We start from the raw sequence: 43,066 nt of genomic DNA, 5'->3' as shown, positions 1-43,066 counted from the left end.
GCCGGGCGGAGTTCGCCCGGCGACTCAGGCGCCGGATTCGTCGAGCCGAATGTCACCGGCGGGTTACCCAGCCGCGTCCTCCGGTCGGATGTCACCGGCGGGCCACGCCGCCGCGTCGTCGGGCCGGATGCCGCCCGCGAGCCCGGCGGCGGCCTCGACCGGTGGCATGCCGGCCGGCCCGACCGCCGTACCGCCGGGTGGGACGCCGTCGGGGAGCCACGCCGTCACGCCGCCGGGCCAGGCCGCGGCGTCCTCGAACCGGATGCCGCCCGCGAGCCGGGCCGGCACGTCCTACGGGCACGTGCAGCCCGCCGGCCGGGGCCGGCCGGCGAGCCCGTCCACGTCCGCACACCGGGCCGACGAGTCCTACGGCATCCCGCGGCCGGGCGAGATCTCCGCGCGGATGGAAGCCGTGTCCGCGGAGCCCCCGGGCCGGACGCCACCCGCCACGCCACCCGCCGCATCGCCAGCCGGACCGCCCGCCGCGCCGCCGTCCCCCGGGCGGATGCAGCCGACCGGATACGTCGACGCCGGCCGCCCCGCGCCCGACCTGCCGAGCTACCCCGAGCCGAGCCAGCGCGGCGCCGGCACGTCCGGTTACCCGGTGCCCGGCGCCCGGCCGGCCGAGACCCCGGGCCGACCCGGGGCCGCCGGTCAGCGTCCGGCGGAACGGACCGGCTACGGAACCAGCGCCGGTAACGGCTACGGAACCAGCGCCGGCAACGGCTACGGGACCAGCGCCGGCAACGGTTACGGAAACGGCACCGGTTACGGAACAGGTGCCAGTTACGGGAACGGCGCCGCCACGGGATTTGGCCCGCAGGGGTACAGCGAGAGCGGATTCGGCCCGCAGGGGTACAGCGAGAGCGGATTCGGCCCGCAGGGGTACAGCGAGAGCGGTCGCCGGGCGGTGGAGTCGGGCTATGTCGCGCCGGTCGCGTTCGGACCGAACGGAGCGCCGGTCGACCGGCGCTCCGTGGAGTCCGGCTACATGGCTCCGGTGGCCCGGTCCGATGACCTCGCGAACGGTGGCGGCCGCCGCCACGCCGACGACCGGCTGGCGTGGCAGGATCCCGCGTCCCAGAACGGCTCCCGCAGCGGCAGCCATGCCCGCCCGGACCCGACATCCGACTCCCCGAGCGGCTCCCACGCCGCCGGCCGCTCGGTCAGCGACCTGCTCGCCTCGCACGGCGGCACCGCCAGCCCCCGCCGCCGTCGCCGCCGCGAGGACTGACCGCGAACCGCGCCCGCACGCCGGCGGGAAAGTCACGAACACGTCAACCACCTGGTGGGCAGGTCCTCGCCCCGTAGGGTTGCGCCGTGCATGACGCGCCCCTGCCGCCACCGCGCCACAGTCCGCGCTGGCGGACCGTGCTGCTGCCCGTCGCCGGGCTCGTGGTGCTCGCGGGGTGCGGGCTCGCCCTGCTCGCGCTCGGCACGGCGCGGGTCGGGCTCGTCGCGGAGTTCGTGGGGATCGTCGTGGCGCTCGTGCCGGTCGGGTCGGTCGTCGCGGCCCTGCTGTGGATCGACCGGTGGGAGCCCGAACCCGCCCGCCTGCTGTGGCTCGCTTTCGGCTGGGGTGCCAGCGTCGCCGCCATCACCGCCCTGCTGATCAACAACACCGCCGAGGCCGTCGGCGACGCGCTGCTCGGTCACGGCAAGGGCGACACCGTCTCCGCCGTCGTGTCCGCGCCGCTGTTCGAGGAGGCCGCCAAGGGCGCCTTCGTCATCGGCATCCTCCTCTGGCTGGCGGGCGAGCTCGACGGCGTCATCGACGGCGTCGTCTACGCGGGCTTCGTCGCCGCCGGCTTCGCGTTCACCGAGAACATCTACTACTTCGGCCGCGCCTTCGCCGAGCACGGGTTCGGCGACACCAGCACCGCCGGCGTGATCACCGCGTTCATCCTCCGCGGCGTCCTCTCGCCGTTCTGCCACCCGCTGTTCACCGCGATGATCGGCATCGGCGTCGGCATCGCCGTCCGTTCGCCCAACCCCGGCCTGCGCATCCTCGCCCCCGTCGGCGGCTACCTCGCGGCCGTCACGCTGCATGCCATGTGGAACGCCGCCGCCACGCTCGGCACCGCGGACACCTTCCTCAACGTCTACTTCCTCGTCATGGTCCCCATCTTCATCGCCGGCACGATGTTCGTCGGCTGGCACCGCCGCCGCGAGCAGAAGATCGTCGCCCGCGCGCTGCCGGTCATGGTCGGCCGCGGGTGGGTCGACCCCCGCGACGTCGCGCGGCTCACCAACCTCACCGCCCGCCGCACCTGGCGCGCCACCACCGCACGCCGCAACGGCCGGCAGGCCGCCCGCGACCTCGGCGCCTACCAGGCCGCCGTCACCGAGCTCGCCTTCCTCTGGCACGCCGCCCGCCTCGGCCTCGCCGGCGCCGACGCCGCCGAGCGCGAGGCCAGGCTGATCGCCGCGCTGCACACCACGAAGGCCGAGCTGGTGCGGTCGCGGTGAACCTCCTCACCCGGCGCACGGCACCCCCGGCACGCATGGTTACGCTCGTTTTCCCACAACTCAGGGGAGGCGGGATGAACCGACCGGCGCGCCTCGCCGTCGGCGTGGTCTCCGCCGGCCGCGTCGGCGCGGTGCTCGGGGCCGCACTCGCGCGGGCCGGCCACACCGTCGCGGCCGTCTCCGGCGTGTCCAGGGCATCCGTCCAGCGCGCCGAGGACCTGCTGCCCGGCGTCCCGCTGCTACCGCCCGACGACGTCGTCACCCGGGCCGACCTGGTCCTGCTCGCCCTCCCCGACGACGCCCTCGCCGGCATGGTCCGCGGCCTCGCCGCCGCCGGCGCCCTGCGCCCCGGACAGATCGTCGTGCACACCTGCGGCGCCCACGGCGTCGAGGTACTGCGCCCCGCCGTCGAGCACGGTGCCCTGCCGCTCGCCCTGCACCCCGTCATGACGTTCACCGGCCGCGCCGAGGACCTCGAACGCATCACCACCTGCTGCTTCGGCGTCACCGCCGCGAACGCCGACGAGACCGCCTGGAGCGTCGGCGAGGCCCTCGTCGTCGAGATGGGCGCCGAGCCCGTCCGCGTGCCCGAGGCCGCCCGCCCGCTTTACCACACCGCCCTCGCCCACGGCGCGAACCACCTGGTCACGCTCGTCGCCGAGGCCTCGGATCTCCTGCGCCGCGCCGGCGTCGGCGACCCCGAGCGCATGCTGGGTCCGCTGCTGTCCGCCGCGCTCGACAACGCCCTGCGCCACGGCGACCGCGCGCTCACCGGCCCGGTCGCCCGCGGCGACGCCGGCACCGTCCTCGCCCACCTGCGCGTCCTCGCCGACCACGCGCCCGACCTGCTGCCCGCCTACCGCGCGCTCGCCGCCCGCACCGCCAGCCGAGCCGAGCAGGCCGGGCTGCTGCGCGCCGATCTCGCCCCCGACGTGACCGCCGCGCTCGAACGCCGCCCTGGTGAGGAAGGCTCATGACACCCCCTGGGCCAACCTCGAGATCGAATCAGGCCGAGGGCTTCGCAGCCGCACCGCAGGGGAACGTGACGCAAGCCAGCCACAAGTACGTGCCCAAACAGAACTTTCCGTCCCCAACGCAGCCACAACATCGAAATCCGGGGAGGCGGAACAGTCATGACCGCGCCGAAGTACACCCCAGGCCACCTCAACGTCCACAGTGGACTTGAAGACCTGGTCAAGATCACCCGGGCGCTGCGCGGGTCCGGCCGCAAGATCGCACTCGTGCCGACCATGGGCGCGCTGCACGACGGCCACCGCCAGCTCATGCGCACCGCGCGGCGGCTGCCGAACATCGTGCTCACCGCGTCGATCTTCGTGAACCCGCTGCAGTTCGGCGCGGGCGAGGACCTCGACCGCTACCCGCGCCCACTCGAGGCCGACCTCGACGTCTGCCGCCAGGAGCGTGTCGAGCTCGTGTTCACCCCCGAACGCGACGCGATGTACCTACCGGACGCGCAGACGACCGTCCACCCCGGACCGCTCGGCGACGAGCTCGAGGGCGCCGCGCGGCCCGGCCACTTCGCCGGCGTGCTCACGGTCGTCGCCAAGCTGTTCAACATCATCCGTCCGGACTTCGCCCTCTTCGGCGAGAAGGACTACCAGCAGCTCGTGCTGGTCCGGCGGATGGTGCGCGACCTCAACCTCGAGGTCAAGGTCATCGGCGTGCCGATCGTGCGGGAGTCCGACGGCCTCGCGCGCTCCAGCCGCAACGCCTACCTCGACGCCGAGCAGCGCGCCGCCGCCGTGGCACTGTCCGCCGCGCTCACCGCCGCCGGCCGGGTCAGCGCCGAGGGCCCGGCCGCCGTCCTCGACGCCGCGCGCGGCGTGCTGGACAAGGAACCCGGCATCGACGTCGACTACCTCGAGCTGCGCGCCCGCGACCTCGGCCCGGTCCCCGCGCACGGCGAGGCGAGGCTGCTCGTGGCCGCCCGCGTCGGCGCCACCCGCCTGATCGACAATGTGCCCGTGATCCTCGGCGAACCGCGGTAGGGGGGACGATGTTCCGCACGATGCTCAAGTCCAAGATCCACCGGGCCACGGTCACCCGGGCCGACCTGAACTACGTCGGCTCGGTCACCGTCGACCCGGTGCTCATGGACGCCGCCGACCTCCTCGCCGGCGAGCAGGTCACGATCGTCGACGTCACCAACGGCGCGCGGCTGGAGACGTATGTGATCGCGGGCGAGCGCGGCAGCGGCGTGATCGGCGTCAACGGCGCCGCCGCGCACCTCGTGCATCCCGGCGACATCGTCATCCTGATCGCCTACGGGCTCATGGACGCCGCCGAGGCCGCCGCCTTCCGACCGCGGATCGTGTTCGTCGACGAGGCCAACCGGATCGTCGCGTCCGGCAGCGACCCGGCGCACGCGCTCGAGGAATCCGGCCTGGTGAGCGGTGCCGAGCCAGCCGCACAGGCGCCGGCCGAGATGTCGGAGACGCCGGCCGAGACCGAGGACGCCGCCGTGCTCGACGCGTTGCTCCAGTCGGAGAGCTGACCCGGTGCTGCTCACCATCGACGTCGGCAACACCAACATCGCACTCGGCCTGTACCAGGACAGCGAGCTGGTGCGGGACTGGCGGATGCGCACCGACGCCCGGATGACCGCCGACGAACTCGCGCTCACCATGCGCGGGCTGCTCGGCGAGCACGTCGACCGGATCACCGGGGTGTCCGCACTGTCCACGGTCCCGGCGGTGCTGCGGGAGCTGCGCGTGATGCTCGGCCGGTACTACCGCGACGTGCCCCGGGTGATCGTCGAGCCGGGCGTGCGCACCGGCGTGCCGCTGCTCGTCGACAACCCCAAGGAGGTCGGCGCGGACCGGGTGATCAACACGCTCGCCGCGCACTACCTGCACGAGACCGCATGCGTGGTGGTCGACTTCGGCACGTCCACCAACATCGACGTGATCTCTGCGAAGGGCGAGTTCCTGGGTGGCGTGTTCGCACCCGGCATCGAGATCTCCGTCGACGCACTCGCCGCCCGCGCGGCCGCGCTGCGCAAGGTCGAGCTGGTCCGCCCGCGCTCGGTGATCGGGAAGAACACGGTGGAGTGCCTGCAGTCCGGCATCATCTATGGCTTCGCCGGCCAGGTAGACGGTTTGGTCCGACGCATCGTCAACGAGCTCGACCGCACCACACACGCCGGCGAGGTCACGGTCATCGCCACGGGCGGCCTGGCCCCCCTCGTGGTGGACGAGTCCGCCACGATCGTCGACCACCGCCCGGACTTGACACTGCTCGGCCTGCGCCTCGTCTTCGACCGCAACACCCGCTGAGCCCGGTTGTCCACAAGAACCGACCATCCACAGGCAAGATCAACACCACCCACCCCCGTCACCCCCCGCCGGTAGACTGGCGTGGTGGGGTGGCCCCCGGAGAGGGTGGGGGCCGCCATCCACGGGGCGACCAGCGACGGCCCGACGTCCGCCACACTCGTCCGCTACATGCGCCGCGCCCGGACCACGGACGTCACCAGCGGCAGGTCGAACTCGCCGCTGGCGGTCTCCGGGCGGGAGCGCAGGTAGTCGCGGATCCGGCCGAGCACGGCGGCCCGCTCCTCGTCGTCGACCACCAGCGTGTGCGACTTCGTGCCGATCGTCTCCGTCAGCGACTCCGCCGTGCGGCGCAGGGTGTGTCCGAAGCCGGCCTTCGCACCCGGCGTGAAGCACGCACCGTCGAACGTCGGGTAGTCCGCCGACGACGACCACGAGACCCGCGTCCGCGACACCTCGCCCAGCCCCGCGACCCACTCGACCGACTCGTCATCGTCGTTCCACAGCGCCGCGACCGCACCACCCGGCCGCAGCACCCGCGCGATCTCGGCGAGCGCGCGCTTCCGGTCGAACCAGTGGAACGCCTGCCCGACGACCACCGCGTCGACCGAACCGGCCGGCAGCGGGATTCGCTCGGCCGTCCCGTCCAGCGCCCGCACCGTGGGAAAGCGCGCCGACAGCTCGGCGAGCATCTCCGCGTCCGGCTCGACCGCGGTGACCTCGACACCCATCGCGAGCAGCCCGGCGGTGAGCTTCCCGGTCCCCGCCGCCAGGTCCAACACCGTGCGCACTGGGCCCGCCGCCGCCGCGAGACCCCACCGGATGCCTTCCGCCGGGTAGTCGGGCCGGTGCTCGGCGTAGGCGGCCGCCGTGGCGCCGAACGCGCGCGACCTCCGGCTCCGCAGCTCCTCGACCTCCATGCTCCCAACGTAGCGGCGGATACCAGGTCGCCTGGGCGAACTCCCGCTCCCTACGCTGACGCGCGTGACCGACGAGCCGCCCCAGCCACCCACCGACGACCTTCCGGAGCAGGTGCGGATCCGCCGGGAGAAGCGGGCGCGGCTGCTGGCCGGCGGCGTCGATCCCTATCCGGCCGAACTGCCCAGGACCCACACCCTCGCCGAGATCCGGGCCGCGTATTCCGATTTGCCGCCCGACTCGGCCACCGCGGATGTGGTGAGCGTCACCGGCCGGGTCATGTTCATGCGCAATACCGGCAAGCTCTGTTTCGCCACGCTCATCGCCGGGGACGGCACCGAACTACAGGCGATGCTGAGCCTGAACAAGGTCGGCGCGGAGGCGCTTTCCGCGTGGAAGGCGGATGTCGACATCGGCGACCACGTTTTCGTCCGTGGTGAGGTAATCACCTCCAGGCGTGGTGAGCTGTCCGTACTAGCGGACCAGTGGCGAATGGCGGCCAAGTCGTTGCGCCCGTTGCCGGTGGCTCACAAGCAGCTCGGTGAGGAAACCCGTATTAGGCAGCGCTATGTCGATCTGATCCTGCGTCCACGGGCCCGGGATAACGTACGGATGCGAGCCGGTGTCACCCGCGCATTGCGAGAGAGTTTCAATCGCCGCGGATTCATCGAGGTGGAGACGCCGATGCTCCAAACGATGCACGGCGGTGCCACCGCGCGGCCGTTTGTCACACGCTCGAACGCGTTGGACCAGGATCTGTACCTGCGCATCGCGCCTGAGCTGTTCCTCAAGAGGTGCGTGGTCGGCGGAATCGAGAAGGTCTTCGAGATCAATCGCAACTTTCGTAACGAGGGGATGGACTCCTCGCATTCACCTGAGTTCGCGATGCTCGAGTTCTACGAGGCCTACGCCACCTACGACTCGATGGCGGTGCTGACCCGCGAGCTGATCCAGGAAGCGGCGGAAGCCGTGTTCGGCGGCCTCGAGATCACGCTCGCGGACGGGGAGGCCTACGACCTGTCCGGCGAGTGGAACACGCTCACGATGTACGGCTCGACCTCCGCCGCGTTGGGCACGGAGATCACCCCGCAGACCCCGGCTGACCTGCTGCGCAAGCACGCCGTGGCGGTCGGCCTGGAGGTCGGTCCCGAGCTCGGGCACGGCAGGCTCGTCGAGGAGCTGTTCGAGCATCTCGTGGGCGACCACCTGCACGCGCCGACGTTCGTGCGCGACTTCCCGGTCGAGACCTCCCCGCTGACCCGTCAGCACCGCGGCATCCCCGGCGTGGCGGAGAAGTGGGACCTCTACGTGCGCGGATTCGAGTTGGCCACGGGCTACTCCGAGCTGGTCGACCCGGTCGTCGAGCGCGAGCGGCTCGCCGAGCAGGCGAGCCTGCGGGCGGCCGGCGACGACGAGGCCATGCGCCTTGACGAGGACTTTCTGCGCGCACTCGAGTACGGAATGCCGCCGAGCGGCGGGGTCGGAATGGGCATCGACCGGTTGCTGATGGCACTCACCGGCCTCGGCATACGGGAGACGATCCTGTTTCCTCTCGTGCGGCCAGAATGAGCAGGCTGACACGTCGTCGTGACTAAACGCGGGCAGCGATTTGCGTTAACCTCCTAAGTGGGAGTATTTATATCTGGTGCGCTCATGCACGCACGTTCGGCCTCGCGTTTCAAACCAAGGAGGGCGCAGATGGCGCAGAAGGTCATGGTTACTCTGGTCGACGACCTCGACGGTTCCGAAGCCGAGGAGACCGTCGAGTTCGGTTTGGATGGTGCGTTCTACGAGATCGACCTCTCCGAGGACAATGCGGAGCGGTTGCGGGACGCGCTCTCCGAATACGTGGAGCATGCCCGTCGACAGGCCGGTGGCCGTAAGCGTGTTGTCGGACGTGCCGGTGCGGGCCGTGCTCCGCGCACCGCCTCGGCCGATCGGGAACAGAACCAGGCAATTCGCGAGTGGGCCCGCAAGCAGGGCATGAACGTCTCGGATCGGGGACGAATCCCCAAGGAGGTCACGGACGCGTACAACGCACAGGCGTGACCAATAGCCGCGACGCCGGTTCACCTCACCGCTGATTCGCGGCCGAGCGAGAACCGGCGTTTTTTCTTTCCCGAACAGAACCGGTCGCGGCAATCCAGATCGCCGTGAGGACCGTCGCCACGCCGCCCGCCGCCATCGCGGACCCCACCGGCACGAGCTCCGCGACGAGGCCGAACACGGCCGGTCCGACGCCCTGCAACGTCATCAGCCCGGTCGAGAGCAGGCCGAACGCCTGCCCGCGAACCTGTTCGGCGACCGCGTCCCGGAACGGCCGCTGCACGCCCAACCCGTAGCCGAACCCGAACCCGGTCACCACGAGCAGCGCGCCGAGCGCCACCACGCCCAGCCCGAGCGCGAACCCGAGCAGCGGCACACCCAGGACCGCGACCAGCACCGGCACCAGCCGCTCGCGCGTGGCCGGCCCGAGCAGGCGCGCAACGACGAGGTTGCCCAGCAGCATCCCGAGCGGGACGCAGGCGAGCAGCAGGCCGGCCGAGGCCTCCGGGAACCCGCGCAGCGCGGCGAACGGCACCAGCAGGCTGTCCGCGCCGGTCACGAACGCGGGCGGCAGCCACATGATCAGCAGCAGCCGCCGCGCCCTCCGGTTCCCGAGCCGCTCCCGGGTGACCCGCCAGCTGCGCCCCAGCAGCGACCGGTCGTCCGCGCGGCCCGGCGCCGGCAGGTCGGGGAGCAGCAGCCGGGTGCCCAGCGCGGCGACGAGGTGGGCGGCGGCGGCGAAGAGCAGCGCCCGCTGCGCGCCCACCGCCGCGACCGCGACCCCGCCCGCGGCCAGGCCGACCAGCTGCGCCGCCGAGACGGCGAGCTGGAACAGCCCGCGGCCGAGGACGTACGCGTCGCCGGTCAGCGAGTCCGCGGTGAGCTTGCCGGCCGTCCCGTTGAACACCGGCCCGAGACACCCGATCGCCGCGACCAGCAACAGGCTCGCCCACACCGGCAGGCCGGCCAGCGCCAGCACGGCCGCGCCGGCCGCCTCGAGCAGGTAGCCGGTGACGATCAGCGGCCGCGGCCGGACCAGGTCGGGCAGCGCGCCGATCACCACGCCGCCCACGACCTGCGGCAGGAACGAGATGCCGAACGTGAGCGCGCCGAGGAACACCGAGCCCGTCTGCGCGAACACGAGCACCGACAGCGCGACCGTGCGCAGCGTGTCCGCGCCGATCGCGACCGCCCGGAACCAGAACACCACCCGGAACACCGGCACCGCCAGCACCTGCCGGAACGTCGCCCGGTCCGCCACCTCCGCCATGCGACGAGCCTCGCCCGGCCCCCGGCACGGCACCAAGGATTCGCCCCACGACGTAAGGTCGGCGGCGTGCTGCGGGTCACCGTCCACCGCGACGACATCCTGAACAGCAGGTTCGCCATCTCGCCGCTGTTCGAGCTGGACAACGTCCTGCGCCGGCTGTCCGGCCTCAGCCAGGCGCGGCTCCCGGCGGACTGGTCGGCGCGGCTGCGCCCGGCCTACCGGCGGCTGCGCGCCACGACCGAGCTCGACGCGGTGCTGGCGCTGCAGACGAGGCACTACGGCGCGGCGCTCGTCGCCCCGCCGCCGGCCGGCCTGGCCCAGACGCTCGCGGAGGACCTCGCCGCGGTCCGCGCGACACCGCTGGAGCTCGCGCGCGAGGAGATCGCGAAGTGCCTGCGCGACGAGCCGGAGCCAGACGAGCGGGTGCGCGCGGTCCTGCGCGACCCGGCCGTGGTCGAGATCGTCGCGGACACGCTGGAGACCGCCTGGCACGAGCTCGTCGGTGCCGACTGGCCGGCGATGCGCGCGGTGTGCGAGCGCGACGTCATCCACCGCGCCGGCCTGCTGACCCGCGGCGGCTGGACGGCCGCGCTCGCGGGTCTGCACCGCAGGGTGAGCTGGCACGACGGCAGCATTCACGTGGCGCACCGGGCCGATGCGGACATCGACCTGGGAGGGCGCGGGCTGCTGCTGGTGCCGTCGGTGTTCGTGTGGCCGAAGGTGGCGGTGTACACGGACCCGCCGTGGCCACACGCGCTGATCTACCCGGCCCGCGGTACGGCGGCCCTGCTGGAGCCGGACCAGGCCCCACCGCCGTCCGCGCTGGCCGACCTGCTGGGCCGCTCGCGCGCGCGTCTACTGTCCACATTGGCCGAACCGGCCAGCACCAGGCAGCTGGCCGCCAGCCTGCGCCTGGCACCCGGCGCGGTGGGCGACCACCTGGCCATCCTGCGCCGGGCGGGCCTGGTGAGCCGCGCCCGCGCGGGCCGCTCGGTCCTCTACCGCCGCACCCCACTGGGCGACGCCCTGGCCGCCACCCCCGACGACTGACGGTTCCGCCTCCCCGGAGTTCAATGTGCTGGTTCCGTTGAATGAAGGAAAGTTCTGCCTGGTCACGTACTTGTGGCTGGCTTGCGTCACGTTCCCCTGAGGTGCGGTTTGCGAGACCCTCGGCCCGATTTGATCTCGAGCTCCACCCGTCCCGTGGGAACACAGAAATCCCCCGCGCGCCCACGCGCGCGTGCAGAACGCAGGAAACGCAGCGCCCCACCCTCTCCGGGGGCCACCCTCGACGCCAGTCTACCGGTCGGCACCCACGCGGCGGCGGGTGTTGATCTTGGCTGTGGACAACCCCGCCCCCTGTGGATCAGCGGGTCACTTGGGAAGGACTCGCGGGCAGGTCGAGCAGGGCCCCTTGCCGTGCTCGAGGAGGTAGTGGAAGCAGCAGCTCTCCCGTCGCCGCGTCCAGCCGCCTCCGCACGGGCGCATCGTCGAGCCGGACGTCAGCGGGCCGAGCCGCGAGGGCAGCAGCAGCGCCGCGTCCAGCACGCCCGCGCCCTCGTCGCCGCCGTAGCGGCCCGCCAGCAGCATCGAGTCGTCCAGCGCGTCGGTCGCCGCGGCCCACAGCGTGTGCCGGCCGAAGCGGACGGTCGGCGCGAACGTCGCGATGAACCGCGCCGCGTGCGCGGTGAACCGGCCCCGCAGCACCGCGGCCAGCGCCCGCTCGTCGGGCACGACGGTCGCCGCCGGCGTGCCCGCGGCCGGGTCGTCGGGCAGGCACACGAATCGGGTGTCTAGCACGGCGATCGACTCCGGATGGGGCCGCGGTCGAGCCATCCGGAAGGCCAGTTGCTCCGGCCGCAACGACGGCACGCGCCGCTCGTGGTGGAACAGCAGCGCCGCGAGGTAGCCCGGCACGGCCAGGTACCACGTCATGACGTAGCCGCCGGTGGTCCGTTCGGGCGCGGCGCCGTAGGTCGCGTCGAGCCACCCGGCGAGCGACGACCGCCAGCTCGCGAACCCGGCGGAGTCGGAGAGCAGCCGGCCACAGTTCACCCAGCCGGCCTCGTCTTCGGGCAGGCCGACCCGCAGCGACATCCTGACCTGCCGCGACGAGGCACGGGACACCGACGCGGCGAGATCGTCCCGCCAGGCGTCGGTCACGAGCCGTAGGCCCGCCGTGGTCCGCACGAGCGATCTCCGCTCCGCCAATCGATAGTGAGGTATGCCTTACCTTAACGGTGCGGAGAATACGCGGCGAGCCGGGTGTGACCACTCGTACTGGTGCTGTTCGCGCTCAGCGGACACCCGTATGCGAACGGCATCCAGTGGAATCCTTCCCGATTCCCGCACGTTGTGGTGTCAGACGATGATTACGTCGTCGTAGACGACCGCGCTTAGCCGCAAGTGGTACTGAGAGCGACAGGCTGGGCGACTACAGTGGTCTTCACGGTGCTGGGCCCACCGGCGCGGAAGGAAACGGTGGGGCATAGGGCCGCCGGCGCAGCAGTCAGGAGTGCAGATGTTTGAGAGGTTCACCGACCGCGCGAGGCGGGTGGTTGTGCTGGCCCAGGAAGAGGCCAGGATGCTCAACCACAACTACATCGGCACCGAGCACATCCTCCTGGGCTTGATCCACGAGGGTGAGGGTGTCGCCGCCAAGGCGTTGGAGTCGTTGGGGATCGCGCTGGAAGGCGTGCGGCAGCAGGTCGAGGAGATCATCGGCCAGGGCCAGCACGCGCCGAGCGGGCACATCCCCTTCACCCCCCGGGCCAAGAAGGTCCTCGAGCTGTCGCTGCGGGAGGCGTTGCAGCTCGGCCACAACTACATCGGCACCGAGCACATCCTTCTCGGCCTCATCCGGGAGGGCGAGGGCGTGGCCGCCCAGGTCCTCGTGAAGCTCGGCGCCGACCTGAACCGCGTTCGCCAGCAGGTGTTGCAGCTGCTGTCCGGCTACCAGGGCAAGGAGCCCGCGGAGACCGGCGGCCGTGGCGAGGGCACGCCGTCCTCCTCGCTGGTGCTCGACCAGTTCGGCCGCAACCTCACGTCGTCCGCGCGTGAGGGCAAGCTCGACCCGGTCATCGGGCGGGCCAAGGAGATCGAGCGGGTCATGCAGGTGCTGTCCCGCCGCACCAAGAACAACCCGGTGCTCATCGGCGAGCCCGGCGTCGGCAAGACGGCCGTCGTCGAGGGGCTCGCGCAGATGGTCGTCAAGGGCGAGGTCCCGGAGACGCTGAAGGACAAGCAGCTCTACACGCTCGACCTCGGCTCGCTGGTCGCCGGCTCGCGCTACCGCGGTGACTTCGAGGAGCGCCTCAAGAAGGTGCTCAAGGAGATCCGCACCCGCGGCGACATCATCCTGTTCATCGACGAGATCCACACGCTCGTCGGCGCGGGTGCCGCGGAGGGCGCGATCGACGCCGCGTCGATCCTCAAGCCCATGCTCGCCCGCGGTGAGCTGCAGACCATCGGCGCCACCACGCTCGACGAGTACCGCAAGTACGTCGAGAAGGACCCCGCGCTGGAGCGCCGCTTCCAGCCGATCCAGGTCGGCGAGCCGACGCTCGAGCACACCATCGAGATCCTCAAGGGACTGCGGGACCGGTACGAGGCGCACCACCGGGTCACGATCACCGACCCGGCCCTGGTCGCCGCGGCGACCCTCGCCGACCGGTACATCAACGACCGCTTCCTGCCGGACAAGGCGATCGACCTGATCGACGAGGCCGGCGCCCGGATGCGGATCCGCCGCATGACCGCGCCGCCGGACCTGCGCGAGTTCGACGAGAAGATCGCCGACGTGCGCCGCGAGAAGGAGAGCGCGATAGACGCGCAGGACTTCGAGCGGGCCGCCAAGCTGCGTGACTCGGAGAAGCAGCTGCTCGGCCAGAAGGCGGAGCGGGAGAAGCAGTGGAAGGACGGCGACCTGGACGTCGTCGCCGAGGTCGACGACGAGCAGATCGCCGAGGTCCTGGCCAACTGGACCGGCATCCCGGTGTTCAAGCTCACCGAGGAGGAGACCACGCGTCTGCTCCGCATGGAGGACGAGCTGCACAAGCGGATCATCGGCCAGGAGGACGCGGTCAGGGCCGTGTCGCAGGCCATCCGCCGCACCCGCGCCGGCCTGAAGGACCCGAAGCGCCCGTCCGGCTCGTTCATCTTCGCCGGCCCGTCCGGTGTCGGTAAGACCGAGCTGTCCAAGGCGCTGGCGAACTTCCTGTTCGGCGAGGACGACGCGCTCATCCAGATCGACATGGGCGAGTTCCACGACCGCTACACCGCCTCGCGGCTCTTCGGTGCCCCTCCGGGCTACGTGGGCTACGAGGAAGGCGGTCAGCTCACCGAGAAGGTGCGGCGCAAGCCGTTCTCGGTGGTGCTGTTCGACGAGATCGAGAAGGCGCACCAGGAGGTCTACAACACCCTCCTGCAGGTGCTCGAGGACGGCCGCCTGACCGACGGTCAGGGCCGCACCGTGGACTTCAAGAACACGGTGATCATCTTCACCTCGAACCTCGGTACCGGGGACATCTCCAAGGCGGTGAGCCTGGGCTTCTCGGCCGGCGACGAGACCCAGTCCTACGACCGGATGAAGCAGAAGGTCGAGGACGAGCTGAAGAAGCACTTCCGGCCCGAGTTCCTCAACCGCATCGACGACACGATCGTGTTCCACCAGCTCACCCACGACCAGATCGTCCTGATGGTGGACCTGATGATCGCCCGCGTCGAGACGCAGCTGAAGAACAAGGACATGGCGCTGGAGCTCACCCCGGCGGCCAAGAGGCTGCTCGCCACCCGCGGCTTCGACAAGGTGCTGGGTGCCCGGCCGCTGCGCCGCACCATCCAGCGCGAGATCGAGGACCAGCTGTCGGAGAAGATCCTGTTCGGCGAGCTGACGGCGGGTCAGATCATCATCGGCGACGTCGAGGGCTGGGACGGTGAGGAGGGCACGTCCACGGACAAGGCCGTCTTCACCTTCCGCGGCGAGGCGAAGCCCGAAGACGTGCCGGACGCCCCGCCGGTCGACATGGCCGCCTCCAGCGGCGGCGAGTCGACCGAGGACTCGGAGTCGGCGTAGCGGCAGGGAACGAACCGGTTCGAAAGCCGCATCACCACGGCGTGGTGATGCGGCTTTCGCCGTGCCGGGCCGCCGTTTCGGGCATATTGGGTCCATGGGCTTGACGGAGGACCCGTTCGACTGGCGGACCACGAAGGACGGGCAGGTGCTGGTCTCGCGCGGCGGGCGCGTGGTGACCACCGTGCGCGGGGCGGCCGCGGCGCGGCTGCTGGCCCGCCTCACCGGCTCCTCCGACGACGAGGCCCAGCAGGTGCTCGCCCGGGTCACGGGCAACTACAAGCGGGGAAACGAGCGCCGTGGCTAGGGCCGCGACCCGTGCGGTCGATCCGGAACCGGACTACGGCGACCCACCCCGGCGCCGGGCCGGCGGCCGTGGGCTCGGGTTCTTCCTCGTCACGCCCGCGCTCCTGTTCGTCGCGTACGCGGTGCTGCGGATCGCCGGCATCGAGTCGACGGAGGTGCTCGTCGCCGCCATGGCGCTGACGCCGTACCTGGCGGCGTTCGGGCTCGTGCTCGGCCTGCTGTGCGTGCTCACGCGCCGGCGGGTCGTCGGCATCACCGTGCTGCTGCTGGCGATCGGCCTGGGCACGCTGCTCGTGCCGCGGGTGCTCTCGGAGGAACAGCCCGCCGTGGACGGCGACCGGCTGCGGATCATGTCGCTCAACCTGTTCGTCGGCCGGGCCGACCCGCGCACGGTCTTCGGCATCGCCCGCGACCAGAAGATCGACGTGCTGGTCATGCCCGAGGTGACCCCGGCCGCGGAGGCCGCGCTCGACGAGCTGGGGCTCGCGGAGCTGCTGCCCAACCGCGTGTCCGACACGGATGCCACCGGCTCGGGCACGGCCGTGGCGTCCCGCTTCCCGTTGCGCCAGATCGTGCTGATGGACGAGTCGACGCTGGCGCAGCCGTCGATGGTGGTCGACATGCCCGGCAGCGACGACGTGGAGCTGACCGCGGTCCACATCCAGCCCGGCGTGCGAACGGGCACGGCGGGCACCTGGCGCACCGAGCTCGCCGAGCTGCCCCGCCCGGCCGAGCGCATCCGGGTCCTCGCGGGCGACTTCAACGCGTCGTTCGACCACGCCGCCTTCCGTGAGCTGATGGACCGCGGCTACGCCGACGCCGCCGAGTCCACAGGCGACGGTCTGTCGGCCACCTGGCGGAAGTGGCCGCTGGGCCCACCGGTCACGATCGACCACATCCTGGTCGACGACCGCTGCGCGATCGCCGGCTACGAGGTCTTCGATGTCGGGGGCACCGACCACGACGCCCTGGTGTCGGAGCTCATCCTTCCGTAGTGGACTGTCCGAAAAGGATGGTCAGTTGCCCAGCGAGCCCGGGTACAGGTACCGCTCCTCGGGTTCGGAGTCCGTGTGGAACCAGGCCGCGAAGAAGCCGCTCAGGTCCTTGCCGGCGACGTCCTGGACGAACTGCTCGAACTCCGGCCACGACGCGTTCCCGTCCCGGTGCTTCGTCGGCCACTCCTTCAGCACGCGGTCGAACGCCCGGTCGCCGATCTCCCGCCGCAGCGCGTGCAGTGCCATCGGGCCCTTGTCGTACACCGCGGTGAACTCGTTGCCCGCGCCCATGTCGTACAGCTTGCCGCTCCAGAACCGGTTCGACGCCCGGGAGACCTCCTGGCGGTACTGGTCGTCGAGGTTCACGCCTTCCTTCGCCTCGTCCCACAGCCACTGGGCGTAGCTCGCGAAGCACTCGTTCAGGCAGATGTCCGCCCACGACTGCACCGTCACGGTGTTGCCGAACCACTGGTGCGCGTTCTCGTGCACCACGACGGGAAGCTCCGCCCACGACGCGTAGATCGGCCGGCCCTGCGTCTCCAGCGAGAACCCGATGCTCTCGTTGATGTAGATCCCGCCCGCCGCGCTCTGCGGGTACGGCCCGAACTTCGACGACAGGAACGCGATGACCTCCGGCAGCCGCGACTCGACCTCCCGCTTGTTCTCCGCTCCCGGCGCGTAGGCGCTCACCACCGGGATCCCGCCGGGCAGCGTCGAGCGGTCGATGCTCCACTTGTCGATGCCGACCGTCGTCAGGTACGTCGCGATCCGGGTCGGCTCGACCCAGTGGAACGTCGTCCAGCCGTCCGAGCCGCGGGTCGGCGGCCGCTCGCGACCGTTGGACACCACGCTCCAGCCGTTCGGCACCCGCGCGTCCAGCTTGAACGTCGCCTTGTCCCGCGGCGTGTCGTTCGCCGGATACCACGCCGTCGCCGAATGCGGCTCGCCCGCCGCGAACGCGCCGCCGGACTGGGCGATCTGCCAGCCGTTCTCGCCGAGCGAGCCCGACTCGGTCCCCTGCGGCACGCCGGCGTACCGGACCCGGGTGGTGAACCCCGCGTCGTCCGCGACCGTGGCGGCCGGCGTGATCACCAGCTCGTGCTCGCCGGTCCGCTCGAACGTCGCCGCCTCGCCGTCCACCTCGACCGCGCTGACCTTCAGGCCGTTCAGGTCCAGGTTGAACCGGTCGAGGTCACCGGTCGCCTTCGCGGTGATCCTCGTGTCGCCGTTCAGGTTGCGGCTACGCGGGTCGTAGCTGATCGACACGTGGTAGGCCGTCACGTCGTAGCCGCCGTTGCCGTCCTTCGGGTAGTACGGGTCGCCGACCCCGTCCGCGCCCGGCGCCGCCTCGGCCGGCGTCGTCGGCTTCGGCGGCTCGACGGCGTCGTTCGACCGTGACGTGCACGAGGCGAGGCCCAGCACCGCCAGGAGGAGACAGGCGGCGCGGACGGCCGTGCCGTGGTGCATCGTGAACAACTCCCTGCGTGGACAGCTCCGGGCGGTACCCGCGACCATCTTGGCTGACGTGCCGTTATGCCGGAGTGGGATCGGACCGTATATGACTGTGCCGTGGTGCGACGACCCGACGTGATCTCCTTCGGCGGCAGCGGCCCGCCGATCCTGCTGCTGCACGGCCTGATGGGCCGGGCCAGCACCTGGTCGGCCGTCGCGAGCTGGCTCACCAGGTACGGCCGGGTCATCGGCCTCGACGCGCGCGGGCACGGCCACAGCCCGCACCGCGGCGGCGGCTGGCGCACCGAGGACTTCGTCGCCGACGCCGCGGCGCTGCTCGGCGACACCGGAGGCGGGCCCGCGGTGGTGATCGGCCACTCGATGGGCGGCCTGCACGCGTGGTGCCTCGCCGCCGCCCACCCCGAGCTGGTCCGCGCGATCGTCGTCGAGGACATGGCGCCCGACCAGCGCGGCCGGACCGTCGATCCGTGGCGCGCCCACTTCGAGTCCTGGCCCGTCCCGTTCGCCTCGCTGGCCCATGTCCACGAGTTCTTCGGCGACCTCGGCGACTACTTCGCCGAGTGCGTGGTCGAGCGGGACGACGGCTACCACCTGATCGCCGACCTCGACGACCTCTACGACATCGCCGGCGAGTGGGGCCGCCGCGACTACTGGCCGATGGTCGAGCGGGTCCGCTGCCCGCTGCTGGCGGTCGAGGCCGGGCACAGCGCGATGCCGCCCGGCCAGCTGGCCGAGCTGCCGGTCCGCGCCCCCGGCGGCGGGCACCACCTGGTCGTCGCGGGCGCCGGCCACGTCGTCCACCACGACGAGCCGCACACCTACCGCGGCGCGGTCGAGGCGTTCCTGTCCGAGGTGCTCAACCGGTGACGAGCACCTCGGCCGTGCCGGTGTGGGTGTCGACGACCGCGATCTCGGTGACCCGGGCCCTGATCGGCTCGACCGGGTACAGCGCGGCGAACCCGGCGGTCACCTGGGCCGGCTCGATGCCCTGCGCGAGCGTGCAGTGCGGCACCCACGAGCCGGGCAGGTAGTACGCCGAGGGCTGCTTGACCTTCTTGGCCAGCACGTCGTGCACCGCGGAGTGGACGGCCAGCAGCTCGGTGTCCACGACCGCGGCGAGCACCAGGACGGGCTCGCTCGCGGGGAACGCGGCGAGCGTGGACAGCCACAGGTTCGGGATCGACAGCAGCCGCAGGTCCCCGCGCAGGTCCTCGCGTGTCCGCGGCGGGATCACGCCGGCCAGCGCGAACGTGACGTGCGGCCGGTGCCGGCCGTGCGTGCGGGTGGCCAGGCTGGGTACGCCCGCCTTGTCCAGCCTGCGCCACAGGCCACGCACGGCGGCATCGGCCGCGTCGTCGAAGCAGAACTGCAGCGCCTGCGCCATGGCCGCAGAGTGCCACAGCGCCCGGCGCGTCGAGCCGGCGGCGTCAGCTCAGCAGGCGCCGCCAGGTTGGGGTGTCGACGAGCACGTCGCGGCCGGCCCGTTCGCCGCGGCTGGTCAGCAGGACGCGGGCCGCCCGCGCGTCCTCGCCCGAGTCGCCGGCCCGCACGGTGCGGACCAGCAGCGGCCACGTGGTCGCGCCGATGAACCCGCTCTCGTCCGCGGTCCGGCTGGCGTAGCAGGGGTCGTAGGCCACGCCGTGCCCGGTCGCGAGCGTCCGCACGGCCGCGAACGTCGACGTGCCGAACACGCCGTCCGTCGGCACGTTCGCGCCGCGCGCCCGCAGGAGGTGTTGTGCCGCAAGGACTTGCGCCCCGCTCGCGCCCGGCTTGAGCAGTGGCCAGGTCGCCGGCTGGACGACCGGTCGGCCCAGCACCTCGCCGACCGCGTCCCGCAGCTCGGGCAACCGTCCATAGAGGACCTCGCCGGGGCACTCCGTGGCGTTGAAGTCCCGGTGTCCCATGATCTCCGACGGCGCGATGCCGTACTGCGACGCGATGTAGGCGACCAGCTGCACGAGCGAGTCCCACAGCTCGGGCGTGACGTCCACATTGGAGTAGAGACCCTCGTTCTCGATGCCGATGGTCTCGCTGTTGTGGTTGCCCACGTGCGCGCCCATGACGTGCTGGGTGCCACCGTCGAGGATCTCGACGCTGCGGTGGCGGCCCTCGGTGATGTGCCCGCCGCGGCTGTTCGTCAGCTGCTGGCCGGAGTCGATCCAGCCGCGGCTGTCCATGTGGAAGTTCTGGATGCCGCGGGAGATCGCGAACGCGTGCTCCAGCGACAGGTCGTCCGAGTTCGAGCCGGCTGTGTGGTGGACGATGATGTAGGTCGGCGTGTGGTCGAGCACCTGGATGGTGCCGTTCGGCGGGCGCGCGCCCCACTCGTCGGTGCCGTGGATGGTCGGCCGGGCGGCCGCCTTCGGCGCGCGCTGCTGTTCGCCGGCCGCGCCGGCGGTGATCGGAACAGTGGCGCCCAGGGCGCCGACGGCGGTAACGGTGAATCCGCCGCGAATCAGGGCACGGCGAGAAACGGCCATCTCGATCTCCCTCGACAAGGGGCACGTGGCCCAGATCGGTGACTGGCCCAGCCGACGGTAGTCACCGGATCACGTGGTGACAAGAGTTCCCCAAATACCGGAGTGTTTTGTTGCCCGTTTGCGAGTCAGTGCTCGCCGGGTAACGCGAACAGCCCGTCGGCGGTCTGCTCGACCAGCCCGTCGGTGAGCAGCGAGTCGAGGCACCGGTCGCGTTGGCCCGCGTCGGACCACACCATGTCCAGCTGGGCCTTGGCCACCGGGGTTGGCGTGTCCCGCAGGACGTCGAGCAGCCGGCCGCGCACCTGCCGGTCGGTGCCGGCGAACCTCTGCACCGGCTTCGCGGGTCCGGTGTAGGCGGGCCGGCCGGCGCGCTGCCAGGCGCACGACTCGTACACGGGGCAGTCCGCGCAGCGCGGCGCGCGGGCGGTGCACACGGTCTGGCCGAGCTCCATGAGGGCCGCGGACATCCGCGCCGCGAGCTCGTCGGCGGCCGGCAGCAGTGCGTCCGCGTCGGCCAGGTCCCGCGTGGCGGAGGCGGGGCCGGCGTCGCCGGCACCGTGCACGGCGCGGGCGATGACGCGGCGCACGTTCGTGTCGACGACCGGGCAGCGCTTGCGGTAGGCGAACGCGGCCACCGCCCGCGCGGTGTACGCGCCGATCCCGGGCAGCGCGAGCAGAGTGTCCACATCGGACGGTACGACGTCGCCGTGCCGCTCGGCGATCGCGGTGGCGGCCTCCCGCAGCCGCAGCGCGCGGCGCGGGTAGCCGAGCTTTCCCCACGCGCGCAACACGTCGGCGGGGGTGGCGTCGGCGAGGTCGGACGGCTTCGGCCAGCGCGCCAGCCACTCGTGCCAGACCGGCTCGACGCGGGCGACCGGGGTCTGCTGCAGCATGATCTCGCTGACCAGCACGCCCCAAGCCGAGCAGCCGGGCGCCCGCCAGGGCAGATCCCGGGCCCGCTCGGCGAACCAGTCGGTCAGCACGTGCGCGTCGAGGCTCATCGCCGCTCGTCCGCCTCCCCGGAATTCAAAGCGTCGGTTACGTCCCAGCGAACAGTGCGGATGTCCGGTTGACTGTGGCTGGGCGCCGTCACGGTACCCCTGAGGTTGCGTTGGTAGGCACAAGACCTCACCCGATGACGACCTCGGTCAGCTCGGCGGTGTGCACGTCGTACACGAATCCCCGCACGTGCTCGCGGTGTGGCACGAACGGGCTGCGGCGCACCCGCTCCACCGACTGTCGCACGCTGTCCTTGACCTCGCGGAACGCCTCGATCGCCCATGGCGGCCGCAGTCTCGTCTCGCGCTCGAGCTCGTCCTTGAAGTCGTCCTCGGTGATCATCGACAGGCCGCACGAGGTGTGCTGCATGACGATGACCTCGCGGGTCTCCAGCCGGCGCTGGCTGATCGCGAGCGAGCGGATGACGTCGTCGGTCACGATGCCGCCGGCGTTGCGCATGATGTGCACCTCGCCGTGGCGCAGGCCGAAGACGTCGAACACCTTGATGCGGGCGTCCATGCACGTGACCACGGCCAGGTGGAGGCTGGGCACGGGCGTCGGGACCCCGGGCGCCCCGTGGTCCGTGCCGGCCGTATGTCGCTGGAGCAGCTCGTCGATCGCGGTCATGGTCACTCCCTGGCCGCCGGCTTCTTGGTACGGCTATGACACTGCGTTGGTCCACTGAACTCTCGCTCGACTACCCATTGGAACAACGTGTCCGCGCCCCGGCAATATGGCTTTGGTTACCTGCCGGAGCCGGCCTACCTGCGGAAATCCCCCGATCGAGGGTGCGGCAGATCCCCGGTGCCGCGGGTGCGCGGCGTTACGGTCGGTCCATGATCGAACCTACCGGCCCGCTGCCGCCGTCGGTCTACTGGCGCCGCCGGGCGCTCGCCGGGGGTGCGTGTGTCGTCGCGGTGGTGCTGCTCGCGTGGATCATCGGCGGCCTCATCGGCTCCGCGGACGAGGGCCCGGTACGGGGCACGGGCGGCTCGCCGAACCTGGTCGCGGCGCCGAGCTCCCCGCCCTCCTCGGCCCGCCCGGCCGCCCCGTCGTCGTCTGCCCGTGCGACGGCGACGGCTTCCAGTGGTCCGTCGCCGGCCACGACCGCGCCGTCCGGCCGCCCGACGACCCGCCCGGCGCCGGTCCCGGCCGGTCCCCCGAAGCCGTGCCGCGACGCGGTGATCCGGGTGGTGGCCCAGCCGGGCGCCCCGGCCTATCGCATGGGCGAGCGCCCGCTGCTGCGGCTGCTGGTGGTGAACGTCGGCGAGGTTCCGTGCACCCGCGACGTGAGCCGCAAGCTGCGGGAGCTGCTGATCACGACGGCCAACGGCGGGAAACGCCTGTGGTCGAGCAACGACTGCTACGCCCCGGCCGGCGTCGAAAAGCGCACCCTCGCACCGGGCGAGCCGCTGCGCTTCTCGCTCAACTGGGCGGGCCGCACCTCCGCACCAGGCTGCCCCGTGGAGCGCACGCGGGTGGAGCCGGGCCGGTACCGGGTGATCGGCAAGCTGGGCGACCTGACCGGCCCCCCGGCCTTCCTGACCCTGACCCCCTGACGACTCCGCCCGGCCGTCGACCACGAGCCCGCGCACGTACGCGAGCCCCCGCGCGCACGCGACCTCGCGTACGCCCCGCGACCCCGCGCACCTACGTGAGCCCCGCGCGCAGGAACGTGAACCCCTGCGCACACCTAACGTGAACTCCCGCGCGCGCACGCGCGTGCAGAACGCGAGAAACGAAAGCCCCACCCTGTCCCGGGGGCCACCCTCACGTGCCAGTCTACCGGCGAGGCCTGACGAAAACGGCTGAGCGGTGTCCGCTGTGGATGGTTCAGTCAGGTGTGGACAACTACGGGCCGAACCAGCGTTCCTCGGTCGTCCGCGGGGGCGCGGAAGTCTTGCCCAGCACCAGCTCCGTGTCCAGCGTGATGTGCCGCGGCCGGTTGTGCTCCGCCGCGTTCAGCAGCAGCTTGCCCGCCGCGCGGCCCTTCTCCAGCACCGGCTGCCGGATCGTCGTCAGGCCCACGCGCTCGCCCTCGGCGATGCCGTCGAACCCCGTGACCGTCAGGTCCTGCGGCACCCGCAGCCCGCGCCGCCGCGCCTCCGTGAGCGCGCCCAGCGCCAGGATGTCCGACGTACACAGCAACGCCGTGACCTCGGGGTTCGAGTCCAGCACCTGCGCCGCGGCCGACTCGCCGCTCGCCGTGCTGTGGTCGAACCGCTCCACCACCGGCACCCGCGTCCAGTCGACACCGGCCGCGTCGAACGCCTCCGCCAGGGCCGACAGCCGGGCCCGCTGCACGTGGAAGTGCGCCGTCCGCTGCCGGTCCACTGACGCGAACCCGTCGTTGCGGTCGCGCGCGAGCCGCATGCACGCCACGCCGACGCTGCGGTGGCCCAGGCTGATCAGCCGCCCGGCCAGCTGCGCGATCGCCGCGTGGTCGTCGATCCCGACGAGGTCGACGCCGTCCACCCGCGGCTGGTCGCACACCACGGTCGGCACCGGCCGGGACAGCACGGCCGCCAGGTGCGGGTCGTCGTCGGGCACCGAGTACACGACGAACCCGTCGACGCCGGCGCTGTGCACCGCTGTCACGTCCTCGCGCTCCGGGTTCACCGGCACGAGGTGCAGACCCTGCCCGGCCCCCTCGCACGCGAGCGCCAAACCCTCCAGGAAACCGAGCGCCGCCGGGTCGCGGAAGGCGTACGACAGGTTCTCGGTCAGCAGCAGCCCGACCGCCCCCGCCTTGCGTGTCCGCAGCGAGCGCGCGACCGGGTCCGGGCCGGGGTAGCCCAGCCGGCGCGCGGTCTCCAGCACCCGCCTGCGCAGTTCGGGGGACAGCTGATCGGGCCGGTTGTAGGCGTTGGACACGGTGGTCCGCGACACGCCGAGCTCCGCGGCCAGCGACGCAAGCGTTGCTGGCCGGCGAACATGCATTGGCCGGGCCATGTGCTGACCGTAACGGTTCAGAACCATGAGCAGAAGTCCGGCCGCTTACCGGCGGCTTCACCGGATGGATGACTCTCATTTCGCCCGGTCGCGTTAACGGCAGTCCGGAGAACGTCGTATAGTCGGCGGAGCGTAGTCGAAAATGGTTCCCATTATCCATAGTGAGGTACGCATGAGTCGGCTGTCCAGATCCGTCCCCGCCGCCGCGACCGCCGCCGCGTTCACGTTGACCCTCGCCGCCTGCGGCGACGCCGGCCCGGCCGCCGAGGACGGGAAGATCTCCGTGGTCGCCTCGACGAACGTGTGGGGCAGCGTGGTCGAGGCGGTGGGCGGCGACCGCGTGAGCGTCCGGGCGCTGATCGACGACCCGTCCGCCGACCCGCACGCGCACCCCGACCAGCCCGAGGACGCGACCGCGCTCGCCGGGGCCGACCTGGCCGTCTACAACGGCGGCGGTTACGACGAGTTCTTCACCGAGCTCCTCGACGCCACCGGCACGGACGCCAGGAAGATCGACGCCTTCGCGCTGTCCGGGTACGCCGACGGCGAGAACGAGCACGTCTGGTACGACCTGCCGACCGTCAAGAAGGTCGCCGACCGGATCGCGGCCGACCTCGGCTCGATCGACCCCGGCCGGCGGGAGCGCTTCACCGCGAACGCGAAGACGTTCGACACCGAGGTGGACGCCGTCGCCGCGAAGGCCGGGCGGATCGGCGAGGACAGGCCGGGCACGAAGGTCGTCGCCACCGAGCCCGTCGCCCACTACCTCCTCGACGCCGCCGGCCTGACCGACGCGACGCCACCGGAGTTCTCCGAGGCGATCGAGGAGGAGACCGACCCGCCCGTGGCCGCCGTCGCCGCGACCACCGGCCTCATCAGCGGCAGGCAGGTCGCGCTGCTGGTCAACAACGCGCAGACCGAGACCCCGGTGACCGACTCGCTCGGCGACGCCGCGCGCCAGGCCGGCATCCCGGTCGTCACCGTGACGGAGACGCTGCCAGCCGGCGTGACGGGCTACGTTGGGTGGATGACCGAGCAGGTGGACGCCCTCGCGGGCGCGTTGAACACGGCATGAGCGTGGCATGAGTGTCGACCCGGACGCGGCCCCGGCCATCCCCGCGCGGGACGAGCCGGGCACCGGCGTGGTGTCCCTGCGCGACGCGACCCTCGCCTACGGCGGTCGGGTCCTGTGGCAGGGGCTCGACCTGGACGTCGCGCCCGGCGAGTTCGTCGCCGTGCTCGGGCCGAACGGGTCGGGCAAGACCAGCCTGCTGCGTGTCCTGCTCGGACTGCGGTCGCTGACCGCGGGCACCGTGCGTGTGGTCGGCGCGGCACCCGGGCGCGGGAACCGGCGGATCGGCTACGTCCCGCAGCAGCGCGCGATGGAGGAGAGCCTGACCCTGCGCGGACGCGACCTGGTCGGCCTCGGCCTCGACGGGCACCGGTGGGGGATCGGCCTGCGCGGCATGCGGACCCGGCGCGAGCGGGTGGGCCGGGCACTGGACTCCGTTGGCGCGCACGACTTCGCCGACGCACCGGTCGGCCGGCTCTCCGGCGGCGAGCAGCAACGGCTGCGGGTGGCGCAGGCGCTGATCAGCGACCCGGAGGTACTGCTGTGCGACGAGCCGCTGCTCTCGCTCGACCTCGCCAACCAGCAGGTCGTCAGCTCGCTGATCGACGAGCGGCGACGTGCGGCGGACACCGCCGTGCTGTTCGTGACCCACGAGATCAACCCGGTGCTGCCGATGGTGGACCGGGTCCTGTATCTCGTGGACGGCCGGTTCCGGATCGGCCGGCCGGACGAGGTGATGACCGCGTCGACCCTCTCGGAGCTCTACCGCGCGCCGATTGACGTGGTGCGGGTGCAGGGGCAGATCCACGTGGTCGGCGCGCAGAGCGGCCTGTGCGAGGACCAGCCGCACCACCACCTGCACGACGAGTCGCGCGGTGAGGCCTGATGGACAAGCTCTTCGACTTCGAGCTGACCGGCGAGCTGCTGCGGTTCGGCTTCGTGCAGACGGCGTTGCTGGCGGCGGCGATCCTCGGGCTGCTGGCCGGGGTGCTCGGTCCGCTGATCGTGAGCCGCAACATGGCGTTCGCGGTGCACGGGACGAGCGAGTTGTCGTTCACCGGCGGCGCGGCGGCCCTGCTGCTGGGCATCAACGTCGGCCACGGCGCGCTCGCGGGCGCGATCGTGGCGGCGCTCGTGCTGGGGCTCCTGTCGCGGCGCAGCTCCGAGCACGACTCGGTGATCGGCGCGGTGCTGGCGTTCGGGCTCGGCGTCGGCGTGCTGCTGCTGTGGTACTACCCGGGACGCGCGTCGAACAAGTTCGGGTTGCTCGTCGGCCAGATCGTGAGCGTGGACTTCGCGTCACTGGCCCTGCTCGCCGGGTGCGCGGTCGCGGTGTTGCTGTCGCTGCTGGCGATCTACCGGCCGCTGCTGTTCGCGTCGGTGGACCCCGAGGTGGCACGGGCGCGCGGCGTGCCGACCGGGCCGCTGTCGCTGGTGTTCGCGGTGCTGGTCGGTGTCGCGACGGCGCTGGGCGTGCAGACGGTCGGGGCGCTGCTGGTGCTGGCGCTGATGATCACGCCGGCGGCCGCGGCGTGCCGAATCACCGCGAACCCCTTGCGCGCCACGGTTCTCGCCATCGTGTTCGCCGAGGCGTCGGCGGTCGGGGGGATCGTGCTCTCGCTCGCGCCGGGGGCACCGGTGAGCGCGTTCGTCACGGCGATCTCGTTCTGCATCTACCTGGTGTGCTGGGTGCTGTCGCTGGTGCGCGAGCGGGGCGGGCGGCCGCGCGGCGTGCCTAGTGGAGCAGTAGCAACACCTGCAGTTCTCCGATGACCGCGCCGATGACCGCGCCGACGGCGATCAGCTTCCACTCGTCCTGACGGAACGCCGGGCGCAGCAGGCCCTCGTACTCGACGCGGGTGAGCCGGCGCATGCGGGTAGCGATGGTGTCGCGGATGTCGAGGGCGTCGGTCGCGTAGTCCTTCGCGTGCAGCATCGTGTCGGGCAGGTAACGAAGCGCGCGGTCCGCGGCGGCGTGCTTCATCTCGACGTAGGTGTCGGCCCCGACCGCGACGGCGATGACGGGCTTGGCGGCGCCGGCCTGCTCGTCGATGGTCGTCTCGATCACCCGGCGGATCATGGTGAGCAGCAGGTCGGACCTCGGCCCGCGGAGCACGGCGTCGACGATGTTGGGCACGGTCATGACGTCGCGGGCGACGATCTCGGCGTACTGCTTGGCGACCTCGTCCCGGCGCCGCTGGAAGACCCCGTGGAGTCGCAGCGGCCCGAACCGCTTGGGGCGCCGGGGAAAGAACACCAGCTTGATGGCGAGCCAGTCGGTGAACCACCCGATGATCGCGCCGAAGACGGGGAGCACCCACGGGTCCTTGGTGATCGCCCAGACGGCGGTCTGCACGAGACCGAGGACGAATCCGAAGTAGATCCCGCAGCGCGCGATGAAGGCCATCTCGGGGCGGGAGATGTCCCGGATGAGCTTGATCAGCAGGGCCTTGTCCCGGGTCAGCGCGCCGACCGCGACCTGCCGGATGTCGAGTACCTCGCCGATGTTCTCCCGGATCTCCGCCATGACCCGCTTGACCAGCTGCGGCGAGGAGGCCTGCGCCTGCTTGACGAGCATCTCCTGCGCGAGCGGCGGCATGAGCTCCCAGAGCCCGGGCCGGTAGGTCTCCATGACGTCACGCATGATCTCGTCGACCGCGATGAGCAGCGGCCCCTCGATCTCCTTCGCGACCCGCTCGGCATCGAGTCTCAGAAATATCTCGTTCGTGTCAACGAGCCTGCTGGTGAGCAGGTCGGCGGAGGTCCGGATCATCCGCTCGGAGTTCCGCGGCACCACGCCCTGCCAGCCGAGCCAGGGCTCCCGGAGCCCGATGAAGCGCACGGGCCGGAACATCATCTCGATGGCCGCCCGTTTGGTGAGATATCCGATGACGGCGGCGATGACCGGCATGGACAGGTAGATCTGCCAGTGCGCGGCGAAGTCGTCGAGGATCGCCATCTGAACGGACTGCCTCTCCAACCGAGCCGTTGCCGCCGAACGCCCCGCAGTCTCACCCGCGGAGGTCGCGGCGGCAACCCGTGGCGCCGGTCGCCGCCACGAGCTGTGGGACACTGGAATCCGGTTCGACAGCGAACGACATGGACGTGGGGGTCAAATGCCGGGGAGACTTCGCCGTCGAGCAGAGCGCCTTGTCATGGCCACGATGGCGGTGCTCGGAATCGCTGTTTTCGCGGCCGACACGCTCGACTGGTTCGACCGGGTGGCGAACGGTGCCGCGATCCCGAAGATCACCCTGCTCATGCTGAGCACGGTCACGATTTTCCTGTTGCTGGAGATGGAGCGTTTCCAAACGCTGGACAAGATAGAGGCGTCGCTCGCCAACCTGGACATCCAGGGTATCGCGCAGACATTGCGACGCGAGCAGTACGCCGGTCTGGTCAAGGTGCACGAGCGTTTTCTCGAAAGCGATTTCAGCAAGTACCTCGGCCGCGCCAAACATGTCACGATCCTGAACACCTGGATTCCCAACCTCCACATGCTCAGGACCGACCTGGAGGCGGCGCTCAACCGGCGCGCCGAGGTTCGGATCCTGCTGCTGCACCCGAAGTCCATGGTCACCGGCCTGCGTGAGCAGGCGTTGCGCGAGCGCGGCATGAAGGAGATCGACGAGCCGGTGCGCGATGGCATCCAGCGCTGCCTGGCGATCCTCGAGTCGGTGTACCGGCAGGCCGACCAGCGGCGGCGGAGCAAACTCAAGATCAGGGTCTTCAACTCGCTGCCGTCGGTCTCGGTGTACCGCGCGGACGACCACTTTCTCGTCGGCATGTTCCTGCACGGCCAGCTGGCGATCGACTCGCCCCAGTTCGAGATCCACGGCTCGGACACCATCCTCGGCCGGCAGATCCAGAAGGAGCTCGACACGCTCTGGGAGGTCGGCCACGACGTGGACCCCGGCAACTGGACGCGCTCGATCGACATCAACATCTAGGAGTGAGGTGCTCGGATGAAAGAGTTGGACGACTTCGAAGACGGGCTCATCGAACGGTTCCGGCAGCACCCGGTTCTCCGCGACATCGACCGGCTCTCCGAGGACGCCTTTCACGACATCCTCCTCCAACGGCGATTTCTCTCCCACACGTTCACGACGGTATACGACCTGGCGATCGACCTGCTGACCGATGAGCAGGCCATCCGGATCGCCCGGGTGATAATTCGGGAGGAATACCCGGACGACAAGAGCTCCGGCCCGCCACCGTCGCACCGCGAGGACATGAAGTGCGACATTCTTCGGCTCGGTGTGTCCTGGCGAAAGTTCGTCGAGACCCGGCCGTCGCGGGAAACCGGCGAGGTGATCAGCCATATGTTCTCGCTGCTCGCCGACTCGGGCGCCGGCGAACACGCGAACATGAAGCTGGTGACCATTCTCCGTTTCTGGGGCGAGATCCTGGTCTCGGTCGAATACGCCGAACTGTGGCGACGAATGGAGAAGCACCTGATGGTCAACGGTGAGAACCACTCGCTGTTCTACTACCCCCACCTCAAGCACGACGCCAAGACCCGCCCACTGGCGGAGGCATCCCCACTGTCGCTGACCCACTCGGACCAGCTCGGCGTGCGCCTGTACCAGCTCGTCGGCTCCGCCCCCGACACGTGGGACTCCTTCAGGGAGGTCGAGTCCACCGTGCTCGGACTGAAGAACAGGTTCTACGACCAGTTCGTCCCCGCGATCCCCTGACCACGGCGCCCAGCCGAGTCTCCGTGCGCCCAACCGAAGTCGCGTCGCACCTCAGGTCAACGCGTTGCCTGCCATAACGCCTGGCGCCGCTGCTGCCTGCTCGGCGCTCATCAGCGCCGCGGCCAGGTAGTCCGCGTGGTCGGTGCTGCATCCCTCGCCCGGCGGCCAGGCGATCCGGACCCGGCCGTCCCGGGCGAAGATCCGGATCTCACGCGGGCGCCCCAATGGATCCGTGACGGGCACGGTCCATTCCAGCGGGTTCGGCGGTGGCGTCGTCATCGGACGTCAGCGTCCCCGGAGCGGCCAGGGTCGTCAAGCTCGAGCACGAAGCACCAGGCCGGAAACGCCTCGCGACACGATCCGCACCGGCCATGGATTCGGGCGTGACGCCTAGAACTGGTAATACAGGAAGGGGCTGAACGTGCCGGCCGCCGTGAGGACCGCGGCGTAGAACAGGCCCACCGTCATCACGCCGACTCGTAGCACGGATGCCGCGCGGGTCTGGGAGGACTCCAGTAGCGGGCCGGTGACCGGGTGGGGTGGCAGGAACACGATCGCCATCGCGAGGAGCAGGATCACCAGGCGCTGGTTCGTGAACGCCTCCGCCGCCACATCCGTCAGGCCGGTGAGGTCCGGCAGCAGCATGTGGCCGATGATCGTCAGCGCCTGGGCCATGTCCGTCGAGCGGAAGAAGACCCAGCCGAAGACCACCAGCAGGAACGTCAGAGCCCGGCGGGCGATCTTGGCCCGGCGGCCCGACGGCGGGCCGTCGAGGCCGAAGCCGCGCTCGATGATCAGCAGGGCCCCGTGGTAGAGGCCCCACACCAGGAACGTCCAGTTCGCACCGTGCCAGAAGCCCGTCAGCACGAACACCACGCACAGGTTGCGGTACGTCCGCGCGCCGCCCTGCCGGTTGCCGCCCAGCGGGATGTACACGTAGTCCCGGAACCACCGCGACAGCGACATGTGCCAGCGTCGCCAGAACTCCGTGATCGTCACCGACGAGTACGGGCGCGCGAAGTTCTCCGGCAGCCGGAAGCCCAGCATGCGACCCAGCCCGATCGCCATGTCCGAGTAGCCCGAGAAGTCGAAGAACAGCTGCAACGTGTAGGTCAGCGCGCCCAGCCAGGCCATCGCGAACGTCATCTCGCCGTTCGGTGTCGAGAAGCACGCGTCGACCACCGGCGAGAGCGAGTCGGCGATGATGACCTTCTTGCACAACCCCAGCGCGAACCGGGGGAAGCCCGCCGCGATGTCGTCGAGCCGGTGTGTGCGCTCCTGCGGCAGCTGGTCCGCGATCTCCCGGTACCGCACGATCGGGCCCGCGATCAGCTGCGGAAACATCGAGATGTACGTCGCGTACGAGATCGGGCGGCGCAGGGCCGGGCGCTCGCCGCGATAGATGTCCACGACGTAGGAGATGTTGTGGAACGTGTAGAACGAGATCCCGATCGGCAGCACCAGGTGCGTCACGGGGAAGTCGCCGCCCAGCAGCTGCGCGAACCCGTTCAGCTGCGCGGTCAGGAACCCCGCGTACTTCCAGACGACCAGCACGCCCACGTCGACGCAGATGACCCCGATCAGGATCGCCCGCCGCTTCCGCCGCCGCACGAGCGCCCACTCGTCCGGCTCCAGCAGCTGCCCCGCGAAGTAGTTCACCACGATCGTGACGAGCAGCAGGATGACCGTCGGACCCGCGCCGGCCGTGTAGAAGATGAGGCTCGCCACCGCGATGATGCCGTTGCGCCAGCTGCGCGGGCACAGCAGTACCAGCGCCAGCACGATCGGCGTGAAGATCCACAGGAACAGCGGGCTGGCGAACGACATCCCTCTGACCTCACCTCCCCGACAAGGGACGCCTGACTCTAGCCCGCCGCACCCCGCGCACCGCGCCGCGCACGCGTGGCCGGGTCGGGGAGCTCAGGTACGGCCGGCGGTCCGGCGCCGCCGCGCCACCTCCGCCAGCACCACGCCGGCCGCCACCGACGCGTTCAGCGACTCCACACCGGCCGCCATCGGGATCGACACCGTCTCGTCGCACGTCTCGCGTACGAGCCGGGACAGCCCACGGCCCTCCGAGCCGACCACCACGACGAGCGGTGAGGTCGCCAGCTTCAGCTCGTCCACGGTGATCGTGCCGTCCGCGTCCAGCCCGACGATCATCATCCCGGCCTGGGCGTAGGAACGCAGCGTCCGCGTCAGGTTCGTCGCCAGCGCCACCGGCAGCCTCGCCGCGGTGCCCGCCGACGTCCGCCACGCCACCGCCGTCACCCCGGCGCTCCGCCGCTGCGGCAGCAGCACGCCGTTCGCGCCGAACGCGGCCGCCGCGCGGATCACCGCGCCCAGGTTCCGCGGGTCCGTCACGCCGTCCAGCGCCACCAGCAGCGGCGGCTCGTTCGACTCGGCGGCCACGTCCAGCAGGTCGTCCGGGTGCGCGTAGGAGAACGGCGGCATCTGCAGCGACAGCCCCTGGTGCAGCGCCCCGCCGGTCAGCTTGTCCAGCTCCGCCTTCGCCACCTCCAGGACCGAGATCCCGCGGTCGGCCGCGAGCCGCACCGCCTCGGTCACCCGGTCGTCGGCGTCGATCCCCAGCTGCACGTACAGCGCGGTCGCCGGCACGTCGGCCCGCAGGCACTCGACGACCGGGTTGCGGCCGGCCACCAGCTCGGTGCCGGGCTTGTCCTTCGCACGGCGCTGCGCTGCCTTCGTCCGCACAGCGGCGCGCCGCTGTGCGGGGTGGCCCGGGCGCATCGACGCGCGCGGCGTCGGGCCCTTGCCCTCCAGGCCCTTCGACCGCCGGCCGCCGGACCCGACGACCGCGCCCTTCTTCGTGCCGGATTTGCGAACCGCGCCCCGGCGCTTGGAGTTCCCAGCCACGTCAGCTGTCCTTAAATGTCCACTGTGGTCCGTCGGGGGTGTCCTCGACGGTGATGCCGGCGGTCAGCAGCCGGTCCCGGATCGCGTCGGCCGCGGCGAAGTCCTTGGCCTCGCGCGCCCGCTGGCGCTGCTCGAGCAGCTCGCCGACGAGCACGTCCAGCGCGGCCACGGCCGACGTGTCCACTGTGGACGTCGAGGACCAGGCCAGCGGGTCCAGGCCGAGCACGCCCAGCCGCGCGCGCACGGTCGCGGCCGCCGCGCGGGCGGCCGCGTCGTCACCGGTGTCCAGCGCGGTGAAGCCCGCCCGGACGGTCGTGTGCACCGCGGCGAGCGCCGCCGGCGTGCCGAGGTCGTCGTCGAGCGCCGCGGTGAACTCGCGCCCGACCTCCCCGGGCTCGACCGACCCGGTCCGCGCGGCGACCTTGCCCACGAACGACTCGATCCGCTGGTAGGCGCGCACCGACTCCTCGAGCGCCTCGGGCGAGTACTCGATCGTCGACCGGTAGTGCGGCGCCACCAGGTAGTACCGCAGCTCCTGCGGCCGCACCCGGCGCACCATCTCCGGGATCGACACGACGTTCCCCATCGACTTCGACATCTTCTCGCCGGCCAGGCCGACCAGCCCGCTGTGCATCCAGAACCGCGCGAACGCGTCGCCGGCCGCACGGGACTGCGCGAACTCGTTCTCGTGGTGCGGGAAGATCAGGTCGCGCCCGCCGCCGTGCACGTCGAACTCGTCGCCCAGGTACGTCAGCGCCATCGCCGAGCACTCCAGGTGCCAGCCGGGACGCCCGGGTCCCCACGGTGTCGGCCACGACGGCTCGCCCGGCCGCGCGCCCTTCCACAGCGTGAAGTCCCGCGGGTCGCGCTTGCCCTCGGCGGCCGTCTCGCCCTGCTGTACCTCGTCGAGCCGCTGGCCGGACAGCGCGCCGTACTCGCCCCAGGAGCGGACGTCGAAGTACACGTCGCCGGCCGCCGCGTACGCGTGGCCGCGGTCGATCAGGCGCTGGATCAGCTCGACCATCTGCGTGATGTGCCCGGTGGCCCGAGGCGTGATCGTCGCGGGCAGGCAGCCGAGCGTGTCGTACGCGGACTCGAACGCGCGCTCGTAGGTCGCCGACCACTCCCACCACGACGTGTCGTGCTCCGCGGCCTTGGTGAGGATCTTGTCGTCCACGTCCGTGACGTTGCGCACGAACGTGACCGTGAGCCCCTTGTGCAGCAGCCAGCGGCGCAGCACGTCGTAGGACAGCGCGCAGCCGCGCAGGTGCCCGATGTGCGGCGGCCCCTGCGGCGTGGGCCCACACACGTAGATCGACGCCGTTCCGTTCCGCACGGGATGGAACTCCCGCACGCTCCGGCTCGCGCTGTCGAACAGGTGCAGACTCACGACACTTCTCCTGGTCTCGGGTTAGGGAAAGCCTAGTGCGGTGTTCGTGGATCATCGTGCGAGGTCTTGGACCACTCAACGGGACCTCAGGGGAACGTGACGGCAGCCAGCCACAATCAACCGCGCATCCGCACCGTCGGCTGGAACGTAACCAACACTTTAAATTCCGGGGAGGCGGTGCAGCAGGCACGCGGTCGCGATCGCCGCCACGCCCTCGCCGCGACCGGTCAGGCCGAGCCCGTCGGTCGTCGTGCCGGACACCGAGACGGGCCCGCCGGCCGCGGCCGACAGCACCCGCTCGGCCTCGCCGCGCCGCGCGCTGATCCTGGGCGCGTTGCCGATGACCTGCACCGCGGCGTTGCCGAGCCGGTAGCCGGCCGCCTCGAACCGGGCCCGCACCTCGGCGAGCAGGTCGCCGCCGTGCGCGCCGGACCAGCGGGGGTCGGCGGTGCCGAACACCGTGCCCAGGTCGCCGAGCCCGGCCGCGGACAGCAGCGCGTCACACAGCGCGTGCGCGGCCACGTCCCCGTCGGAATGTCCGGCGCAGCCGTCGACGCCGTCCCAGCGCAGCCCCGCGAGCCAGCACTCCCGGCCGGCCTCGCGCGGGTGCACGTCGGTGCCGATCCCGACCCGCACGCCGGCGCTCACGGGGCCAACACCGCCTCAGCGACCGCGAGGTCGAACGGCGTGGTGATCTTCATGGCCGCCGGGTGCCCGGGCACGGTCGACACCGGGACGCCGATCCGCTCGACCAGCCCGGCGTCGTCGGTGTGCTCGTCCCCGCCCGCCTCGTACGCCCGGCGCAGCACGTCGGGCGCGAAGCCCTGCGGCGTCTGCACCGCGCGCAGGTCCGCCCGGCTGACGGTCTCGGTGACGAGCTCGTTCGCGTCCACGCGCTTCACCGTGTCGGCCACCGGCAGCACCGGCACGACCGCGGGCGCGCCCGCGGCCACCGCGTCGGTCACCGCGCGGACCAGCTCCGGAGGAGTGAACGCGCGGGCGGCGTCGTGCACGAGCACGACCGAGATCTCCGGTGACATGTCCGCCGACTCAGCGAGCGCGGCGTCCAGTGCCCGCCGCACGGACTCGGAACGGTCGCCACCACCGGCCACGACCAGCGCCTCCGCGCCGGCATCGGCCAGCACCGACCGCATGATGTCCACATGGGACAGTGGGGCCGCCACGACGACACGCCGCACGCAGCCCGCGCTGAGCAGACCGCGTACGGCGTGTACGACGAGTGGAACCCCATGGACCGGAACGAGCGCCTTGGGGCCACGACCGCCGAGGCGCTCACCTCGTCCCGCGGCCGGGACGAGTGCCACGGTGGCCGCGTTGATGTTGTTGTTGCTCAGGGTCGGGCTAGACCGACGCCGTGGCGAGGACCTCGTCGAGGATGACCTCGGCCTTGCCCTCGTCCGTGCCCTCGGCCAGCGCAAGCTCGCTGACGAGGATCTGCCTAGCCTTCGCGAGCATGCGCTTCTCGCCGGCGGACAATCCGCGATCCTTCTCGCGCCGCCAGAGGTCGCGCACCACTTCGGCAACCTTGTTCACATCGCCGGAGGCGAGCTTCTCGAGGTTGGCCTTGTACCGCCGGGACCAGTTGGTCGGCTCCTCGGTGTGAGGAGCACGCAGCACATCGAAGACCCGGTTGAGACCCTCCTGGCCGACGACGTCCCGGACACCGACGATCTCGGCGTTGTCAGCGGGGACGCGTACGGTGAGGTCACCCTGAGCGACCTTCAGGACGAGGTACTTCTTCTCCTCGCCCTTGATTACGCGGGTCTCGATTGCTTCGATGAGTGCGGCACCGTGGTGCGGGTAGACGACGGTCTCTCCGACCTTGAAAACCATGTGTCCTCTGCCCCTTTCGCTGTTCCCATCTTAACACGGGTCGAGGTGAGGGCGTAACGGCCCCACGATCCGTAACCGCAGGTCAGTGGCTACGCGGCCGTCAGGCGGGGGGTTGACAAACCCGCCCGGTACGTGCTGGATGCGTCCGAAGAGGAATTCGATCGCCGGCGTCGCCCCTCCACAGTGGACAGGACGCCGTGAACTCGGTTGCGCCATCAGGCAGACCGCTCGCCGGAGCCGCTGATCCGCCCGCTACCCTTCGGCATGAGTAGGCCTGCCCGAGGAAGGACCGCAATGGTGAGCCGTCGATCGACCCGACCGCTGCGCAGGATGCTGGCGACGGTGGCCGTCGGCTTCGTCGCGCTCGGTATCGCCGGATGCAGTTCCGGACAGGTCACCCAGACCGACCAGATGGAGCCCGCGGTGAACGGCAACAAGGCCGACGTCGGGGACATCGCGCTGCGAGACGTAGTCGTCTCCTACCCGGAGTCGGGCGGCTACGAGGCGGGCGACGACGCGCCGCTCGTGCTCACCATCATCAACACCGGCGGCACGGGCGACGAGCTGACCTCGGTGAGCAGCCCGGCCGCCGCGGACGTCCAGCTGCTCGGCGACACCTCGGTGCCGGGACGCTCGGCGCTGCAGGTCGTCGTGCCGGACGAGTCGACCCCGTCCTCGGCGTCGCCGGAGTCCACGCCGGAGACCACGGAGTCCTCGCTGCCGGACTCGTCGATCACCGAGCCGTCCCCGCCGGGCGCCACGGAGACGCCGACCCCGGGGTCGGCGTCCTCGGCGCCGGAGACTCCGACCTCGGCGCCGGAGGTCACCGGCACCGAGCTCGCGCCTCAGGAGGTCGGCACGCTGAGCATCGTGCTGACCGGGCTCACCACGGACCTGCCCGTCGGCAGGAACGTGCCGGTGACGTTCGTGTTCGCCCAGGCCGGCGAGATCACGATCGACCTGCCGATCGGGTCGCCGGCCACCGCCCGCGCGGAGTCGACCGGGACCCACGAGGAGTAGCTCCGCCGCGTCGCACCGGTTTTGTCGGTGGGCGCCCGTAGGTTGGCCCGGTGGCTAGGAATACGCGACCGAACACGCGACCGAAGGGCCCGGGGTACCGCTGTGCCGAGTGCGGACACGAGTCCGTCAAATGGCTCGGCCGGTGCCAGGAATGTCAGGCCTGGGGCACGCTCGAGGAGGTCGGGGTCCCCCGCGCGGCGCTGGCCAAGATCGCGGCGGGCGCGCCGTCCGTGCCCGCGCGCCCGATCGCCGAGGTCGACGTCGAGGCCGCGCGGGCCCGGCGCACCGGTGTCCCCGAGCTGGACCGGGTGCTGGGCGGCGGTCTGGTGCCCGGCGCGGTGGTGCTGCTCGCCGGCGAGCCCGGGGTGGGCAAGTCCACGCTGCTGCTCGAGGTGGCGTTCCGCTGGGCGGCGCGGGACGGGGCCGCTGGGCCGTCCCTCTACGTCACCGGTGAGGAGTCGGCCGGGCAGGTGCGGCTGCGGGCCGAGCGGACCGGGAACGTGCACGAGTCCATGTACCTGGCCGCGGAGAGCGACATCTCGGCCGTGATCGGGCACGTGGACGCGGTACGGCCCGGCCTGCTCGTCGTCGACTCGGTGCAGACGCTCGGGTCGGCGGAGCTCGACGGCACGCCCGGCGGCGTCACGCAGGTTCGCGGGGTCACCGCGGCGCTCGTGGCGCTGGCGAAGGAGCGCGGGCTGCCGGTGGTGCTGGTGGGTCATGTCACGAAGGACGGCGCGATCGCGGGCCCGCGCGTGCTGGAGCACCTCGTGGACGTGGTGCTGCACTTCGAGGGCGACCGGCACACGACGCTGCGCCTGGTGCGCGGGGTGAAGAACCGGTTCGGCCCCGCGGACGAGGTCGGCTGCTTCGAGCTCGTCGACGACGGCATCCTCGGCGTGCCCGACCCGTCCGGCCTGTTCCTGAACCGGCGCGAGACCGGGGTGGCCGGCACGGCGGTCACCGTTGCGGTGGAAGGGAAACGGCCGCTGCTGGGCGAGGTGCAGGCGCTGGTGTCGAAGTCCGCGCTGGGCACGCCGCGTCGGGCGGTCAGCGGGCTGGACTCGGCCCGGGTGGCGATGGCGCTGGCCGTGCTGGAGCGCCGCGGCGGCATCCGCCTGGCCGAGCACGACGTGTTCGCCGCGACGGTCGGCGGCATGCGCATCCACGAGCCGGCGGCCGACCTCGCGCTCGTGCTGGCGGTGGCCTCGGCGGCACGGGACATCCCGCTGCCGCCGGACCTGGTGGTGCTGGGCGAGGTCGGGCTCGCCGGCGAGGTCCGGCGGGTGGCCGGGGTGAAGGCACGGCTGGCCGAGGCCGCGCGGCTCGGGTTCACGAAGGCGTTGGTGCCACCGGACGCCGGCACGATCCCGCCCGGCGTCGACGCGACGGTCACCCCGAACCTCGGCGCCGCCCTACAGGCGTTGTACGCCAACGCCAGCTAACCCCGCGTGTCCAACGTTCCGAACCCGCGTGTCCAACGTTCCGAACCCGCGTGTCCAACGTTCCGAACCCGCGTGTCCAACGTTCCGAACCCGCGTGTCCAACGTTTCAGACCTGCGAGTTCAACACTCGGGCCGTGGTTCTTGGGAACTCGCGCGCGGGAGCGGGGAACTCGCGGGTCTGGAGTGTTGGACTCGCGGGTCCGGGGTGTTGGACTCGCGGGTTCGGAACGTTGGACACGCGGGTCGGGGGTGTTGGACTCGCGGTTAGTCCAGGAGGACGGGCAGGCGGTCGACGCCGTAGACGATGGACACCTTGCGGTAGTTGAGCTCCTCGTCGGCCAGCCGTATCGAGGGGAAGCGGCGGACGAGTGCCGGGTAGGCCGCGCGCAGCTCCATGCGGGCGAGCTCGGCGCCGATGCAGCGGTGCACGCCGTAGCCGAACGCCAGGTGCGAGGTCGGGTCGCGGGTCGGGTCGACGCGTTCGAGGTCCTCGCCCAGCGCCGGGTCGCGGTCGGCGCCGGACAGCGACACGATCACCACGTCGCCCTCGGCGATGTCCACGCCGCCGACCGTCGTGTCCTCGCGGGCGAACCTCGGGAACGCCACCTGCACCACGGTCAGGTACCGCAGCAGCTCCTCGACGAAGTCGTGCACCGCCGCGTCGTCGTCGTGCACGAGCTTGAACGAGTCCCGGTCCCCCAACAGCACCAGCGCGCCCAGGGCCAGCATGCTCGCGGTGGTCTCGAAGCCGCCCGTCAGCACGCCGTCCGCCAGCCCGGCGAGCTCGATGTCCTCGACCTCGTCGCCGTGCTCGGCGATGATCATGCCGAGCAGGCCGTCCCCGGGCGTCTTCCGCTGCTGCTCGACCACGCCGAGCAGGTAGTGCAGCGACTCGGAGATCGCGCCCAGGGACGCGGTCGCGCCGCCGAACAGGTCGAACCGGGCCATCGACAGGCGCTGGAACTCGGCCCGGTCGTCGTACGGCACGCCCAGCAGCTCGCAGATCACCAGCGACGGGATCGGCAGCGCGAACTCCGCGACGAGGTCGACCGGACCGTCCGCGGCGGCCATCGCGTCCAGCCGCTGCTCCACGATCGCCTTGATGCCCGGCGTGAGCCGCGCCAGCCGGCGCATGGTGAACTCCGGCGTCAGGAGCTTGCGCAGCCGCGTGTGCTCGGGCGGGTCCGCGAAGCCGAGCCCGCCGGGGCTGTGGGTCTCCGACGCCCCGTGCTGGCCGACGAGGTTCGCGAAGTCGTTGCTGTACGCCTTGGCGTCGCCGAGCACGGCCTTGGCCTCGTCGTACCCGCTCACCAGCCAGACGTTGACGCCGAACGGCATGTTGACCTTGCTGACCGGTGCCTCGGCGCGCACCCGGCCCAGCTCGGGCACCGGGTCCAGGCCGGTCCGCTTGAGCGGCATCAGCGCCGCGTCGGGCAGCAGCGCCATCGTCGACAGGTCGAACCCCTTGCGCTGCGCACGCGCCAGGTACCAACGCGTCACCGCCTCGGTGACTCGTGTCTTCAGCCCCATGTCCAACCCCCTTACTCCCTACGCGCGAGACTAACCGCCCGCGCGAAGTCGGTGAGCCGACGGAGGGGTGGGTCTAGCGCAGCCGGGCGGCCCTGGCCTCCAGGTAGCGCTGCTCGGGCAGGCTCACCGTGCGCCGGGCCGCCCGCGCGTACGCCTCCCGCGCCGGGCCGGGCTCGCCCGCCAGCTCCAGCAGGTGCGCGCGCACGGCGTCCACCCGGTGGTGGCCGGCGACGCGCTTGTCGCCGGCGAGCGAGTCGAGCAGCGCGAGGCCGGCGGCCGGCCCGTGCACCTGCGCGGTCGCGATCGCGCGGTTCAGGGTCACCATCGGGTTCGGCGACATCCGATCGAGGATCCCGTACAGCACCAGGATCTGCCGCCAGTCGGTCGACTCCGTGCTGGTGGCCTCGGCGTGCACCGCCGCGATGGCGGCCTGCAGTTGGTACGGGCCGAGCCGTGCGGTGGCCATCGTGCGTTCGATCAGCTCGGTCCCCTCGCGGATCAGGTCCGCGTCCCACTGCCCGCGGTCCTGCTCGGCCAGCGGCACGAGCGCGCCGTCCGCGGTGGTACGGGTCGCCCGCCGCGAGTCCGTCAGTAGCATCAGCGCGAGCAGGCCGGCCGCCTCGCCCGCGGACGGGTCGTCGTCGGGGAGCACGCGGTGCACCTCGCGGGCCAGCCGGATCGCCTCGGCCGTCAGCTCGGCGCGCTGCAGCCGCGCGCCGGAGGTCGCCGTATAGCCCTCGTTGAAGATCAGGTACAGCACGTGCAGCACGACCGCGAGCCGCTCGGACCGCTCCGCTCCGGTGGGCGTCGCGAACGTCGCTCCGGACTCCTTGATCCTCTGTTTCGCCCGGCTGATCCGCTGCGCCATCGTCGCCTCGGGCACCAGGAACGCGCGGGCGATCTGCTCGGTCGTCAGGCCGCCGACCGCGCGCAGCGTCAGCGCGACCTGCGACGGCGCGGACAGCGACGGGTGGCAACACAGGAACAGCAGGGTGAGCGTGTCGTCGGTTTCGCCGGCGCCGTGCCGCTCCAGCTCGTCGGCCGGGGACGGCGTGATCAGCTCGTGGTAGGGCACCCGGACGGCGACGGTCGTCTCGCGCCGGCGGCGGGCGGAGTCGCTGCGCCACTGGTCGGTGAGCCGGCGGCCGGCGACCGTGACGAGCCAGCCGGCCGGCTCGGTGGGCACGCCCTCGGCCGGCCACCGCAGGGCCGCGGCCAGCAGCGCCTCCTGGACGGCGTCCTCACACGCGTCGAACTGGCCGTGCCGGCGCACGAGCACGGCGAGGACCCGCGGCGCGAGCGTGCGCAGCAGGTCCTCGACCGTCCCCGTGTTGATCACCACCCGGTCGTCACATGTCGAAGCCGGCCTCGAACATCACCGGCCGGACCTCGATCGCCAGGCCGCTGAACTTCGCGTCCGGGATCAGCTTCGCGAGCTCGACGGCGCGCTCCTTGGACTCGACGTCGAGCAGGTAGTAGCCGCCCATGAACTCCTTGGCCTCGAGGAACGGGCCGTCGGTCACCGCCGGCACGCCGCCGGTGCCGCGCACGGTGACGGAGTTGGCGGGATCGGCGAGCGCCTGGGTAGCCACGAACTCGCCCGACTCGCGGACGGTCTTCATGAAGTCCTCGTGCCCGTTCATGATCGACTTCTGTTCCGCCTCGGTGAGCGACTCGATGGCGGCGGGGTTGACCTGCATGATCAGCAGGAACTTCATGGTGTCTCCTTGTCGTTCGGCCGGCCCCGCGTGGGCCGGCGCCGCGAGGAAGTCGGACCCGCCGGCCGGCTCTCGACATCATCCTCCGGCACGTTTGTGGCTACCTGTCCGGCCACAGCGACGCCTGCTCCAGCTCGCGCAGGGGCCCCACGAGGTTCCCCCAGGCGAACGCCGCCGCGGCCATCAGGATGAGCGCGCACCAGGAGCCGGCCAGCCGCTCGACGTCCCCGGCTGCCACGTTGATCAGCAGCTGACCGAAGGTCAGCAGCGTGAGCAGGGTGGACAGCGTGATCGCGACCCACCGGCGGTGCAGCTGGTGCACCGCCGCACCGCCCGCGAGCGCGGCGAGCACCACGACCCAGCTGTACGCGCCGCCGAAGACCAGCGCGCCGTTGTCGTCCCCGACCAGGAACGTGAAGATCTGCCAGCCGCTCGCCGACTCGAAGTCCTCGTCGTCCACGTCGACGTCCGCGTACCAGCCCATCGAGAGCGCGAGGAACAACGCCACGGTCGCGATCACGACCAGCATCCGTGCGACGACGAGCCGCCGCTGCCGGTCGTCCTCGCCGGTCGCCCGCGCCTGCCGCTTCTCCAGCCTCTTGAGTTGTGCCCGCAGGTCCGCGAGCTCGTCGGTCTCCGCCATGGCGGGCATGCTCGCACCTCGCGCGGAACGACGCTCGCGGATCGCCAGGCGACCAGTATGGCTCGGCTCACCCTGGCTGGGGAAAGGCTCGCCCGGCGTGTTAGACACACGCGGTCGGTCCCCTTCGGCATCGAGAGGTGGTCACGTGGGCGTTCGCCGTCTGGAGCGCTCGGCCCGGCGGGTGCTCGACCGGCTGCACGAGCAGCTCGGCGTTACCGGCCTGGCCGCGGCCGCGGCGATCCCGGGGCTGGGCGCGGTGGTCGACCAGCACGCGGCGGCGGTGCGCGACATCCTGACCGCCGGCGTCGAGTCGAGCGCGGCGGTGGCCGGCACGGTCCTGCTGGCCGGCTACGCCCAGGGAGTGCTCGACCACGTGCGGGAGAGCGGCATGCCGCTGCGGGTGCCGGACGACGCGCTCGGCTGGCTGCGCGCCGACTGGGCCAGCATGCGGCTGCTCGCGGTCTGCTCGCTCGCGAAGAACCTGCACCCGGGCCGCCGGATCGGCGCGACCGGCGACCTGCCGTCCCTGGCCTGACCCCACGGCGAGC

At 71.6% G+C, this 43,066-nt stretch carries 44 protein-coding genes; 22 read left to right on the top strand and 22 right to left on the bottom strand.

Annotated features, from left to right (window positions below):
* Window positions 1–63: 63 nt before the first annotated feature.
* Window positions 64–288, bottom strand: a complete 225-nt coding sequence (locus tag ACRDTB_RS18620; protein ID WP_431431901.1) for a hypothetical protein — start codon at window positions 286–288, stop codon at window positions 64–66.
* Here ACRDTB_RS18620 and ACRDTB_RS18615 point away from each other — a divergent pair.
* The 6 genes from ACRDTB_RS18615 (at window position 263) to ACRDTB_RS18590 (ending at window position 5,765) form a co-directional block, all read left to right on the top strand.
* The gene (locus tag ACRDTB_RS18615; protein WP_431431899.1) at window positions 263–1,234 is read left to right on the top strand and encodes a hypothetical protein; all 972 of its coding nucleotides are present in this window, start codon (window positions 263–265) and stop codon (window positions 1,232–1,234) included. The genes ACRDTB_RS18620 and ACRDTB_RS18615 overlap by 26 nt on opposite strands.
* 86 nt (window positions 1,235–1,320) lie before the next feature.
* Window positions 1,321–2,469: a PrsW family intramembrane metalloprotease gene (locus tag ACRDTB_RS18610; protein WP_431431897.1), complete on the top strand. Its 1,149-nt coding sequence runs from the start codon at window positions 1,321–1,323 to the stop codon at window positions 2,467–2,469.
* Window positions 2,470–2,543: 74 nt separating this feature from the next.
* Complete coding sequence (locus ACRDTB_RS18605) at window positions 2,544–3,446, top strand: Rossmann-like and DUF2520 domain-containing protein (RefSeq protein WP_431431896.1); 903 nt, start codon at window positions 2,544–2,546, stop codon at window positions 3,444–3,446.
* Between the two features lie 156 nt (window positions 3,447–3,602).
* Window positions 3,603–4,478: a pantoate--beta-alanine ligase gene (gene panC / locus ACRDTB_RS18600; RefSeq protein ID WP_431431894.1), complete on the top strand. Its 876-nt coding sequence runs from the start codon at window positions 3,603–3,605 to the stop codon at window positions 4,476–4,478.
* Window positions 4,479–4,486: 8 nt separating this feature from the next.
* On the top strand, window positions 4,487–4,984 hold the full coding sequence (panD, locus tag ACRDTB_RS18595; protein WP_431431892.1) for an aspartate 1-decarboxylase: 498 nt from the start codon (window positions 4,487–4,489) through the stop codon (window positions 4,982–4,984).
* Window positions 4,985–4,988: 4 nt separating this feature from the next.
* The gene (locus ACRDTB_RS18590) at window positions 4,989–5,765 is read left to right on the top strand and encodes a type III pantothenate kinase (RefSeq protein ID WP_431431891.1); all 777 of its coding nucleotides are present in this window, start codon (window positions 4,989–4,991) and stop codon (window positions 5,763–5,765) included.
* A 164-nt stretch (window positions 5,766–5,929) separates the two neighbouring features.
* Here ACRDTB_RS18590 and ACRDTB_RS18585 read toward each other — a convergent pair whose 3' ends face one another.
* Window positions 5,930–6,682 (bottom strand): class I SAM-dependent methyltransferase, encoded by a 753-nt coding sequence (locus ACRDTB_RS18585; RefSeq protein WP_431431889.1) that lies wholly within the window; start codon window positions 6,680–6,682, stop codon window positions 5,930–5,932.
* A 64-nt stretch (window positions 6,683–6,746) separates the two neighbouring features.
* On the opposite strand from ACRDTB_RS18585, the gene lysS reads away from it, so the two are divergent.
* Both lysS and ACRDTB_RS18575 read left to right on the top strand, forming a co-directional pair.
* On the top strand, window positions 6,747–8,249 hold the full coding sequence (gene lysS, locus ACRDTB_RS18580; RefSeq protein ID WP_431431887.1) for a lysine--tRNA ligase: 1,503 nt from the start codon (window positions 6,747–6,749) through the stop codon (window positions 8,247–8,249).
* 129 nt (window positions 8,250–8,378) lie between these two features.
* Window positions 8,379–8,729 carry a histone-like nucleoid-structuring protein Lsr2 gene (locus tag ACRDTB_RS18575; RefSeq protein WP_431431884.1) on the top strand — a complete coding sequence of 117 codons (351 nt, stop codon included), beginning with the start codon at window positions 8,379–8,381 and terminating at the stop codon, window positions 8,727–8,729.
* 25 nt (window positions 8,730–8,754) lie between these two features.
* Here the strand turns inward: ACRDTB_RS18575 and ACRDTB_RS18570 are convergent, their stop codons facing one another.
* The gene (locus tag ACRDTB_RS18570; protein WP_431431882.1) at window positions 8,755–9,996 is read right to left on the bottom strand and encodes an MFS transporter; all 1,242 of its coding nucleotides are present in this window, start codon (window positions 9,994–9,996) and stop codon (window positions 8,755–8,757) included.
* Between the two features lie 66 nt (window positions 9,997–10,062).
* Between ACRDTB_RS18570 and ACRDTB_RS18565 the strand changes: the two genes are divergently transcribed.
* The gene (locus tag ACRDTB_RS18565; protein WP_431431880.1) at window positions 10,063–11,046 is read left to right on the top strand and encodes a DUF5937 family protein; all 984 of its coding nucleotides are present in this window, start codon (window positions 10,063–10,065) and stop codon (window positions 11,044–11,046) included.
* Between the two features lie 324 nt (window positions 11,047–11,370).
* Here the strand turns inward: ACRDTB_RS18565 and ACRDTB_RS18560 are convergent, their stop codons facing one another.
* Window positions 11,371–12,093 (bottom strand): (2Fe-2S)-binding protein, encoded by a 723-nt coding sequence (locus ACRDTB_RS18560; RefSeq protein WP_431431905.1) that lies wholly within the window; start codon window positions 12,091–12,093, stop codon window positions 11,371–11,373.
* Between the two features lie 424 nt (window positions 12,094–12,517).
* On the opposite strand from ACRDTB_RS18560, the gene ACRDTB_RS18555 reads away from it, so the two are divergent.
* The 3 genes from ACRDTB_RS18555 to ACRDTB_RS18545 all read left to right on the top strand — a co-directional run bounded on the left by ACRDTB_RS18555 (window position 12,518) and on the right by ACRDTB_RS18545 (window position 16,368).
* The gene (locus ACRDTB_RS18555) at window positions 12,518–15,070 is read left to right on the top strand and encodes an ATP-dependent Clp protease ATP-binding subunit (RefSeq protein WP_431431878.1); all 2,553 of its coding nucleotides are present in this window, start codon (window positions 12,518–12,520) and stop codon (window positions 15,068–15,070) included.
* A 94-nt stretch (window positions 15,071–15,164) separates the two neighbouring features.
* A complete protein-coding gene (locus tag ACRDTB_RS18550) occupies window positions 15,165–15,374 on the top strand; it encodes a hypothetical protein (protein ID WP_431431876.1) in 210 nt (69 codons plus the stop codon).
* Complete coding sequence (locus ACRDTB_RS18545) at window positions 15,367–16,368, top strand: endonuclease/exonuclease/phosphatase family protein (RefSeq protein ID WP_431431874.1); 1,002 nt, start codon at window positions 15,367–15,369, stop codon at window positions 16,366–16,368. Before ACRDTB_RS18550 ends, ACRDTB_RS18545 begins: the two co-directional genes overlap by 8 nt.
* Window positions 16,369–16,389: 21 nt before the next feature.
* Here the strand turns inward: ACRDTB_RS18545 and ACRDTB_RS18540 are convergent, their stop codons facing one another.
* A complete protein-coding gene (locus tag ACRDTB_RS18540) occupies window positions 16,390–17,835 on the bottom strand; it encodes a M1 family metallopeptidase (RefSeq protein WP_431431873.1) in 1,446 nt (481 codons plus the stop codon).
* Between the two features lie 102 nt (window positions 17,836–17,937).
* Here ACRDTB_RS18540 and ACRDTB_RS18535 point away from each other — a divergent pair, with 102 nt between their 5' ends.
* The gene (locus ACRDTB_RS18535) at window positions 17,938–18,708 is read left to right on the top strand and encodes an alpha/beta fold hydrolase (protein WP_431431871.1); all 771 of its coding nucleotides are present in this window, start codon (window positions 17,938–17,940) and stop codon (window positions 18,706–18,708) included.
* On the opposite strand, the gene ACRDTB_RS18530 is transcribed toward ACRDTB_RS18535, so the two are convergent.
* From ACRDTB_RS18530 to ACRDTB_RS18515, 4 genes are all read right to left on the bottom strand, one after another.
* A complete protein-coding gene (locus tag ACRDTB_RS18530; protein WP_431431869.1) occupies window positions 18,698–19,225 on the bottom strand; it encodes a 2'-5' RNA ligase family protein in 528 nt (175 codons plus the stop codon). The two genes, ACRDTB_RS18535 and ACRDTB_RS18530, sit on opposite strands and share 11 nt — an antisense overlap.
* A 43-nt stretch (window positions 19,226–19,268) precedes the next feature.
* On the bottom strand, window positions 19,269–20,321 hold the full coding sequence (locus tag ACRDTB_RS18525) for a peptidoglycan recognition protein family protein (RefSeq protein ID WP_431431867.1): 1,053 nt from the start codon (window positions 20,319–20,321) through the stop codon (window positions 19,269–19,271).
* 125 nt (window positions 20,322–20,446) lie between these two features.
* Window positions 20,447–21,322, bottom strand: coding sequence for an A/G-specific adenine glycosylase (locus tag ACRDTB_RS18520; protein ID WP_431431865.1), 876 nt, complete (start codon window positions 21,320–21,322; stop codon window positions 20,447–20,449).
* 127 nt (window positions 21,323–21,449) lie between these two features.
* Entirely contained in the window at window positions 21,450–21,947 is a 498-nt protein-coding gene (locus ACRDTB_RS18515) for a beta-class carbonic anhydrase (protein ID WP_431431863.1), read from the bottom strand.
* 209 nt (window positions 21,948–22,156) lie between these two features.
* On the opposite strand from ACRDTB_RS18515, the gene ACRDTB_RS18510 reads away from it, so the two are divergent.
* Window positions 22,157–22,879, top strand: a complete 723-nt coding sequence (locus tag ACRDTB_RS18510; protein WP_431431861.1) for a hypothetical protein — start codon at window positions 22,157–22,159, stop codon at window positions 22,877–22,879.
* 292 nt (window positions 22,880–23,171) lie between these two features.
* Here ACRDTB_RS18510 and ACRDTB_RS18505 read toward each other — a convergent pair whose 3' ends face one another.
* Window positions 23,172–24,272, bottom strand: a complete 1,101-nt coding sequence (locus tag ACRDTB_RS18505; RefSeq protein WP_431431859.1) for a LacI family DNA-binding transcriptional regulator — start codon at window positions 24,270–24,272, stop codon at window positions 23,172–23,174.
* A 172-nt stretch (window positions 24,273–24,444) separates the two neighbouring features.
* Here ACRDTB_RS18505 and ACRDTB_RS18500 point away from each other — a divergent pair, with 172 nt between their 5' ends.
* Genes ACRDTB_RS18500 through ACRDTB_RS18490 form a run of 3 tightly spaced genes read left to right on the top strand, consistent with a single transcriptional unit; the run spans window position 24,445 to window position 27,117 of the window.
* A complete protein-coding gene (locus tag ACRDTB_RS18500; RefSeq protein WP_431431857.1) occupies window positions 24,445–25,347 on the top strand; it encodes a metal ABC transporter solute-binding protein, Zn/Mn family in 903 nt (300 codons plus the stop codon).
* A 7-nt stretch (window positions 25,348–25,354) separates the two neighbouring features.
* Window positions 25,355–26,230 (top strand): metal ABC transporter ATP-binding protein, encoded by an 876-nt coding sequence (locus ACRDTB_RS18495; protein ID WP_431431856.1) that lies wholly within the window; start codon window positions 25,355–25,357, stop codon window positions 26,228–26,230.
* On the top strand, window positions 26,230–27,117 hold the full coding sequence (locus tag ACRDTB_RS18490; RefSeq protein ID WP_431431854.1) for a metal ABC transporter permease: 888 nt from the start codon (window positions 26,230–26,232) through the stop codon (window positions 27,115–27,117). The genes ACRDTB_RS18495 and ACRDTB_RS18490 overlap by 1 nt, the downstream gene beginning before the upstream one ends.
* On the opposite strand, the gene ACRDTB_RS18485 is transcribed toward ACRDTB_RS18490, so the two are convergent.
* Entirely contained in the window at window positions 27,080–28,303 is a 1,224-nt protein-coding gene (locus ACRDTB_RS18485; RefSeq protein ID WP_431431852.1) for a DUF445 domain-containing protein, read from the bottom strand. The two genes, ACRDTB_RS18490 and ACRDTB_RS18485, sit on opposite strands and share 38 nt — an antisense overlap.
* Window positions 28,304–28,508: 205 nt before the next feature.
* On the opposite strand from ACRDTB_RS18485, the gene ACRDTB_RS18480 reads away from it, so the two are divergent.
* The gene (locus tag ACRDTB_RS18480; protein WP_431431850.1) at window positions 28,509–29,294 is read left to right on the top strand and encodes a hypothetical protein; all 786 of its coding nucleotides are present in this window, start codon (window positions 28,509–28,511) and stop codon (window positions 29,292–29,294) included.
* 15 nt (window positions 29,295–29,309) lie between these two features.
* Window positions 29,310–30,041, top strand: coding sequence for a hypothetical protein (locus ACRDTB_RS18475; protein WP_431431848.1), 732 nt, complete (start codon window positions 29,310–29,312; stop codon window positions 30,039–30,041).
* A 51-nt stretch (window positions 30,042–30,092) separates the two neighbouring features.
* On the opposite strand, the gene ACRDTB_RS18470 is transcribed toward ACRDTB_RS18475, so the two are convergent.
* The 7 genes from ACRDTB_RS18470 to ACRDTB_RS18440 all read right to left on the bottom strand — a co-directional run bounded on the left by ACRDTB_RS18470 (window position 30,093) and on the right by ACRDTB_RS18440 (window position 36,162).
* A complete protein-coding gene (locus tag ACRDTB_RS18470; protein WP_431431846.1) occupies window positions 30,093–30,320 on the bottom strand; it encodes a hypothetical protein in 228 nt (75 codons plus the stop codon).
* Between the two features lie 111 nt (window positions 30,321–30,431).
* The gene (locus ACRDTB_RS18465) at window positions 30,432–31,868 is read right to left on the bottom strand and encodes an MBOAT family O-acyltransferase (RefSeq protein ID WP_431431845.1); all 1,437 of its coding nucleotides are present in this window, start codon (window positions 31,866–31,868) and stop codon (window positions 30,432–30,434) included.
* A gap of 93 nt (window positions 31,869–31,961) precedes the next feature.
* On the bottom strand, window positions 31,962–32,918 hold the full coding sequence (rlmB, locus tag ACRDTB_RS18460; RefSeq protein WP_431431844.1) for a 23S rRNA (guanosine(2251)-2'-O)-methyltransferase RlmB: 957 nt from the start codon (window positions 32,916–32,918) through the stop codon (window positions 31,962–31,964).
* A gap of 1 nt (window position 32,919) precedes the next feature.
* A complete protein-coding gene (gene cysS / locus ACRDTB_RS18455; RefSeq protein ID WP_431431842.1) occupies window positions 32,920–34,308 on the bottom strand; it encodes a cysteine--tRNA ligase in 1,389 nt (462 codons plus the stop codon).
* A 159-nt stretch (window positions 34,309–34,467) separates the two neighbouring features.
* Window positions 34,468–34,944, bottom strand: coding sequence for a 2-C-methyl-D-erythritol 2,4-cyclodiphosphate synthase (gene ispF, locus ACRDTB_RS18450; protein WP_431431904.1), 477 nt, complete (start codon window positions 34,942–34,944; stop codon window positions 34,468–34,470).
* 8 nt (window positions 34,945–34,952) lie between these two features.
* Complete coding sequence (gene ispD / locus ACRDTB_RS18445; RefSeq protein WP_431431902.1) at window positions 34,953–35,648, bottom strand: 2-C-methyl-D-erythritol 4-phosphate cytidylyltransferase; 696 nt, start codon at window positions 35,646–35,648, stop codon at window positions 34,953–34,955.
* A 22-nt stretch (window positions 35,649–35,670) separates the two neighbouring features.
* Window positions 35,671–36,162, bottom strand: a complete 492-nt coding sequence (locus ACRDTB_RS18440; RefSeq protein WP_075129788.1) for a CarD family transcriptional regulator — start codon at window positions 36,160–36,162, stop codon at window positions 35,671–35,673.
* Window positions 36,163–36,456: 294 nt separating this feature from the next.
* Between ACRDTB_RS18440 and ACRDTB_RS18435 the strand changes: the two genes are divergently transcribed.
* On the top strand, window positions 36,457–37,182 hold the full coding sequence (locus ACRDTB_RS18435; protein WP_431431840.1) for a hypothetical protein: 726 nt from the start codon (window positions 36,457–36,459) through the stop codon (window positions 37,180–37,182).
* Between the two features lie 50 nt (window positions 37,183–37,232).
* Complete coding sequence (radA, locus tag ACRDTB_RS18430; RefSeq protein WP_431431838.1) at window positions 37,233–38,627, top strand: DNA repair protein RadA; 1,395 nt, start codon at window positions 37,233–37,235, stop codon at window positions 38,625–38,627.
* Between the two features lie 264 nt (window positions 38,628–38,891).
* Here radA and ACRDTB_RS18425 read toward each other — a convergent pair whose 3' ends face one another.
* The 4 genes from ACRDTB_RS18425 to ACRDTB_RS18410 all read right to left on the bottom strand — a co-directional run bounded on the left by ACRDTB_RS18425 (window position 38,892) and on the right by ACRDTB_RS18410 (window position 42,527).
* Window positions 38,892–40,157: a cytochrome P450 gene (locus ACRDTB_RS18425; protein ID WP_431431836.1), complete on the bottom strand. Its 1,266-nt coding sequence runs from the start codon at window positions 40,155–40,157 to the stop codon at window positions 38,892–38,894.
* Between the two features lie 73 nt (window positions 40,158–40,230).
* Window positions 40,231–41,496: an RNA polymerase sigma factor gene (locus ACRDTB_RS18420; protein ID WP_431431834.1), complete on the bottom strand. Its 1,266-nt coding sequence runs from the start codon at window positions 41,494–41,496 to the stop codon at window positions 40,231–40,233.
* Between the two features lie 10 nt (window positions 41,497–41,506).
* A complete protein-coding gene (locus ACRDTB_RS18415; protein ID WP_431431832.1) occupies window positions 41,507–41,875 on the bottom strand; it encodes a YciI family protein in 369 nt (122 codons plus the stop codon).
* A 100-nt stretch (window positions 41,876–41,975) separates the two neighbouring features.
* Window positions 41,976–42,527 carry a hypothetical protein gene (locus ACRDTB_RS18410; RefSeq protein ID WP_431431829.1) on the bottom strand — a complete coding sequence of 184 codons (552 nt, stop codon included), beginning with the start codon at window positions 42,525–42,527 and terminating at the stop codon, window positions 41,976–41,978.
* Between the two features lie 136 nt (window positions 42,528–42,663).
* Here ACRDTB_RS18410 and ACRDTB_RS18405 point away from each other — a divergent pair, with 136 nt between their 5' ends.
* Window positions 42,664–43,053 carry a DUF6401 family natural product biosynthesis protein gene (locus ACRDTB_RS18405; RefSeq protein WP_431431827.1) on the top strand — a complete coding sequence of 130 codons (390 nt, stop codon included), beginning with the start codon at window positions 42,664–42,666 and terminating at the stop codon, window positions 43,051–43,053.
* Window positions 43,054–43,066: the final 13 nt, after the last annotated feature.

Source organism: Actinophytocola sp., from assembly GCF_050699935.1.
GTDB lineage: Bacteria > Actinomycetota > Actinomycetes > Mycobacteriales > Pseudonocardiaceae > Actinophytocola.
This window is presented reverse-complemented; position numbering and strand designations above follow the sequence as displayed.

Bases quoted from the DNA above. Each gene is read 5' to 3' on its own strand.
- ACRDTB_RS18615 (WP_431431899.1), top strand. From the start codon at position 263: ATGCCGCCCGCGAGCCGGGCCGGCACGTCCTACGGGCACGTGCAGCCC.
- ACRDTB_RS18605 (WP_431431896.1), top strand. From the start codon at position 2,544: ATGAACCGACCGGCGCGCCTCGCCGTCGGCGTGGTCTCCGCCGGCCGC.
- panC (WP_431431894.1), top strand. From the start codon at position 3,603: ATGACCGCGCCGAAGTACACCCCAGGCCACCTCAACGTCCACAGTGGA.
- panD (WP_431431892.1), top strand. From the start codon at position 4,487: ATGTTCCGCACGATGCTCAAGTCCAAGATCCACCGGGCCACGGTCACC.
- ACRDTB_RS18585 (WP_431431889.1), bottom strand. From the start codon at position 6,682: ATGGAGGTCGAGGAGCTGCGGAGCCGGAGGTCGCGCGCGTTCGGCGCC.
- ACRDTB_RS18575 (WP_431431884.1), top strand. From the start codon at position 8,379: ATGGCGCAGAAGGTCATGGTTACTCTGGTCGACGACCTCGACGGTTCC.
- ACRDTB_RS18570 (WP_431431882.1), bottom strand. From the start codon at position 9,996: ATGGCGGAGGTGGCGGACCGGGCGACGTTCCGGCAGGTGCTGGCGGTG.
- ACRDTB_RS18560 (WP_431431905.1), bottom strand. From the start codon at position 12,093: ATGTCGCTGCGGGTCGGCCTGCCCGAAGACGAGGCCGGCTGGGTGAAC.
- ACRDTB_RS18555 (WP_431431878.1), top strand. From the start codon at position 12,518: ATGTTTGAGAGGTTCACCGACCGCGCGAGGCGGGTGGTTGTGCTGGCC.
- ACRDTB_RS18550 (WP_431431876.1), top strand. From the start codon at position 15,165: ATGGGCTTGACGGAGGACCCGTTCGACTGGCGGACCACGAAGGACGGG.
- ACRDTB_RS18540 (WP_431431873.1), bottom strand. From the start codon at position 17,835: ATGCACCACGGCACGGCCGTCCGCGCCGCCTGTCTCCTCCTGGCGGTG.
- ACRDTB_RS18530 (WP_431431869.1), bottom strand. From the start codon at position 19,225: ATGGCGCAGGCGCTGCAGTTCTGCTTCGACGACGCGGCCGATGCCGCC.
- ACRDTB_RS18525 (WP_431431867.1), bottom strand. From the start codon at position 20,321: ATGGCCGTTTCTCGCCGTGCCCTGATTCGCGGCGGATTCACCGTTACC.
- ACRDTB_RS18520 (WP_431431865.1), bottom strand. From the start codon at position 21,322: ATGAGCCTCGACGCGCACGTGCTGACCGACTGGTTCGCCGAGCGGGCC.
- ACRDTB_RS18515 (WP_431431863.1), bottom strand. From the start codon at position 21,947: ATGACCGCGATCGACGAGCTGCTCCAGCGACATACGGCCGGCACGGAC.
- ACRDTB_RS18510 (WP_431431861.1), top strand. From the start codon at position 22,157: ATGATCGAACCTACCGGCCCGCTGCCGCCGTCGGTCTACTGGCGCCGC.
- ACRDTB_RS18505 (WP_431431859.1), bottom strand. From the start codon at position 24,272: ATGGCCCGGCCAATGCATGTTCGCCGGCCAGCAACGCTTGCGTCGCTG.
- ACRDTB_RS18500 (WP_431431857.1), top strand. From the start codon at position 24,445: ATGAGTCGGCTGTCCAGATCCGTCCCCGCCGCCGCGACCGCCGCCGCG.
- ACRDTB_RS18495 (WP_431431856.1), top strand. From the start codon at position 25,355: ATGAGTGTCGACCCGGACGCGGCCCCGGCCATCCCCGCGCGGGACGAG.
- ACRDTB_RS18490 (WP_431431854.1), top strand. From the start codon at position 26,230: ATGGACAAGCTCTTCGACTTCGAGCTGACCGGCGAGCTGCTGCGGTTC.
- ACRDTB_RS18485 (WP_431431852.1), bottom strand. From the start codon at position 28,303: ATGGCGATCCTCGACGACTTCGCCGCGCACTGGCAGATCTACCTGTCC.
- ACRDTB_RS18480 (WP_431431850.1), top strand. From the start codon at position 28,509: ATGGCGGTGCTCGGAATCGCTGTTTTCGCGGCCGACACGCTCGACTGG.
- ACRDTB_RS18475 (WP_431431848.1), top strand. From the start codon at position 29,310: ATGAAAGAGTTGGACGACTTCGAAGACGGGCTCATCGAACGGTTCCGG.
- ACRDTB_RS18470 (WP_431431846.1), bottom strand. From the start codon at position 30,320: ATGACGACGCCACCGCCGAACCCGCTGGAATGGACCGTGCCCGTCACG.
- ACRDTB_RS18465 (WP_431431845.1), bottom strand. From the start codon at position 31,868: ATGTCGTTCGCCAGCCCGCTGTTCCTGTGGATCTTCACGCCGATCGTG.
- ACRDTB_RS18440 (WP_075129788.1), bottom strand. From the start codon at position 36,162: ATGGTTTTCAAGGTCGGAGAGACCGTCGTCTACCCGCACCACGGTGCC.
- ACRDTB_RS18435 (WP_431431840.1), top strand. From the start codon at position 36,457: ATGGTGAGCCGTCGATCGACCCGACCGCTGCGCAGGATGCTGGCGACG.
- ACRDTB_RS18425 (WP_431431836.1), bottom strand. From the start codon at position 40,157: ATGGGGCTGAAGACACGAGTCACCGAGGCGGTGACGCGTTGGTACCTG.
- ACRDTB_RS18415 (WP_431431832.1), bottom strand. From the start codon at position 41,875: ATGAAGTTCCTGCTGATCATGCAGGTCAACCCCGCCGCCATCGAGTCG.
- ACRDTB_RS18410 (WP_431431829.1), bottom strand. From the start codon at position 42,527: ATGCCCGCCATGGCGGAGACCGACGAGCTCGCGGACCTGCGGGCACAA.